Annotated in this window: 55 protein-coding genes and 7 pseudogenes (2 of these 62 running past the window's edge); 51 read left to right on the forward strand and 11 right to left on the reverse strand. The window is 43.4% G+C overall.

The window, feature by feature from the left end; all coding sequences use genetic code 11:
• The 9 genes from ONZ52_RS03180 to ONZ52_RS03215 all read left to right on the forward strand — a co-directional run.
• On the forward strand, window positions 1-785 hold the 3' portion of the coding sequence (locus ONZ52_RS03180) for a D-alanyl-D-alanine carboxypeptidase family protein (RefSeq protein WP_265217236.1). 364 nt of this gene lie to the left of the window's left edge; only the last 785 of its 1,149 coding nucleotides appear in the window; its start codon lies off the left edge, out of view; it ends in the stop codon at window positions 783-785.
• Between the two features lie 30 nt (window positions 786-815).
• Window positions 816-1,121, forward strand: a complete 306-nt coding sequence (locus ONZ52_RS03185) for a YbeD family protein (RefSeq protein ID WP_265217237.1) — start codon at window positions 816-818, stop codon at window positions 1,119-1,121.
• Complete coding sequence (gene lipB, locus ONZ52_RS03190; protein WP_265217238.1) at window positions 1,122-1,766, forward strand: lipoyl(octanoyl) transferase LipB; 645 nt, start codon at window positions 1,122-1,124, stop codon at window positions 1,764-1,766.
• Window position 1,767: 1 nt separating this feature from the next.
• Window positions 1,768-2,727 (forward strand): lipoyl synthase, encoded by a 960-nt coding sequence (gene lipA, locus ONZ52_RS03195; RefSeq protein ID WP_265217241.1) that lies wholly within the window; start codon window positions 1,768-1,770, stop codon window positions 2,725-2,727.
• Between the two features lie 150 nt (window positions 2,728-2,877).
• Complete coding sequence (gene speA, locus ONZ52_RS24550; RefSeq protein ID WP_321160243.1) at window positions 2,878-3,984, forward strand: biosynthetic arginine decarboxylase; 1,107 nt, start codon at window positions 2,878-2,880, stop codon at window positions 3,982-3,984.
• A complete protein-coding gene (locus tag ONZ52_RS24555) occupies window positions 3,959-4,783 on the forward strand; it encodes a hypothetical protein (protein ID WP_321160244.1) in 825 nt (274 codons plus the stop codon). Before speA ends, ONZ52_RS24555 begins: the two co-directional genes overlap by 26 nt.
• Before the next feature lie 48 nt (window positions 4,784-4,831).
• Window positions 4,832-5,056 (forward strand): nitrilase-related carbon-nitrogen hydrolase, encoded by a 225-nt coding sequence (locus tag ONZ52_RS25205; RefSeq protein WP_265217242.1) that lies wholly within the window; start codon window positions 4,832-4,834, stop codon window positions 5,054-5,056.
• Complete coding sequence (locus tag ONZ52_RS03210; protein ID WP_265217243.1) at window positions 5,053-5,712, forward strand: nitrilase-related carbon-nitrogen hydrolase; 660 nt, start codon at window positions 5,053-5,055, stop codon at window positions 5,710-5,712. The genes ONZ52_RS25205 and ONZ52_RS03210 overlap by 4 nt, the downstream gene beginning before the upstream one ends.
• A gap of 325 nt (window positions 5,713-6,037) precedes the next feature.
• Window positions 6,038-6,925, forward strand: a complete 888-nt coding sequence (locus tag ONZ52_RS03215; RefSeq protein ID WP_265217245.1) for a GNAT family N-acetyltransferase — start codon at window positions 6,038-6,040, stop codon at window positions 6,923-6,925.
• Window positions 6,926-6,938: 13 nt separating this feature from the next.
• Here ONZ52_RS03215 and ONZ52_RS03220 read toward each other — a convergent pair whose 3' ends face one another.
• On the reverse strand, window positions 6,939-7,664 hold the full coding sequence (locus ONZ52_RS03220) for a hypothetical protein (protein WP_265217246.1): 726 nt from the start codon (window positions 7,662-7,664) through the stop codon (window positions 6,939-6,941).
• 343 nt (window positions 7,665-8,007) lie between these two features.
• Here ONZ52_RS03220 and parC point away from each other — a divergent pair.
• The 3 genes and pseudogenes from parC (at window position 8,008) to bfr (ONZ52_RS03235) (ending at window position 11,178) form a co-directional block, all read left to right on the forward strand.
• Window positions 8,008-10,150, forward strand: a pseudogene (gene parC, locus ONZ52_RS03225) (DNA topoisomerase IV subunit A).
• 80 nt (window positions 10,151-10,230) lie between these two features.
• Window positions 10,231-10,704 (forward strand): bacterioferritin, encoded by a 474-nt coding sequence (gene bfr, locus ONZ52_RS03230; protein WP_111606633.1) that lies wholly within the window; start codon window positions 10,231-10,233, stop codon window positions 10,702-10,704.
• A gap of 9 nt (window positions 10,705-10,713) precedes the next feature.
• Window positions 10,714-11,178 carry a bacterioferritin gene (gene bfr, locus ONZ52_RS03235; protein WP_265217248.1) on the forward strand — a complete coding sequence of 155 codons (465 nt, stop codon included), beginning with the start codon at window positions 10,714-10,716 and terminating at the stop codon, window positions 11,176-11,178.
• 34 nt (window positions 11,179-11,212) lie between these two features.
• Here bfr (ONZ52_RS03235) and ONZ52_RS03240 read toward each other — a convergent pair whose 3' ends face one another.
• From ONZ52_RS03240 to ONZ52_RS03250, 3 genes are all read right to left on the reverse strand, one after another.
• On the reverse strand, window positions 11,213-11,407 hold the full coding sequence (locus ONZ52_RS03240; protein ID WP_111606635.1) for a (2Fe-2S)-binding protein: 195 nt from the start codon (window positions 11,405-11,407) through the stop codon (window positions 11,213-11,215).
• Between the two features lie 187 nt (window positions 11,408-11,594).
• Window positions 11,595-12,236 carry a DsbA family oxidoreductase gene (locus ONZ52_RS03245; RefSeq protein WP_265217250.1) on the reverse strand — a complete coding sequence of 214 codons (642 nt, stop codon included), beginning with the start codon at window positions 12,234-12,236 and terminating at the stop codon, window positions 11,595-11,597.
• A 40-nt stretch (window positions 12,237-12,276) separates the two neighbouring features.
• Window positions 12,277-12,951, reverse strand: a complete 675-nt coding sequence (locus ONZ52_RS03250; protein ID WP_265217251.1) for a DNA-3-methyladenine glycosylase I — start codon at window positions 12,949-12,951, stop codon at window positions 12,277-12,279.
• 426 nt (window positions 12,952-13,377) lie between these two features.
• Here ONZ52_RS03250 and ONZ52_RS03255 point away from each other — a divergent pair, with 426 nt between their 5' ends.
• The 5 genes and pseudogenes from ONZ52_RS03255 (at window position 13,378) to ONZ52_RS03275 (ending at window position 17,754) form a co-directional block, all read left to right on the forward strand.
• The gene (locus tag ONZ52_RS03255) at window positions 13,378-14,103 is read left to right on the forward strand and encodes a pyridoxine 5'-phosphate synthase (protein WP_265217253.1); all 726 of its coding nucleotides are present in this window, start codon (window positions 13,378-13,380) and stop codon (window positions 14,101-14,103) included.
• 30 nt (window positions 14,104-14,133) lie between these two features.
• Window positions 14,134-14,733 (forward strand): tRNA-uridine aminocarboxypropyltransferase, encoded by a 600-nt coding sequence (locus ONZ52_RS03260; protein ID WP_265217769.1) that lies wholly within the window; start codon window positions 14,134-14,136, stop codon window positions 14,731-14,733.
• A gap of 42 nt (window positions 14,734-14,775) precedes the next feature.
• A pseudogene (locus ONZ52_RS03265) lies at window positions 14,776-15,070 on the forward strand (DUF1244 domain-containing protein).
• A 7-nt stretch (window positions 15,071-15,077) separates the two neighbouring features.
• Window positions 15,078-15,767: a transglutaminase-like cysteine peptidase gene (locus ONZ52_RS03270; RefSeq protein WP_265217254.1), complete on the forward strand. Its 690-nt coding sequence runs from the start codon at window positions 15,078-15,080 to the stop codon at window positions 15,765-15,767.
• A gap of 10 nt (window positions 15,768-15,777) precedes the next feature.
• Window positions 15,778-17,754 carry an EAL domain-containing protein gene (locus ONZ52_RS03275; protein ID WP_265217256.1) on the forward strand — a complete coding sequence of 659 codons (1,977 nt, stop codon included), beginning with the start codon at window positions 15,778-15,780 and terminating at the stop codon, window positions 17,752-17,754.
• Window positions 17,755-17,845: 91 nt separating this feature from the next.
• Here ONZ52_RS03275 and ONZ52_RS03280 read toward each other — a convergent pair whose 3' ends face one another.
• Window positions 17,846-18,211, reverse strand: a complete 366-nt coding sequence (locus ONZ52_RS03280) for a hypothetical protein (RefSeq protein ID WP_265217257.1) — start codon at window positions 18,209-18,211, stop codon at window positions 17,846-17,848.
• A gap of 155 nt (window positions 18,212-18,366) precedes the next feature.
• On the opposite strand from ONZ52_RS03280, the pseudogene ONZ52_RS25210 reads away from it, so the two are divergent.
• From ONZ52_RS25210 to mobA, 19 genes and pseudogenes are all read left to right on the forward strand, one after another.
• Window positions 18,367-20,654: pseudogene (locus ONZ52_RS25210) on the forward strand (type I secretion system permease/ATPase).
• Window positions 20,654-20,824 carry a hypothetical protein gene (locus ONZ52_RS03290; protein WP_265217258.1) on the forward strand — a complete coding sequence of 57 codons (171 nt, stop codon included), beginning with the start codon at window positions 20,654-20,656 and terminating at the stop codon, window positions 20,822-20,824. Before ONZ52_RS25210 ends, ONZ52_RS03290 begins: the two are co-directional and overlap by 1 nt.
• Window positions 20,812-21,987, forward strand: coding sequence for an HlyD family type I secretion periplasmic adaptor subunit (locus ONZ52_RS03295; RefSeq protein ID WP_265217259.1), 1,176 nt, complete (start codon window positions 20,812-20,814; stop codon window positions 21,985-21,987). The genes ONZ52_RS03290 and ONZ52_RS03295 overlap by 13 nt, the downstream gene beginning before the upstream one ends.
• A gap of 106 nt (window positions 21,988-22,093) precedes the next feature.
• Complete coding sequence (locus ONZ52_RS03300; RefSeq protein WP_265217260.1) at window positions 22,094-22,456, forward strand: hypothetical protein; 363 nt, start codon at window positions 22,094-22,096, stop codon at window positions 22,454-22,456.
• Window positions 22,440-22,730 carry a helix-turn-helix domain-containing protein gene (locus tag ONZ52_RS03305; protein WP_265217261.1) on the forward strand — a complete coding sequence of 97 codons (291 nt, stop codon included), beginning with the start codon at window positions 22,440-22,442 and terminating at the stop codon, window positions 22,728-22,730. Before ONZ52_RS03300 ends, ONZ52_RS03305 begins: the two co-directional genes overlap by 17 nt.
• 239 nt (window positions 22,731-22,969) lie before the next feature.
• Complete coding sequence (locus tag ONZ52_RS03310; protein WP_265217262.1) at window positions 22,970-23,575, forward strand: ANTAR domain-containing response regulator; 606 nt, start codon at window positions 22,970-22,972, stop codon at window positions 23,573-23,575.
• Complete coding sequence (locus ONZ52_RS03315; protein WP_265217263.1) at window positions 23,572-23,805, forward strand: ABC transporter substrate-binding protein; 234 nt, start codon at window positions 23,572-23,574, stop codon at window positions 23,803-23,805. The genes ONZ52_RS03310 and ONZ52_RS03315 overlap by 4 nt, the downstream gene beginning before the upstream one ends.
• Complete coding sequence (locus tag ONZ52_RS03320) at window positions 23,777-24,763, forward strand: CmpA/NrtA family ABC transporter substrate-binding protein (RefSeq protein WP_265217264.1); 987 nt, start codon at window positions 23,777-23,779, stop codon at window positions 24,761-24,763. The genes ONZ52_RS03315 and ONZ52_RS03320 overlap by 29 nt, the downstream gene beginning before the upstream one ends.
• 474 nt (window positions 24,764-25,237) lie before the next feature.
• Window positions 25,238-26,527 (forward strand): annotated as a pseudogene (locus ONZ52_RS03325) (CmpA/NrtA family ABC transporter substrate-binding protein); the annotation flags it as partial.
• A 76-nt stretch (window positions 26,528-26,603) separates the two neighbouring features.
• Complete coding sequence (locus tag ONZ52_RS03330; protein WP_265217265.1) at window positions 26,604-27,575, forward strand: ABC transporter permease; 972 nt, start codon at window positions 26,604-26,606, stop codon at window positions 27,573-27,575.
• Window positions 27,576-27,609: 34 nt separating this feature from the next.
• Window positions 27,610-28,457, forward strand: a pseudogene (locus tag ONZ52_RS03335) (ABC transporter ATP-binding protein).
• Window positions 28,450-29,427, forward strand: coding sequence for an NAD(P)/FAD-dependent oxidoreductase (locus ONZ52_RS03340; protein WP_265217266.1), 978 nt, complete (start codon window positions 28,450-28,452; stop codon window positions 29,425-29,427). The pseudogene ONZ52_RS03335 and the gene ONZ52_RS03340 overlap by 8 nt, the downstream one beginning before the upstream one ends.
• 16 nt (window positions 29,428-29,443) lie before the next feature.
• Window positions 29,444-29,692 carry a hypothetical protein gene (locus ONZ52_RS03345; protein ID WP_265217267.1) on the forward strand — a complete coding sequence of 83 codons (249 nt, stop codon included), beginning with the start codon at window positions 29,444-29,446 and terminating at the stop codon, window positions 29,690-29,692.
• 59 nt (window positions 29,693-29,751) lie between these two features.
• Window positions 29,752-32,310, forward strand: coding sequence for a nitrite reductase large subunit NirB (nirB, locus tag ONZ52_RS03350; protein ID WP_265217268.1), 2,559 nt, complete (start codon window positions 29,752-29,754; stop codon window positions 32,308-32,310).
• Window positions 32,311-32,314: 4 nt separating this feature from the next.
• Window positions 32,315-32,647 (forward strand): nitrite reductase small subunit NirD, encoded by a 333-nt coding sequence (gene nirD, locus ONZ52_RS03355; RefSeq protein WP_265217269.1) that lies wholly within the window; start codon window positions 32,315-32,317, stop codon window positions 32,645-32,647.
• A gap of 300 nt (window positions 32,648-32,947) precedes the next feature.
• On the forward strand, window positions 32,948-34,102 hold the full coding sequence (locus ONZ52_RS24570; protein WP_321160247.1) for a molybdopterin-dependent oxidoreductase: 1,155 nt from the start codon (window positions 32,948-32,950) through the stop codon (window positions 34,100-34,102).
• Window positions 33,988-35,634, forward strand: coding sequence for a nitrate reductase (locus tag ONZ52_RS24575; protein WP_321160248.1), 1,647 nt, complete (start codon window positions 33,988-33,990; stop codon window positions 35,632-35,634). The genes ONZ52_RS24570 and ONZ52_RS24575 overlap by 115 nt, the downstream gene beginning before the upstream one ends.
• The gene (locus ONZ52_RS03365) at window positions 35,631-36,644 is read left to right on the forward strand and encodes a glycosyl transferase family protein (protein WP_265217270.1); all 1,014 of its coding nucleotides are present in this window, start codon (window positions 35,631-35,633) and stop codon (window positions 36,642-36,644) included. Before ONZ52_RS24575 ends, ONZ52_RS03365 begins: the two co-directional genes overlap by 4 nt.
• An 11-nt stretch (window positions 36,645-36,655) precedes the next feature.
• Complete coding sequence (mobA, locus tag ONZ52_RS03370; protein ID WP_265217271.1) at window positions 36,656-37,231, forward strand: molybdenum cofactor guanylyltransferase; 576 nt, start codon at window positions 36,656-36,658, stop codon at window positions 37,229-37,231.
• 2 nt (window positions 37,232-37,233) lie between these two features.
• On the opposite strand, the gene ONZ52_RS03375 is transcribed toward mobA, so the two are convergent.
• Genes ONZ52_RS03375 through purM form a run of 3 tightly spaced genes read right to left on the reverse strand, consistent with a single transcriptional unit; the run spans window position 37,234 to window position 39,691 of the window.
• Window positions 37,234-37,926 (reverse strand): DUF3108 domain-containing protein, encoded by a 693-nt coding sequence (locus ONZ52_RS03375; RefSeq protein WP_265217272.1) that lies wholly within the window; start codon window positions 37,924-37,926, stop codon window positions 37,234-37,236.
• Between the two features lie 56 nt (window positions 37,927-37,982).
• Complete coding sequence (purN, locus tag ONZ52_RS03380) at window positions 37,983-38,636, reverse strand: phosphoribosylglycinamide formyltransferase (protein ID WP_265217274.1); 654 nt, start codon at window positions 38,634-38,636, stop codon at window positions 37,983-37,985.
• Complete coding sequence (purM, locus tag ONZ52_RS03385) at window positions 38,633-39,691, reverse strand: phosphoribosylformylglycinamidine cyclo-ligase (RefSeq protein WP_265217275.1); 1,059 nt, start codon at window positions 39,689-39,691, stop codon at window positions 38,633-38,635. Before purM ends, purN begins: the two co-directional genes overlap by 4 nt.
• Before the next feature lie 115 nt (window positions 39,692-39,806).
• Between purM and ONZ52_RS03390 the strand changes: the two genes are divergently transcribed.
• Together ONZ52_RS03390 and ONZ52_RS03395 are read left to right on the forward strand one after the other, a co-directional pair.
• Window positions 39,807-40,892, forward strand: a complete 1,086-nt coding sequence (locus tag ONZ52_RS03390) for a DUF2066 domain-containing protein (protein ID WP_265217276.1) — start codon at window positions 39,807-39,809, stop codon at window positions 40,890-40,892.
• Window positions 40,893-41,123, forward strand: a complete 231-nt coding sequence (locus ONZ52_RS03395) for a hypothetical protein (RefSeq protein ID WP_265217277.1) — start codon at window positions 40,893-40,895, stop codon at window positions 41,121-41,123.
• A 93-nt stretch (window positions 41,124-41,216) separates the two neighbouring features.
• Here the strand turns inward: ONZ52_RS03395 and gltA are convergent.
• Window positions 41,217-42,501 (reverse strand): annotated as a pseudogene (gene gltA, locus ONZ52_RS03400) (citrate synthase).
• A 536-nt stretch (window positions 42,502-43,037) separates the two neighbouring features.
• Here gltA and sdhC point away from each other — a divergent pair.
• From sdhC to ONZ52_RS03465, 13 genes and pseudogenes are all read left to right on the forward strand, one after another.
• Complete coding sequence (gene sdhC, locus ONZ52_RS03410; protein WP_346433222.1) at window positions 43,038-43,451, forward strand: succinate dehydrogenase, cytochrome b556 subunit; 414 nt, start codon at window positions 43,038-43,040, stop codon at window positions 43,449-43,451.
• On the forward strand, window positions 43,445-43,792 hold the full coding sequence (gene sdhD / locus ONZ52_RS03415) for a succinate dehydrogenase, hydrophobic membrane anchor protein (RefSeq protein ID WP_110571770.1): 348 nt from the start codon (window positions 43,445-43,447) through the stop codon (window positions 43,790-43,792). Before sdhC ends, sdhD begins: the two co-directional genes overlap by 7 nt.
• Window positions 43,793-43,795: 3 nt before the next feature.
• The gene (gene sdhA / locus ONZ52_RS03420) at window positions 43,796-45,568 is read left to right on the forward strand and encodes a succinate dehydrogenase flavoprotein subunit (protein ID WP_265217278.1); all 1,773 of its coding nucleotides are present in this window, start codon (window positions 43,796-43,798) and stop codon (window positions 45,566-45,568) included.
• A 12-nt stretch (window positions 45,569-45,580) separates the two neighbouring features.
• Window positions 45,581-46,285 (forward strand): succinate dehydrogenase iron-sulfur subunit, encoded by a 705-nt coding sequence (locus ONZ52_RS03425; RefSeq protein WP_111638517.1) that lies wholly within the window; start codon window positions 45,581-45,583, stop codon window positions 46,283-46,285.
• A gap of 380 nt (window positions 46,286-46,665) precedes the next feature.
• Complete coding sequence (locus ONZ52_RS03430; RefSeq protein ID WP_265217281.1) at window positions 46,666-49,503, forward strand: 2-oxoglutarate dehydrogenase E1 component; 2,838 nt, start codon at window positions 46,666-46,668, stop codon at window positions 49,501-49,503.
• A 33-nt stretch (window positions 49,504-49,536) separates the two neighbouring features.
• Window positions 49,537-51,072: a 2-oxoglutarate dehydrogenase complex dihydrolipoyllysine-residue succinyltransferase gene (gene odhB, locus ONZ52_RS03435; RefSeq protein WP_265217282.1), complete on the forward strand. Its 1,536-nt coding sequence runs from the start codon at window positions 49,537-49,539 to the stop codon at window positions 51,070-51,072.
• Between the two features lie 84 nt (window positions 51,073-51,156).
• Window positions 51,157-52,597 (forward strand): annotated as a pseudogene (gene lpdA / locus ONZ52_RS03440) (dihydrolipoyl dehydrogenase).
• A gap of 89 nt (window positions 52,598-52,686) precedes the next feature.
• Entirely contained in the window at window positions 52,687-53,853 is a 1,167-nt protein-coding gene (sucC, locus tag ONZ52_RS03445; protein ID WP_265217284.1) for an ADP-forming succinate--CoA ligase subunit beta, read from the forward strand.
• Window positions 53,854-53,855: 2 nt separating this feature from the next.
• The gene (sucD, locus tag ONZ52_RS03450; protein WP_265217285.1) at window positions 53,856-54,728 is read left to right on the forward strand and encodes a succinate--CoA ligase subunit alpha; all 873 of its coding nucleotides are present in this window, start codon (window positions 53,856-53,858) and stop codon (window positions 54,726-54,728) included.
• 87 nt (window positions 54,729-54,815) lie between these two features.
• Window positions 54,816-55,028 (forward strand): cysteine-rich CWC family protein, encoded by a 213-nt coding sequence (locus ONZ52_RS25215; protein ID WP_409419341.1) that lies wholly within the window; start codon window positions 54,816-54,818, stop codon window positions 55,026-55,028.
• A gap of 91 nt (window positions 55,029-55,119) precedes the next feature.
• The gene (lhgO, locus tag ONZ52_RS03455; RefSeq protein ID WP_265217286.1) at window positions 55,120-56,334 is read left to right on the forward strand and encodes an L-2-hydroxyglutarate oxidase; all 1,215 of its coding nucleotides are present in this window, start codon (window positions 55,120-55,122) and stop codon (window positions 56,332-56,334) included.
• 94 nt (window positions 56,335-56,428) lie between these two features.
• Entirely contained in the window at window positions 56,429-56,698 is a 270-nt protein-coding gene (locus tag ONZ52_RS03460) for a hypothetical protein (RefSeq protein WP_265217287.1), read from the forward strand.
• A gap of 4 nt (window positions 56,699-56,702) precedes the next feature.
• A complete protein-coding gene (locus tag ONZ52_RS03465) occupies window positions 56,703-56,894 on the forward strand; it encodes a hypothetical protein (protein WP_265217288.1) in 192 nt (63 codons plus the stop codon).
• 64 nt (window positions 56,895-56,958) lie between these two features.
• Here ONZ52_RS03465 and ONZ52_RS03470 read toward each other — a convergent pair whose 3' ends face one another.
• On the reverse strand, window positions 56,959-57,291 hold the full coding sequence (locus tag ONZ52_RS03470; protein ID WP_265217289.1) for a nucleoside-diphosphate sugar epimerase/dehydratase: 333 nt from the start codon (window positions 57,289-57,291) through the stop codon (window positions 56,959-56,961).
• Window positions 57,292-57,358: 67 nt separating this feature from the next.
• Window positions 57,359-57,420 carry the final stretch of a response regulator gene (locus ONZ52_RS03475; protein WP_265217290.1) on the reverse strand. 622 nt of this gene lie beyond the right edge of the window, so the window shows 62 of its 684 coding nt (coding positions 623-684); its start codon lies beyond the right edge, outside the window — the gene reads right to left on this strand; it ends in the stop codon at window positions 57,359-57,361.

The raw sequence follows: 57,420 nt of genomic DNA on the forward strand, positions 1-57,420 counted from the left end.
GTAATGATGCAAGTGTCGCTGCTGCAGAATATATTGCCGGAAGTGAGTCGGCTTTTGCTGATTTGATGAATCAACACGCTAAGCTATTGGGCATGACAAATACAAACTTTGTCAATTCGACTGGTTTTCCAGCAGAAAATCATTACTCAAGTGCCCATGATATCGCCAAAATATCTCGTGCGACCATTGTGCAGTTTCCAGAAAACTACACCATGTATGCGGAAAAAGAGTTTACATACAATGATATTCGCCAACCTAATCGTAATCGTTTGTTGTGGCGTGATAAAACTGTTGATGGTTTGAAAACGGGACATACAGAAGCGGCAGGTTACTGTTTGGCTGCTTCTGCAGTGCGTAATGGGACACGATTGATTACAGTTGTAATGGGAACTAAATCCGATGAAGCACGAGCGGCTGAAGCGCAAAAGCTATTAGATTTTGGTTTTAGATACTATGAAACACGTAAGCTGTATAGCCGTGGTCAAGTGGTTAACAATGCCCGTGTTTGGGGAGGCAGCCAATCTAGTGTGAAAGTCGGTTTTGCAGAAGATGTGCTGGTTACTATGCCTCGTCAGCAAGGTGATGCTATGTCAGCAACGTTAGACATGCAGCCTGAAATCGTTGCACCTATCGCGATCGGTGATGTGCTTGGTAAGATTGTAGTAGGCTCCGAGGCTGGTGTACTACTAGAACGCCCAGTGGTTGCATTAGAAGCAGTAGAAGAAGGTGGTTTCTTTAAACGAATGTTTGATAAAATTAAACTATTCTTTATGAACTTGTTTTAAGCCCCAATAGGCTGATGGTAGATTAAATTAATGGCGTTAATTACAAAAAATGGTGATCAAGCTGAAAAAGCAGTTGATGCACCTAAAATTGAGTTTCCTTGCGAAAATTACGTTATCAAGGTGGTATCTCTTGATGTTGATGGTATTCATACCGAGATAACAGAACGTTTGCTTATACATGCACCCGAAATGGATACAAAAGCTGAAAACACTAATCGCTCTAGCAAAGGCCGGTTTGTCAGTTTTAGTTTTCGTATTGTGGCTCAAAGTGAGGATCAATTATCGGCATTGCATCATGACTTAATGTCAATTGAAGCCGTTAAGATGGTCATGTAAATGGAACGTGATTTAATTTGCCGTGATTTAGGGATTATTGACTATACGGAAACATGGGAGCGGATGAAACAGTTTACTCAGACTCGTACTAAAGACGATGCTGATGAAATTTGGCTGTTAGAACATCCCTCCTTGTTTACGCAAGGTCAAGCGGGAAAAGAAGAGCACCTTTTGGCTCCAGGTGATATTCCTGTCATTCAGGTTGATCGTGGTGGCCAAGTTACCTACCATGGGCCAGGGCAACTAGTGGCTTATGTTATGGTAGACTTAAAACGCTTGGGAATAGGGGTACGTGATCTAGTTAGCGTATTGGAAAATGCTGTGGTTGGTACTTTAGTACAGAACTCAATAAAAGCGTATCCAAAGCCTGATGCTCCAGGTGTGTATGTCGATGAACGGAAAATTGCGTCGTTGGGTTTACGTGTACGCAGAGGTTGCTCCTTTCATGGGCTAGCCTTAAATGTTGATATGGATCTCACCCCATTTAATCGTATCAACCCGTGTGGCTATCAAGGCTTGCAGATGGTGGATATGAAGCGACTTAACAAAGACGCTATTTTATCAAATGTAAAGGTTCAGTTGGCGAATCAGTTAGCTGAGCAACTCGGATACAGTTATCCGGCTATCCAACAAGGGTGGAAATAGAATGACAGCAGAACGCAAGCGCGTTGTCCAAGGGGAAAAATTACGCGGTGCCGATAAAATGGCGCGTATCCCTATTAAAATTGTTCCTACTGAAGAAATTCCACGCAAGCCAGATTGGCTTCGTGTTCGTATGCCAGCGTCGCCAGAAATTGCTCGTATTAAAGCGACTTTGCGTGAGCATAAACTTGCCTCTGTATGTGAAGAAGCTAACTGCCCAAACTTGGGAGAGTGCTTTAGTAACGGTACAGCGACGTTTATGATTATGGGTGAAATTTGTACTCGTCGTTGCCCTTTTTGTGATGTGGCGCATGGTCGCCCTAATCCGCTTAGTGCTGATGAACCAAAAGAATTGGCGGCAGCAATTCGTGATATGAAGCTGAAATATGTGGTTATTACCTCAGTAGATCGTGATGATCTTCGTGATGGTGGTGCCCAGCATTTTGTTGATTGCATTACTGAAACACGTGCTGCAAGTCCGCATATTGAAATCGAAACATTGGTTCCAGACTTCCGTGGTCGTATGGAGGTCGCAATTGATACACTGTCAATTGCACCGCCAGATGTGTTTAACCACAACTTGGAATCTATTCCACGCTTGTATCGTCAAGTGAGACCTGGATCTGATTATCAGTGGTCCTTAGATCTTTTGAAAAATTTTAAAGATCGTTGCCCAAATGTACCCACCAAGTCCGGTTTAATGGTTGGAATGGGAGAAACATTTGAAGAAATTGTTGAAGTGTTAAAAGATTTACGTGCTCATAATGTTGATATGCTAACCATTGGGCAGTACCTACAACCATCAAAGCATCATTTTCCTATGGCGCGCTTTGTACCGCCCGAAGAATTTGAGCGTTATGAGCAAGTCGCAAAAGAGTTAGGCTTTAAGCATGCAGCGTGTGGACCATTAGTTCGCTCTTCTTACCATGCAGATAAGCAAGCACATGGCGAACACGTTTCTTAATTTGTTCGTTCGTTATAATAAAGCGGAGTTAAGAGATTTCTTAGCACCGCTTTTTTTATTTGAACTAAACCTAAAAAATGTCTGTGTTTCATTATGTTGTGCCTTTTATAAACGGCGCTAATTGCAGCTATTTAGACTTTTGGAGATGATATGAAGCCTTGGTCAATCAAAGACTCAATGGAACTTTACAACGTAGGTCACTGGAGTAGTGGTTTTTTTTCAATTAACGATAAAGGGCGTGTTATTGCATTACCTGATAGGGAAAATAGCATTGATTTAACAGAGCTGTCTGTCGCGCTAAAACAGCAAGGTATCCCTTACCCTTGTTTGGTTAGATTCCCGAATATCCTTCACTCACGTATAGAAAAAATTACCAATTCATTTCAGCAGGCCATAGATCATTACGACTATCAGGCAAAATATGCCATTGTGTATCCAATAAAAGTAAATCAGCAGCGTCGTGTTGTGGAAGAAATTGCTGCATGCCAACCTGATAATGCGTCTACTGTTGGCTTGGAAGCAGGTAGTAAGCCAGAACTGATGGCTGTGTTGGCTATGCATAAAAATGCTGATGGCATTATTGTGTGTAACGGCTATAAAGATCGTGAATTTATTCATCTTGCCTTGATGGCCGAAAAAATGGGTCATCAAGTGTTTATTGTCGTTGAAAAAATGCATGAGCTTGATTGGATTTTAGAAGAGGCAGATAAAATTGGGGTTCAGCCTCGTATTGGTATCCGGATTCGCTTGGCGTCTACTTGCACGACTCACTGGGGTAACAGCGGTGGTGAAAAATCGAAATTTGGATTGACGACTTCACAATTGCTGCGTGCTATTGAGCGCCTGCGTGAGTTGAATTTACTACACTGCCTTGAGTTAATTCACTTCCATTTAGGATCACAAATCACTCGAATTCGAGATATCCAAAACAGCTTAAAAGAATGCGCTCGTTATTACGCTGAACTTCATCAAATGGATGTAAAAGTAAAATGGGTGGATGTAGGGGGCGGTCTAGGTGTCGACTATGAAGGAACGCGCTGTCAAAACGATTTTTCGGCAAACTACAGTATTGGTGAATATGCCAATAATGTGGTGTTCGCTTTCCATAATGTCTGCGAACAGTATGAACTTCCTCATCCCCATTTGATTTCTGAATCGGGTCGTGCCGTTACTGCCCATCATGCCATGATGATCGCGGATGTTTTCTCTCACGGCGCTGAGCTATTACCCATTGAAGAGCCCCGCAGAAGACAGTGAGCTTGAGTTGCAACGTCTTTGGGCGTGTTATCAAAGCTTGAAAGGGCAGAATGAAGAAGAAAGTCGTTCACTTGTAGAGATTTATCATGATTTGCTAGATGACTTTAATGATAGCCTAACACTCTACAATCATGGGCAGCTTAATCTGTCGCAAAGAGCGCAAGCGGAGAACCTATTTTTGTCCGCATGCCGTAATTTATTGCCGCGTTTAGACAATCGTAATCGAGGTCATCGTGCGGTGATTGATGAGTTGAATGAGCGATTGGCTGAGAAATTATTTGTCAATTTGTCGGTGTTTCAATCTATGCCAGATGCTTGGGGTATCGATCAATTGTTCCCTGTATTGCCACTGCAAGGATTAGATCAAGCGCCTTCCTTTAGAGGAAAGATACAAGACGTTACTTGTGACTCTGATGGTTGTTTGTACAGCTATGTGGATGGTCAAGGGATAGAATCGTCTCTGCCGTTACCTCCACCACCTCCTAAAGGGGAAGATTATTTGATGGGCTTCTTTTTAGTTGGAGCTTATCAGGAAACATTGGGGGATTTACATAACTTATTTGGTGATACTTGTTCGGTAGATGTTTACTTAACGGATGATGGTTTCAGAATCGACCATGTATTAAAAGGCGATAGTGTGCAGGATGTACTTAAATCCGTTAGCTATAATGAGCAAGAATTATTAAACAGCTATCAAGATAAGATCGCTGCAAGTCCGCTTAGCCAAGAAGAGCAAGCCACTTTGCTAGCAACCTATAAAAAAGTGCTAGCAGGTAGTACTTATTTGACTCAAGTATAAAGTTAGTATTTTGCTTTGTTTGGCGAGATTTTTTGGAGGTAGTAAAGTATGAGTAATGTAAAAGTGGCCTGCGTTCAAATGGCGGTTGGTACCGATTTTCAAGCAAATTTAGACAATGCGGTGGCACAAGTAAGAGAAGCGGCCGCTAATAATGCCAATATTATTTTGTTACAAGAATTGTTTATGGGGCCGTATTTTTGTATTGATCAAAAGCCTGCATATTTTGATTGGGACTTCAGCCGGTTAATGATTGCTTGGCAATTCAAACTATGAGCAAGCTTGCCGAAGAATTGGGTGTTGTGTTGCCAATCAGCTTTTTCGAGCGCGATGGTAATGTTTTTTATAATTCTTTAGTGATGATTGATGCCAATGGTGATGTCATGGATTTGTATCGTAAGACACACATTCCTGATGGCCCAGGTTATCAGGAAAAATATTATTTCACACCGGTAATACTTGCGGTGAAAGTGTGGGACACTCAGTTTGGTCGTATCGGCTGTGGTATTTGTTGGGATCAGTGGTTCCCTGAGCTGGCTCGAGAGTTAGCGTTAAAAGGCGCAGAGCTGATTTTTTATCCTACCGCAATTGGTTCTGAGCCACCTTATCCAGAGTGGGATTCTAAGGATCATTGGCAAAGAACCATGCAAGGTCACTCTGCTGCTAACATGGTGCCTGTTATTGCGGCAAATCGCGTAGGTAGAGAAGAAGGCGAGAATAGCTTTATTCAGTTCTATGGTTCTTCTTTTATGACCGATGAAATGGGAGCAATGAAATGTGTTGCAGGTCGTGATGAGAGTACAATCCTGTACTCAGAATACGATTTAGATGCGATTCGTAAAGCTCGCCGTTCCTTTGGTTTGTTCCGTGATCGTCGCCCAGATCAGTACCAAGCGATTACCGCAGGTGCAGGGAGTTCTTGGGAGAAATAGCGGTGATAGCATAAAAAAGTGCCCGCATAATGCGGGCACAAGCTATCCTTATCCTTATTGACTGAAGGGGAACATCAATAAGGAGATCTATTTGCACTTGGCTTTTAACAAGCCAAAAAAATAATAGGTAATATAGTGCAATCCTAAATGTCACTGATGACAAGTTATACGTCTTCTTGTACTGATACAGCATTACAATGAGACTCGAGCACTTGCCTGCCAGTGTAGATCTGTCCTAACTATAGTCCGATATTTCTAAAAATGCGGATATAATCTTAAAAATTGTATAATTATCAAACAATTTAGTATGTGTCTTAGAGAGTCGATGAAGGTATTTAGTTCCTCCAGTGCGCTGCCTTATTTTGCTGTTTTTTTATCCAGCAAACTGTTATCGAACGATGTGTCTTATCGCATTATGGTTGAAAAAGTGCTTGAGCTAGCGCAAGCTCAGCCAGGTTTTCTTGGCACTGAATACGGTGCAGGAGAAATGGATTTGCTGGTCACCTACTGGCAAACTAAAGAGGCAGCAGAGGCTTGGTTGAATCATGATATGCAGCGCAGAATTCTATCTATAGGTGAAAATATTTGGTATGAAGAATATTCGTTGAAATTGTCTGAAGTGATGAGCGATATGTCATTTAAGTACTCTAATTCCTCTTTGCGTGCGTCTCGTTTCCCTAAAATTATCACCAAAAGGGGGGTGTTGACGATATTAGACGAATCTCAAGCGTCGCTTTTGCACGATTATGTTAATCAAGAAAAGGCCTTTCTTTCCCCATGGGAGCCGCAACGTAGTGACGCTTATTATTCTCTTGAGACGTGTCAGTTACGAATTCGAGAAATGCGTCGAGACTTCTTGGAGGATAAAGGGGTCGTGTTTTGTTTTTTGTCGCCCAATGAAGACAGAATGCTAGCTTATAGCAATTACTCGAACATAATCCGTGGCGTTTTTCAGGCTTGTAATCTCGGTTACAGCCTTCGGGAAAGCGAACAAGGGAAGGGGATTATGCATGAGGTTCTTAGTGCGGGTTTGGAGTATATCCATAAAGAATTACACATTGATCGAATTCAGGCTAGCTATATGCCAAGAAATGCTAAGAGCGCGGCGGTGCTCAAAAAACTCGGTTTTGATAAAGAAGGGGTTGCGAGAGATTATCTTAAGATCAACGGTCGTTGGGAGGATCATATTTTAACCGCTTTGGTGTTGCGCTAACGAAATTTAGTATTCAATTCGGCTTTGTTAGCACCAATATTCGTCCTTTGCTTTGTTGCGCTGTCATGACGGACAATAGAGTGATGCTGTCTTTACTTGGGTTCAAAACGGCCCGACGCTCTTGTTTGGTAATGACTTTTCCAAGAGTAGGGCAGCTTTCCGGTGCTTTTTTACCGTTCGATATAAAGGCTACACCGTTTAACGGAAGAAGGTATTGAGTGGCATTTTTTTGGTAGTAGAGTGTTTCTTTAAAGTGCGCAGGGTACAGCTCAAGAGTAATGCTTCCTGAAGCACCTTGCCATAGCGGCCAAGTTTTTATGTGATTCCTGCCGGGGATGAGCCTCAACTGTGCCAGAAGATATTTTTGAAATACGTCATTTTCCTCGACATGTCTGGTTGAACTCAGGCGTATCAAACAAAGTTCAACGGCTGGAGTTAGTAAGGTAATGTTATTGATCGTGTGTGCGGCTAGCCAAATTCCTTGGTGTGTTTTTAGTACGGTTTCTTTTTCTGTAAGATGAGCGTTCTGTTGTGTTGATTGTTGCAGGTAGATGTCACCTTTAATAATAAAAACAAATGTGTCGGCTTGGTGGTGATAGAAGCGTGTGGGAGTGGTATTTTGAAAAAGGGATTCTTGGGCAATAAACAGATCATTCTGTTGGCAAATGATGACGCGCTTACTCGTCTCTCCGAGACTGTAGGAAATTAAGCCGAGGGTATTTTGATCTGATACATTCATCAACAGATGCCTTATTAATTGTCACGTGTATTGAAACACGAGAATAGTGAGCTTTCCATGATAATCTTAACGGTAATGTTGCAGTGAGTTAGGGTGTTTCTTTATAGTTGAATCCCATATTTATTTATGAAAACCGCATGGCTGATAATATGTCCATGCAAACGATAGTAGAAGGAAAGTTTCCTTGAGTGAGTTGTCAAATTTCGAGTCGAATGAAACCCTTTCATTAAAAGACTACACAGAAAAAGCGTACTTGAATTATTCCATGTACGTTATTTTAGATCGAGCTTTGCCGCATATTGGTGATGGGTTAAAGCCAGTTCAGCGACGTATTATCTATGCGATGAGTGAATTGGGGCTGAAATCCAGCGCGAAATACAAAAAATCCGCTCGTACCGTGGGTGACGTACTCGGTAAATTTCACCCTCATGGTGATAGTGCTTGTTACGAAGCTATGGTGTTAATGGCTCAGCCTTTTTCATACCGTTATCCTTTGGTTGATGGTCAGGGTAACTGGGGTGCACCAGATGATCCAAAATCATTCGCCGCTATGCGTTACACAGAATCTCGGTTATCAAAGTACGCAGACTTATTATTGAGGGAAGTTAGTCAAGGTACGGTTGATTGGACACTCAACTTCGACGGAACGTTGCAAGAGCCTTCTGTTTTGCCGTCACGCCTGCCTAACTTATTACTTAATGGTACAACAGGCATTGCAGTAGGGATGGCGACGGATATTCCGCCGCATAACTTACGCGAAATCGGCGGTGCCTGTATTCATCTGCTGAATAATCCCAACGCAGAATTAGAGGATTTGCTTAACTTTGTACAAGGTCCTGACTTTCCGACAGGCGGCGAAATCATCACGCCAAGAAGCGATATTGTTAAGTTATACGAAACGGGTAAAGGGCAGATTAAAGCAAGAGCTCCGCTTTACTCTTGAAGAAGGCGAAGTTGTTGTCAATGAGCTGCCTCATCAAGTGTCAGGTAGTAAAATATTAGAGCAAATTGCCGCGCAGATGCAGGCCAAGAAGCTGCCTATGGTTGTTGATTTACGTGATGAGTCTGATCATGAAAATTCGACTCGCTTAGTGATTGTGCCTAAATCAAATCGCGTTGATATTGATGCGTTGATGACGCATCTTTTTGCCACAACGGATTTGGAGAAGTCCTATCGCGTCAATATGAACGTGATTGGCTTGGATGGCTTACCGCAAGTGAAGCCATTGAAAAACTTTTTATCGGAGTGGTTGCGTTTCCGTATAGATGTTGTACGCCGTCGTTTGCAATTCCGCCTTGATAAAGTCATGAACCGTCTACACATTCTAGAAGGTTTGCTGATTGCTTATTTAAACATTGATGAAGTCATTGACATCATTCGTACTGAAGAAAAGCCTAAAGTGGAGTTGATGGCGCGTTTTGGTTTGAGTGATATGCAAGCGGAATCGATTTTAGAGCTGAAGTTGCGTCATCTTGCGAAGCTTGAAGAGATGCGCATCAAAGGTGAACAGGACGAGTTGGAAAAAGAGCGTAAGCAGCTAGAAGGGTTGTTGTCTTCTGATCGTAAATTAAAAAAATTGATTACTGATGAGATCCAAGAAGCCATTGATGATTTCGGCGATGATCGTCGTACCCCCATTGTTGCTCGTAAAGAAGCTCAGGCGTTCAGTGAGGAGGATTTATTGTCTAATGATCCGATCACTGTCGTCTTATCCAAGCAGGGCTGGATTCGTGCCGCGAAAGGTCATGATATTGATGTCCATGGTTTGAGTTATAAATCGGGTGATGAATTTCTTGTTAGTACAAAGGGGCGCTCGAACCAAACCTTGGTTTTACTGGCCTCTAATGGTCGAACGTACTCGATTAAAGCACATACATTGCCATCGGCTCGTGGTCAGGGTGAGCCTATTACAGGGCGTATCACACTAGAAAAAGACGCCACAATTGTCTCTGCTGTATTGGATAATGAAGAGGCTTATTACTTAGTGGCCAGTGACGCAGGTTATGGTTTTGTTGCTCAGCTTAAAGAGCTATATGCGAAAAATAAAGCGGGGAAAGCCACCTTATCGTTACCAAGAGGTGCCCAAGTGATGGCGCCTGTGTTTGTCCAAAATCCGGAGCAAGGTCGTGTGGTAGCGATTTCCAATGAGGGGCGCATGCTGGCCTTTGATGTGGCTTCTTTACCCCAAATGGCAAAAGGCAAAGGGAATAAGATGATCAGTATTCCAAGTGCGCGCGCTGCGGACAGAGAGGAATTGGTCGTTGCGTTGGCTTGTGTACAGCCTGATGATTTGTTACTGGCTCATGCTGGTAAGCGCTTTATTTCTTTTGCAGCCAAAGAGCTTGAAGAATATGTGGGTGAACGTGGACGTAGGGGATTAAAGCTGCCACGAGGGTTGCAGCGAATTGACAGCCTTGAAGTTAAGATTGGCGAAGGCAAGTTGGTGAAGGCAGAAGAGCCGACGACTCCGAGTTTGCTTGAGTGATGGATAAATGGGCGTCGAGGTCATAAAATTATAACCTTGTGATGCAAAGATGAATTGACTCTCAATAAGAGGAAATGAATATGAAAGGCAGCAAAAAAGTAATAGACAGCTTAAACTCGTTGTTGGCGAATGAGTTAGCGGCAATTGATCAGTATTTTATTCATTCTCGTATGTATGAAGATTGGGGGCTTAATAAGCTTTATGAGCGCCTCAATCATGAAATGGAAGAAGAAACTCAGCATTCGGACTGGCTTATCAAGCGTATCTTGTTTTTGGAAGGTGTGCCTTGTATGACGAAACGCCGTGACTTGCTAATAGGATCAGATGTTCGCTCCATGATGAGTAACGATTTAACTCTTGAGCTAGAAGTGGTTAGCAGCGTGAGAGACGCCATTGCGGTGTGTGAGTCAGAAGGGGATTACCAAACGCGTGAGACGCTTGAGCGTTTGTTATTTGATACGGAAGAAGACCATGTTTATTGGTTAGAAAAACAGCTTGGCCTGATGGAAAAAATTGGCATGCAAAATTATTATCAATCTCAAATGGCAAATTAAGGGGGCGTTATGAAAGGAGATCGTGAAGTCATTTTGAGTTTAAATAAAGTATTGGCCAATGAATTGGTGGGTATTAACCAATATTTTCTTCATGCTCGAATGTTTAAGGACTTTGGTTTTAGCGCACTGGACAAAGCTGACTATAAAACGTCTATTCAGAAAATGAAAAACGCGGACCGTTTGATCGAGCGCGTGCTTTTTTTGGAAGGCTTGCCGAACCTGCAAGATCTTGGTCGTTTGCGTATTGGTGAAAACAGTGAAGAGATGATCTCTGCAAACCTAGAGTTTGAACTGGATACCTTGCCAACTCTAAAATCAGCCATTGATTTGTGCGAGCAAAAGAAAGATTTTATTAGTCGTGACGCTCTGGAGAAAATCCTAGAAGAGCAAGAGGAACAGATTGATTGGCTTGAAACTCAGCAACATTTAATTGCTAGTTCTGGAATTGAAAATTACCTTCAATCACAAATGTAATCACTCCGTTATTGCTAGCGTGCAATGACGGATTTTAAGCAACCTGAACTTGAGTTTCTGCTATTTTAAGAAGCTCATTGTTCAGTAGCTTTTTAGCACACTGACAGCATTTTCCACATTGGCTACCAATGCTATGTTCTTGATAAAGTTCACGCATGGTGGTCGCCCCCTCTTGGATGGACGCTTTGATAGCTTTGTCTGATACCTGATTGCAAATACAAACGTACATAAATGAAAATCACTCTCACCAATATTCTAGTCATGCGATTCTATTTTTAATGCTAATGATTATCAATAGGTAATAATTTATCTGTTTGCTTGGTTTGATAGTTTTTTTGTTGCTTTCTGTAGGGGATAACCAATCAGATCAGATAATAGGTTGGATCTGATTGGTTATAAGTGAAGAGTTGGATGGATCAGTGTTGCTTTTCGGCGATATCAGTCAGCACCTTCAGGAAGGACTCTGGATCATGCGCGCCTTGAACCATGTATTTATCATTAATGACATAAGTAGGCACCGAGTTAATCTCTAGGCTACGTAAATGCTGTAGTTTTTTCTGTGTGAGTGCCTTGGCTTCGTCACTAAGGGCGTATTCGAAGTCAGAGGTTTTCATGCCGATGCTTAAGGCAACGTCCTCAAGAATACTTTGATTCCCTATGTCTTTTCCATCGGTAAAATAGGCGTGAAACAAGGCTAATACAAAGGGCGTGGCTAGGTTTGATTTTGTCGCTGCTAGTACAAATTGATGAGCAAGCTTGGTGTTTGGGATGCGGTCTTTTTCTGAAAAATTGAACTGTATACCTGCTTCAATACCTACCTGTTGAATGGCATGCGTGGCTTCATTGAGCTTTTCTGGGCTGCCAAACCGCTTGCTTAAATAGCTTTCTCGGTCAGCGCCTTTTAGTGGCATATCTGGATGCAGTTCAAAAGGTTGCCAACGAATGTCGATGCGATAATCATCCCCCAACTGTTCAATGGCTTGTTTAAGGCGAGAGTAGCCTAAATAGCACCAAGGGCAAACAACATCTGAAATAATGTCGATACGCAGATCGGCCATGTGTTCTCCTAAAGAATAAAGTACTGAGTTTATAAAGTATTTAATTGACGCTTAATGCAATGCACTGGCTGATTTCGGTATAAGAGCGCCCGCTTTCTTGATGCCAATGATTAAACGCAGCCTGTGCTGCTTTCCACGCGGACTGAGTGTCCCTTCCCGTGCTAATGATCTCATGCTGACGCAAATAGCCTTCTACGTCTCTGGTGAGCATGAAGGTGTCTTTGCCCATGGTTCTTAATGTGTAGGGGCCAGTGTTGCCACCAAGACGAGCACCATGCTTCTTTAAGTAGGCCCAGAGACCAATAATGTCGTCATTCGGCCAGTTAGCAACAAAGTTAGAGAATGTTCCATGGCTGGCTTGGCATTCACTAATCATCAAGGCGTTTTCTCTAATCGTCATCACCTTGCCAAAATTACGAATGATGCGTATGTCTTTGGCTTTTTCTTCCCACATTTCATCGTGAATGAGTAACATTTTTTCAATGTCAAAACCGAAAAATACCGTTTCAAAACCAGGCCATTTGTTGCGCACTACTTGCCAATTAATGCCAGATTGAAAGACTTTTTGAGAAAAAGCCGCCAGCCATCTATCATCCGTGTGTTGATTAAGCTGTGCTGCGCTTAGCGGAGTCGAAAGCATGGTTTCTAGGTGTTTTGTTCCACCATGTCGAAGGGCGGCTCTGTCATAAATAGATTGAAAGAGTTCGTATTTCATCTTGGACTCCTATTTTGTGGCGGCCAGTTTACCATAAGCTTTGCTCTAGGGAAGGTGCGAATAAGTCTACTAAGCCTCAGTCTTTCAGAGAAATCGTCAAATAAGGCGCGACTCTGAAGGAATGTAGTTACCTTTCAAAGAGTCGCAACGACATGTGGCCTGTTATTTTTAATAGTAAGCTCTGAAAGACCCGCAGGGCATGACCTAAAAGCCTGTATTCTTTGTTGAGCACCTCGAAAATAGAACCACTATTCACATTCGCTACTCGCCTCGAATAACAGGCTTTTATCCACATGCTGAGACAAGAGGACTTGTTCGCACCTTCCCTAGATAATGACTGAGCGAATAACTTGTTTGGTATTTTAGTGATGGACGCTATGTGTTTGTCCTATAATGCCAATAAATGCCCCTGTCGAGAGAAGTTGAATGACACACTTAAGCGTTAACCTGAATAAAATTGGCTTACTTCGAAATTCTCGTGGAAGAGATTATCCAAATTTAATTGCTATGGCGGAGCGTACGTTACAGCTTGGTGTGTTTGGTATTACCATCCACCCTAGACCTGATCAGCGTCATGCGACTTATCAAGATGCTTATGATTTGAAAGAATTATTGAAGCGTTTTCCTAAGGCTGAATTGAATATTGAAGGTTTTCCTGATGCGCAATTTTTAGATGTTGTATTAGAAGTGGAACCAGATCAATGTACTTTAGTGCCTGATGATCCAAATCAGCTAACATCGGATCATGGTTGGAATATTGCTCGTGATCAAGATGCACTACGTCCCGTTATTGCTAAACTGAAAGCAAAGGGTATCCGTGTGGTTTTATTCATGGATCCAGTACCAGAAAACATGGTGTTAGCGAAAGAGGTTGGTGCTGATCGAGTAGAGCTTTATACAGAAGCGTACGCCAATGCGTTTGGCAAAGACGGTTTTGATGAAGTACTTGAAACGTATCAGCAAGCTGCTCAAGCCGCTTTAGATGCCGGTTTAGAAGTGAATGCGGGACATGACTTAGATTTGCAAAACGTTCAGGCTTTGTGTGAGCCTGGGAGAATCATGGAAGTCTCCATTGGCCATGCATTGACCGTTGAGGCGTTGGATCTGGGGTGGAATAATGTGGTAAAAGCGTATTTAGAAAAACTGGCTTGAGAAAGCAATGGCGGGACCTGAAACTTGAGTATGCAAAATGCAAAAAGAGTACATTGTAAGCGGTGTGATTTTTTAGTGAGTCAGTGTATTTGCCAGTGGATCCCAGAGCTTACTACACGACTACAAATATTGATTTTGCAAGACCCTAAAGAAGCACAACACGCTAAAAACACCGTGTCATTACTGTCTTTGGGATTGCCGTCAGTGGAATGTATTTCGACAGCAAACCAAGATAGGTTAAAAAGTGTTTTGGCGCACAAAGATCCAGCTAAATGGCGTTTAGTGTTTCCGGTAGAAGGCGCTGTTTTTATCGAATCGTTAGGAACAGACTCAGTGGCTGAGATTGATGGACTCATTTTGCTTGATGCAACATGGCGAAAGGCGAAGAAGTTGTATTTCACCGGTTCCTTATTGCATGCCTTTGGTGCCGTATGTTTTTTACAACCGCCTATAGGGCAATACACTATTCGCAAGTCACCTAATATTCAGTCGTTGTCGACCCTAGAAGCATGCGCTTATGCCATAGAGCAAATAGCAGGTGAAAATATGCAGCCGCTAAGGGCGTTTATGGTTGCCGCGCAAGAATGGCAGTGGCGTCAGCAACCGTTGACGCATCGACACCTTGATTAATCGTGAATGTCTTATAAAGCAGTAGAGAAATTTGAAATTATGATGAGCAAACAAACTGAAATTGAAGCCGCTGTATTGCGTCGCCTTTTGAAACACCTTGACGATAATAAGTCCGTGCAAAATATTGATCTGATGAACTTAGCGGGATTCTGTCGTAATTGTTTGAGTAAATGGTATATGGCTGAGGCAGAACAGCAAGGCGTTAAAGTAAATTACGATGAGGCGCGCGAATTTGTTTATGGCGAGTTCCTACGACACTTGGAAAGCCAAGTATCAGCCTGAAGCTACGGCAGAGCAGTTGGCTACTTTTAATGCAAAGTCTAAGACTGGCCAGTAGGATTATAGTGAAAAAACGGATTACTTCGTTTTTTTCTATTCTTGAAACACACAAACGTATGGCTTGTGTGTTTCTTGTTGTTTTGTGTATTCCACATTGGTGGCTTTATGCAGAGGTGTCAGATAAATATCAAAAATTGGCAAAACAGGCTGGAAGTGTTTACGGGAGTGATGCCGAAAAGCGTATTCTTGCTTGGCGAAGACTGATTAATGACGCTAAGTCCTTATCTATCACCGATCAGCTTGCTCAAGTTAATGATTTTTTTAATCAAATGGACTTTGTGGACGATATTACCTTGTGGGGTAAAGAAGATTATTGGGCGACTCCTATTGAATTTTTAGGGATGCGTGCCGGCGATTGTGAGGACTTCACAATTGCTAAATATTTTACTCTCAGAGAGCTTGGGGTGCCAGACGAAAAGCTTCGTTTAGTTTATGTCAAGGCGCTTACTTTGAACCAGCACCATATGGTGTTGGCGTATTATCATAAACCGACTTCTGTTCCTGTGTTGCTGGATAACCTTGATAAAGAATTAAAGCCTGCGTCAAAACGTAATGATCTTCTTCCTATATATTCATTTAATGCTGAGAATTTATGGTTGTCGAAAGAGAAAGGGCGTGGTGTGCTAGTAGGAGGCTCATCACGATTGAGCTTGTGGACAGATTTAAATAATCGTTTTAATACGATGACAAATTAGGAGAACGTGGATGACGCTGTTCCGCCAATTAATAATGACGATCGTTGCCATATTCTCATTGATGCTGGCTGTTGTCATGGGCATCAACTTTAATACGACTAAAGGCTATCTAATCAGTCAGTTGCAATCGACAACACAAGATTCTGCTACGTCTTTAAGCATGTCCGTGTCTGATTTTATGGCTCTGGAAGATTACGCGTCCGTGCAAAGCAGCGTGAATGCGGTGTTTGATAGTGGCTATTTTTCGGAGGTGCGAATTCATGTTTACGATACTGATGAAAACATAGTGCGATCTAATGAAACCAAAATTGATGGTGTCCCTGCTTGGTTTATTCAGCTCATTGATTTTAAAGTGCCAGTTGCTCGTGCGGTTATTTCGAATGGGTGGAGTGAGCTAGGGCAAGTCTATGTTACCGGTAGTGCTGGTTATGGTTATTATCAATTGTGGCTTGCGTCCCGTGATTTACTGCTTTCTTTTTTGGTGATTGGCACCATAACGCTGATATTAGGCGGGATCGCATTGCGTTATTTATTTCAGCCGTTAGTCGAGCTTGAAAAACAAGCGGAAGCTATACAGCAGCGTCGCTTTATAAAAATGATTAAAGTGCCTAAGACGCGGGAATTAAGATCCGTTGTTTTATCGATGAACCGCATGGCTGAGAAGCTAGAAAAAGAGTTTGCCTCAGAAGTTGAAACAGCACAGTGGCTTCAGGCGAAAGCGTTTAAAGATCCGGTAAGTGGATTAGGAAATCGTCATTTTTTTGAGAGTCAGATCAAATCTCATTTTACCGAAGTGGAGCGTGGTGTTGATGGCTTAGTGCTGATTAGTTTGGCGGATTTGGCGAAACTTAATAATGAGCGTGGTTATGAATCCGCGGATATGTTTATTCAGTCAGCGGCGGATATTTTGTCCAAAAAGGTAGCGACGCTTTCTTCTTTTGCCACGTTAGCGCGTTTGTCCGGTGCCGACTTTGTTATATTGATTCCGAATATAGATCACAGTCAATTACGACAAGTGGTCGATGGCATTATGCTAGAGCTGATGGAGTTGAATACCGCGAGTATCAGTTATTCTGTTGCGGTGGCAAATATTGGTGCTGTGACGATTGATGGGTCTGTTGAACGTTCAAGTGCCATGTCTCAGGCGGATGCAGCATTGCGAGAAGCCAAGCGGGAAGGGATAAATACCAGTAAAGTGTTTGATCTTAATATGGGTCAAAGTATGGCGATAAACAGAAGCTCTTGGAAAGGAATACTGGAAATTGCTATTCAAAATCGTTCTTTTAAGCTGAAAAAACAGAAAATAACCACATTAGATGAATCATCAATCACGCTTCATGAAGAAGTTTTTATGGGACTCGAGCATGGCGGTAAAGAGTATCATGCTGGTTATTTTATTGGTTTAGCTGAGCAGTTTGATTTGGCCAGTCAGATTGACCAAGTCATTATTGAGCGGGTGATTGAGTTTATTAAAACAAGGAGTGTAACTACGCCCTTGACCGTGAATTTGTCCGCGTCTTCTTACGCTAAGCCTGACTTTATTGAGTGGCTTGATAAAACACTAAGCCAACTTCCTGTTGATGTGAAAAGAAAGCTTATGTTTGAAATCTCAGAGCAAAGCGTTTTGGTTGAAGAAGAGCAAGCCAGCGCCTTAATTCGAATGTTGAAAAAACAAGGTGTGAAATTTGGTATTGATAATGTGGGTAAGCAATTTTCTGCATTCCAATATCTACAAACACTTATGCCGGATTATGTCAAAGTGGATTCATCCTATACCCGTATGGCGGCAGGAAAAGAGTCTGAATCCTTTTTCATGCACACCCTTTGTAAGATGTTTAACAGTTTAAATATTGAAGTGATTGCGACTGGTGTGGAAAGCGAGAAACAACTGACGGCATTGAAGCGTTTTGATGTCACGGGTGGACAAGGCTTTTTAATCGGGCGAGTTCTCAAGAAATGTAAAGCGGAGTTATTGGGCTTTGATTGACGTGTTGAGAGGTTAATAATGAAAGTAAGACAAGCGGAGCTGTTGAATGATTCGTCAATCCCTCAACATTGTGGCCTGTCTTATTTGTGTATTAAATTAATATGTCATCGCCGCCTTCGTTGATGTTGTCTACCATTAAGCTATCGTCATGGTGGTTGTGTACGCCACGCACCCACTTTCTGCTTAATAGCTTTTTCTGAGCGGCGATAGGGAGTTCGGTAAATTGTATTAATCGTTTCTCTGTCAAAAGATCGATTAAATCTTCTAAAATACGCATCATGTCGCTGTCTGAACTGGCTAATATTTCTTGAGTGCTGGTATCAGATGTGGCGAATTTTTTTTCCAATATGCTAGCGACGGTCGGCTCATTCGGTGCAACTAACAGTTTATACTCCTCTGATTGGGAGGTAGCCACATCGATGATTTCGCCATTAGCGTTGACTTTTGCGTATAGCATATTGATTTCCTTGTATGTTTCAATTTGTAGCTAGGTGATTTGTTCACTTCCCATATTACTGAATAAACACTATTCTAGGCCAGAGCAAATGTGCTTCGGTTTGTAAACTAGGTTTTCGCACTTTTTACATGAATACCCGTAGGAGAATATAGAGTATGTCTGACTCTGGTCGTTCAGAACAGAACTCTTCGTCACCTTTAGAAAATGATTCTTATGAAGAAAATGACGTCATAAACGAGTCCGGCGAGGGAAGAGCAGAAACATTAAGTGGCGAGGATGCCAAATCAAGTGAGCGTATATGGAATACCCACGATGCCACTCTGGAGTACCCTAATCCGCTTTTAGACTGCTTAGTGTTATTAAGTAAATACTTTCATAATCCGTACACTGCTGATGGTATTGCTGCGGGCTTACCCCTGACTGACAATGACATGACACCGGCACTGTTTCAGCGTGCGGCTCAGCGTATTGGTATCAGCTCACGCTTTGTTAAACGGCCTTTAAAGAAAATTCCGGATATGGTGTTACCTGCTGTGCTTTTGTTGAAAGATAAGCAGGCCTGCATATTACTTGAGGTCGATAAGACACAAGGGATGGCGAAAGTATTGCGACCAGAATCAGGTGAAGGAGAAATTACTTTGCCTTTTCAGACGCTTGAGGAATCGTCTACTGGGTACTGCTTTTTTGTTCGTCCTCTTTATCAGTTTGATAAACGTTCCGAAAAAAGTGATGAAGCCGAACATAAAAAAGGGCATTGGTTTTGGGGTACAATTGCAGGGTCTTGGCGAATATACCGAGATGTATTCATTGCGTCATTACTGATTAATATTTTTGCGGTTGCGAGTCCGTTGTTTGTTATGAACGTGTATGACCGAGTGGTGCCAAATAATGCGTTTGACACACTTTGGGTCCTAGCAATCGGTGCCGCTGTCGTCTATTTATTCGACTTTCTATTGCGTACATTGCGAGCTTATTTTATTGATATAGCAGGAAAAAAATCCGATATCTTGATTTCTGCGGCCATTTTTTCAAAGGTCAATAATATTACCATGGCGTCTAGACCAAAGTCTGTCGGGGCGTTCGCGAAAAATCTGCAGGAATTTGAGAGCATTCGAGATTTTATTACTTCGGCTTCCATTACCACACTCGTTGACATCCCTTTTATGTTTTTGATCATCGGGGTGATTTGGTTGATTGGTGGCCCTGTAGGCTACATTCCTATCATCACCATTTTTTTGATACTGCTTTATAGCGTGATTATTCAGATACCATTACGTCGTTCTATTGAAGAAAGTCAAAAAACCGCCTCGCAAAAAAACGCGGTGTTGATTGAAAGTCTCTATAACGCAGAAAGTGTGAAACTGAATAACGCAGAAGGCGTATTGCAGAAACAGTGGGAAAATGCCGTAGGTAATATCGCGGATTGGGGGTGAAAACACGACAGTTATCACAATCCTCTTCTTCTTTTGCGATGGTGGCTCAGCAATTAACGACGGTGATTATTGTTATCGTCGGCGTTTACCAAATATCGGAAGGCCTAATGAGTATGGGGGCTTTGGTGGCCGCCGTGATGCTAACGGGTCGAGCACTTGGTCCTATGGGGCAAGTGGCGACTCTAGCGACTCGTTACAACCAAGCCAAGTCGGCTTTTACGTCTTTGAATGAAATCATGTCTTCTCCGGTAGAAAAACCAGACAATGTGAAGTTTGTTCATCGTCCAGTATTTAAGGGCGAGTTCCAGTTTGAAGCGGTGAGTTTTGCGTATCCAGAGCAAGAGCAAGCCGCAGTAAGCGCTATTAATATTAATATTAAGCAAGGTGAAAAAGTCGCGATTATCGGTCGTATTGGTTCGGGTAAATCGACGCTTGGTAAGTTAATGACAGGGCTTTACACCCCAGATAGTGGTGCAATAAGAATCGATGGTGTGGATTTACGACAGGTGAATCCCACTGATTTACGTCGCAACATTGGTGCCGTTTCTCAAGATGTCAATTTGTTCTATGGATCCATTAAAGACAATATTGTGATGGGTGTTCCCTATATGGATGACAGTGCCATTATCCGTGCTGCAGATTTATCTGGTGTGTCAGAGTTTGCCAATCGTAAACCAAGTGGCTTAGACAGTATCGTTGGCGAACGGGGCATGTCCTTGTCCGGTGGTCAACGTCAAAGTATTGCGATTGCAAGAGCTTTATTATTTGATCCGCCGATCCTTATCTTAGATGAGCCAACCGCTTCCATGGACAATACGACGGAGTCTAGGATGAAGCGACGTTTAATGGAGGGAGTAAAAGATAAGACACTTATCTTAATCACACACAAGGCCTCTATGCTAGACATGGTTGATCGTATTATCGTAATGGATAATGGTCGCTTAATTGCTGATGGTCCAAAAGCACAAGTGCATGAAGCGCTTCGTCAAGGCAAGTTGAAGGTCAGTTAATGATGAGTAGTAAAAAGTCGATATCCCAACAGGACTTAGAGTATTTGACGGATCGTAATGCCGCCCTGATGTTGAAAGCCCCAAGGGGGGAGAATCATTCTTTGGGTAATCTTTATTTTCGTCACAGTGGCGTTAATTTGGGACTCACTATACTTCGTTGGATGAAGTAACCGTCGGAGAGGGTAAGGTGATTCCGTCTAGCCAAGTCCAGCAGATTCAAAACCTTGAAGGGGGCATTTTAAAAGAAATAAACGCACAGGTTGGTCAAGTCGTCGATAGTGGTCAAATTTTAATGACGATTGAAAACACCGAAGCCTTATCTTCTTTACGAGAGCAACAGGCAGAGTTTGTTAATTTACAAGCTCGTGCGATCCGTCTGCAAGCCGAATCCTATGGTCTCGAACCTGTGTTTGATGCCAATTTTCGCCAAGATTCGCCTTCAGTTGTGCAACGAGAATTGGATTTATATCGTAACCGCTTGGACTCGTTGCGTACTAACCAAGTGAGCTTTCAGCAACAAATAGAGCAAAAGAAACAAGAAATTGTTGAGCTTCAGGCAAAGCTGGAGAATTTGAAGCAGAGTTATGCCTTTTCAAAAGAAGAATTGACCTTGACGCGCCCCGCGTTTGAGCAGGGCGCTGTGTCTCGGGTAGAGCTATTGCAACTTGAGCGACAAGTGAATCAGCTTAAAGGTGACTTAGATGCTACCCAGTTAGCTATTCCACGGGCCAATTCAGCGTTAAAAGAAGCACAAAGTAAGCTACAAGAAAGTGAGGCAACATTTCGTGCTGATGCCCAAGAAGAGCTGACTAGTGTACGTAGTAAGTTAGATCAGTTAAGAGAAGCCAGTGTGTCACTCGAAGATAAAGTCTCAAGAACACAGGTGCGTTCGCCCGTAAAAGGTATCGTGAAGCAGCTGCAGATTAATACGGTCGGTGGTGTCATTAAGCCAGGTATGAATTTAATGGAAATCGTACCAATAGAGGATTCTCTATTAATTGAAGCGAAAGTACGTCCAGAAAACATTGGTTTTATACAGCCAGGCTTTAATGCGATAGTGAAGCTGTCTGCTTACGATTTTGCTATTTTTGGTGGTTTGCCAGGTGTAGTGGAAAATATCAGTGCAGATACCATTTTGGATGAAGAAGGCAACAGCTTTTATTTGGTGCGAGTAAAAACAGATAAAAATCATTTAGGCACAGAGGTATCACCATTACCTATTATTCCGGGTATGCAGGCAACAGTTGACATTATCACTGGGAAGAAAACCTTATTGGATTATTTGCTGAAACCTATCTTGAAAGCAAAGCAAAATGCACTTCGTGAGCGCTAATTACAAAAATTTCTTTAGGCAAGGCAACTGGTTAACAAATGTTAACAATCCATTCTTATTTGCTGGTTAGAATAATAAAATTGCACTTGATGGGACGAGGCTTATTTTGAAAATTTTGTGTTGGAATACAGACGAAGCCGTATGGAAACATTGGTGTCAGGTTGTAACTGCTGATACACAATTAGTTCGAGTTGAAAACCGAACTGAAGTATATGATTTGCTAACACAAGCATCCTCGGATTTTCGTTATTGTTTTGTTTACTTGGAAGATCAAACATTTTCGCAGCAGGTCGAAGATGTCGTTGCGTTACGATCAGCTTTTCCCAAACAAAAAGTCATAGTGTTTCCTAATCAAGCAAGTCAATCTGCGGCTTTGAGATTGTTCTCAGTCGGTGTGAGCGGTCAGTGCGCTCCTTACATAGGGAAAGAACAATTGTCTTTGGTGTTGTCAGTTGTGGGACTCCGGTGAAATTTGGGGGGGCAAAGCGTTCATTCAGCAACTTATTATGCAATCAGCCGCAACAGCCACCTCTTATGACCGTGAATTAGAAGACTTGTCTGAACGCGAATTGGATGTTGCTCAGTTTATTGCAAAGGGCTTATCGAATAAACAAATTGCCCTTGAAATGAACATAACAGAGCGAACGGTAAAAGCGCACTTGACGTCTATTTTCAAAAAAACCAACACCAAAGATAGATTGGCATTAGCGTTATTAGCACAGGCTCGTCATTCCGTGCTGTAATTTAGATCTGGTTTAATCTTTTTGCCCATTTTTGGGTCGCTGTTAATCTTTGAGTGCTTCGCATACCCCGCATAAGGCCCTGATATAGGGTCTTTTTTGTTTTATTGGGTGAGTGAAGCGTGTTTCTAAATGGCGCATATCTTGCATCCTATTTGGGCATAACTTTTCGAGACCATTGTGTAACGACAAGACCTATGATGTCGTGAAAAGGTTTCTTTACGCTTTGAAGAGAATGCCTCATGCCTTCACCCCCAAAAAAAGAGCTTACCGTGATGCTGGTTGACAATGAGCCAGCGCGTGCTGCTATTGTAGAGCAAGCCATGATTGATAGTGGTTATCGTGTTATCAGGCGATTGGAAAATGCGAAGCATTTAACCGAGGCCGTAACGGAATTCCAACCTGATATGGTCATTATTGATATTGAATCTCCAGACCGCGATATGTTGGAAAATATGTCTCGGCTTACCAAAGATAACCCTCGTCCCATTGTGATGTTTGCTGAAGAAGACGACTCAAGGCATGTGGAAGCCGCGATTCGTGCGGGAGTCAGTGCTTATGTAGTAGATGGTGTGAACAGTGGTAGCGTAAAAGCTTTATTGCAAGTTGCCATTGCGCGATTCCGCGAATTTCAGGCGTTAAGGTCTGAATTGGAATCGGTCAAAAGCCAGCTCGAAGATCGTAAGTTGATTGAGAAAGCAAAAGGATTAATCATGAAACATCAGCAATGTGATGAGCCTGCCGCCTATAAGGCACTCCGAAAACTTGCGATGGATCGTAGCCAGCGAATGACCGATGTCGCACGCAATATCATATCGGTAATGGAATTGATGGGAGGTTCAAAATGAGTCACGTGGAGACTAATATCATTCAAAACGCAGCGCCTGTGCGCATTGGTTTTATTCCATTAATTGATTGTGCGCCTTTTGTTATCGCCCATGAAAAAGGTTTCTTTCTGGATGAAGGTGTGAACGTTGAGTTATCGAAAGAAGCATCTTGGGCCAGTATTCGTGACAAGGTCGCTTTTAATTTATTAGATGGGGACTCATATGTTGGCGTCCATGCCGATTGCGGCTAGTTTGGGTGTTGGCAGTATAAAAGCAGCCATGCAGACAAGTTTTACAGTCAGTCATAATGGTAATGGCATCACCATTGGCAATGCTTTATATGAACAATTACAGAGTGTTGCAAACTCGTCTATAGACATCCGTACAGGCGTGGCTTTAAAAAGGTTGATCGACAGTCGTTCTCCTGAACTGGCGCCACTGCGTTTTGCTATTGTGTATCCTTATTCGTCTCACAATTATCAATTACGGGATTGGTTGAGTCGGGCCGGCATCGACTCTGATAAAGACGTTCAAATTATTGTGGTTCCTCCTGTAAAAATGCTCGACAGTTTAAAACTAGGGGGAATTGATGGGTATTGTGTTGGAGAGCCATGGAACAGTTTGGCGGTTGAACAGGGCGTAGGCCATATGCTGGTGACAGGTTATGAAATATGGGGTAGTACACCTGAAAAAGTATTTGGCGTGAACTCGTCTTGGGCGGAGCAAAATCAAGCAACCTACCTTGCTATCATTCGTGCATTAGAAAAAGCCTGCTTGTGGGTGGATGAAGCGAACAACCAGTCTGAACTGTTAAACATATTAAGTCATCCGGATTACCTTAATTGTACGGTTGAGCAATTAGTCTATGGCTTTAGTGCCATTAAGCCCAAAGGCCAGTTTGATTGGCCGATGAAAGCCTATCAGCGTTTTTCTGGCCCTAATATTAACAAGCCCTTACCAAGTTACGCCCTGTGGATTATGGGGCAAATGCATCGCTGGCAGCAATTAGGTGATATTAAGTCACTGAATGATGTGGCGGAGCAAGTATATCGTCAGGACCTTTATTACCAAGCTTTGGGGCTGCCTCAAGAAAAAGGCAATACAGATTGGCATCTGTCTATTGAAGATGAGTCTACTTGGCTGGATTCTGTCGCGTCGGGAAAGATTCGTTTGCATCCAGATGGGATTTTAAGTGGATTTGACAAGTAGTTTGAGTAAAGTGTTACGTGTCTTCTTTTAGTGCACTCTGCATGATGATTGGGCGAGTAGATGCGTTTTATATACAGAGTTATTTCATTTAGAGGCTAGGAATTAAGTTAAAAAACTTGTAAATCATAAGGTTAGTTTTATTGGCACAGTGTGTGCTGTATAAAATACATGGAAACATAGAGTTTTTAAAAAACTGGTGAAATTGGCAACGTTGGTTAATTGTCACCCACATTATTGATTATCCAATGTTGGATTTTCTTTGAATGGCAAAGGCGCCTGTGAACACACTTTTTGTGATTCGCATGCGCCTTTTTTGTTTTTGTACTTTTTAATCCCTTAAGCGGAGCGCGTTTATGAACCTAAGATTTTTGAAAACGGTAATTCCTTTGCCAACATTCGTCAATGTCACTCAAAAAGTCAGTCTTTCTATGTTGGTGGGTCTCTGCACTGTTGTCAGGAGTGGCTCATGCTGAACTAGGTTACGCAGAAAAAGAAGAGGCTCAAATTTGGTTTTATTAAATTGACGGACATGGCGCCATTGGCCATTGCCTATGAGAAAGGCTATTTCGAAGACGAAGGCTTGTACGTCACCTTAGAAGCACAAGCAAACTGGAAAGTTTTACTGGATCGAGTGATTGACGGTCAGCTAGACGGCGCACATATGTTAGCGGGTCAGCCACTTGGTGCGACCATCGGATACGGCACGAAAGCTCACATTGTGACGGCTTTCAGTATGGATTTGAATGGTAACGGTATTACGGTATCAAATGAGGTATGGGATGAGATGAAAAAAACATCCCTAACGGCCCCGATGGCAAGCCTGTTCATCCAATCAGCGCGAGTGCCTTGAAACCTGTGATTGATGGTTATAAAGCTCAAGGCAAGCCATTCAAAATGGGCATGGTATTCCCTGTGTCTACTCATAATTACGAATTGCGTTATTGGCTTGCTGCTGGTGGCATTCATCCTGGCTATTACGCACCAGCGCGAGGGGATACCAGTGGTCAAATTAATGCTGATGCTTTGTTGTCGGTGACACCGCCACCACAGATGCCTGCCACCATGGAAGCGGGAACCATTTCGGGGTACTGCGTTGGCGAACCTTGGAACCAACAAGCTGTGTTTAAAGGGATTGGTGTGCCTGTCATTACGGATTATGAAATCTGGAAAAATAACCCTGAGAAAGTATTTGGCGTGAGTAGTGATTGGGCTGAAAAATACCCTAATACTCATATCCGTGTCGTAAAAGCCATGATTCGTGCCGCGAAATGGTTAGATGAAAACAACAACGCCAATCGTCCTGAAGCGGTAAAAATACTCTCACGCAGTCAGTATGTTGGCGCGGATTATGATGTCATTGCCAACAGTATGACGGGAACATTTGAGTACGAGAAAGGCGACAAACGCGAGATACCTGATTTCAACGTTTTCTTCCGACATCACGCAACGTACCCCTATTACAGCGATGCGATTTGGTATCTCACGCAAATGCGTCGTTGGGGGCAAATTGCCGAACCAAAATCTGATGAGTGGTTTATGAAAACGGCGAAAGAGGTTTATCGCCCAGACATTTATGCACAAGCCGCCAAAGCTTTGATTGAGGATGGAGTGATGATGGCCTCTGAATTTCCTGATTTTGATAAAGAAGATGGATTCAAGCCACCACAAAGTGACTTTATTGATGGCGTGACGTATGACGGCAAACACCCTAATGATTATTTGAAAAGCTTCAAAATCGGCTTAAAAGGCGACGACCAAATCTAAACCCAATAGGGTAAAGCGGCCGCAGATGTGGTCGCTTTATTCGTATGGGTCTTGAGTTAAATGGAGTGAGAAACAGATGATGATATCCAGCGTAACTATGGCTTCTTTAAAGGACAAAATCAGCGCCTTTTCCTTGAAAGGAATCTTGCTGCCGGTCTTTGGCATTCTAGTGTTCATCTTATTGTGGCAGGTGGGAGCGAGTCGTGTTCATACTTCTTTAGGGGAATTTCCTGGCCCTGTCGTGGTATATGAACAATGGAATAGTCTCGTCGCTGAGCATCAGAGAGAGCGTGTAAAAGAAGAAAAATTTTATGAGCGCCAAGAAGAGCGTATCGCCGAGCGCCAAGCCAAAGACCCAAGCTACGTGGGTACTTTGAGAGATTATACCGGCAAGCCTACTTTTTTCGATCAGATATTTACTAGTCTATATACCGTATTAGCAGGTTTTGGTTTAGCGAGTCTGATTGCGATTCCGTTAGGCATTTTAATCGGCCTTAATCGCGCCGTTTATAGTGCATTAAATCCAGTGATTCAAGTATTTAAGCCGGTTTCTCCATTGGCTTGGTTGCCCTTAGTTACCATGGTGGTGAGTGCCAGTTATGTGTCTGATGATCCCATGTTTTCTAAGTCGTTTTTAACTTCTATGTTTACTGTCACCTTGTGTTGTATGTGGCCGACCTTGATTAACACGGCAGTGGGTGTGGCAGCTGTGGAAAAAGATCTGCTGAATGTGTCAAAAGTATTGCGTTTGGGCTGGATGACACATGTGATGAAAATCGTCATTCCGTCGGCTATTCCTCTGATGTTTACCGGTCTGCGCTTGTCGCTTGGCATTGCTTGGATGGTGTTGATCGCAGCGGAAATGTTGGCGCAAAACCCGAGTACCGGGAAGTTTGTCTGGGATGAATTTCAAAACGGTAGTTCGAACTCATTGGGTCGAATCATGGTGGCAGTATTGATGATTGGCTTCATCGGCTATTTGCTAGACAGAGTCATGTTGACGATTCAGCGTTTTGTTTCTTGGGATAAAACTCAGATATTGCGTTAAGTAGATTTTTATTAGAAACAGATTGGAGAGAAACATGGCAACACATTTAGATATTAGTCACATTTCGATTGAGTTCCCTACGCCAAAAGGGCCGTTTAAAGCGCTGGATAATGTCAGTTTAAAAATCGAGAAAGGCGAGTTTGTCTCTCTGATCGGGCATTCAGGTTGTGGTAAATCGACGGTTCTTAATATAGTCGCTGGATTATACGATGTGACGGAAGGTGGAATTTTACTGGATGGCCGAGAGGTAAAAGGACCGGGCCTGAGCGCGCGGTGGTATTTCAAAATCATTCATTGTTGCCCTGGTTAACCTCTTACCAAAATGTGGAATTAGCGGTAAAGCAAGTATTTCGTAAAACAAAATCAAAGAAAGAAATGCATGACTGGATTATGCATAACCTCGAATTGGTGCATATGACTCACGCAGCGGACAAACGACCAGATGAAATTTCAGGTGGTATGAAGCAGCGGGTGGGGATTGCCCGAGCCTTGGCGATGGAGCCTAGTGTTTTACTGATGGATGAACCTTTCGGCGCATTGGATGCTTTGACTCGGGCACACCTCCAAGATTCGTTGATGGAGATTCAAAAAGACTTAAATAATACCGTGATTATGATTACTCACGATGTAGACGAAGCTGTGCTGCTATCGGATCGTATTGTGATGATGACCAATGGCCCAGCGGCAACTGTAGGTGAAATTCTTCATGTTGACCTTGAACGTCCCCGTGATCGATTGGCCTTGGCGAATGACCCAAGATACGTAGATTATCGAACTCAAGTGTTGACCTTTTTGTATGAGAAACAACGCAAAGTAGAGCCGATTCAAGCAGCCGCTAAGAGCAAAAAAATGACCGCTAATGCCAAGGTTGCCAATGCGTAATCTTATAAGCCAGAAAGATAAGTGCCGCCTCGTTATCGTCGGTGCTGGCATGGCGGGCAGTAAATTGGCGCAGGATTTATGCCATGCGTATGGGAACATTTATCAGATTATTTTGATCGGAGAAGAGTCTAACGTTGGCTATAACCGAATCATGTTGTCTTCGTTATTGGCGAACGATATTTCTCATGCTGATATGCCATTAGTTGATACGCAGAAAATGCAAAAAGATGGTGTTGAGATTATCTCAAATGATCCTGTGGCAAGTCTAAATTTAGAAGCGAAAAGCCTGAATTTATCCAGCGGGGAAAGAATAGCGTATGACCAATTAGTTTTGGCAACAGGGTCTAGAGCCAGTGTATTGCCTATTAAAGGAATGTCTGCCTCAAATGTGATGGGGTTTCGTACGCTTGATGATGTGGAAGTTATGACTCAGCTAGAAGGTAGTCACTCCATTTGTGTTATTGGCGGTGGCTTACTTGGGTTAGAGGCGGCAGTGGGGTTGGTGAAGCGTGGGCACAAGGTTGTGGTCTTTCATCGCTCAAATTGGTTGTTAAATCGACAGTTGGACGAGGAATCAGCCGGGCTTTTGCTAAATAGGCTTGAACAAATGGGGGTTGAGTTTCGTCTGGAGGAATCTCCCAGAGAATGTCTACAAGCAGCCGATGGTCGTGTTTCTCATATTGTCTGTGAAAATGGCGAGTTGTTAGCGGTGAGTTTAGTTGTTATGGCGGCTGGTATTACGCCGGAAATCACGCTGGCAAAGCAGGCGGGATTAGACATTAACCGAGCGATTGTGGTCGATCAACACATGCAAACCTCTCATCCTGATGTCTATGCGCTAGGGGAGTGCTGCGAATTTGACCAGCAGACCTTTGGCTTAGTTGCGCCAATCTGGACACAAATTAACGTTTTGATGAAGGTGTTAGTTGGGGAGGAGTCTGCGTTTGCGATAGAAGCCCACCCCGACTAAGTTGAAAGTATCAGGCGTGAATCTTTTTTCCGTAGGCAGGATTCAGCCTTCAAAAGAAGACAGCTGCATCTTTTTTAAAGATGTTAGCGCAAATCATTATCGCAAGCTGGTGGTCAACGACGGCTTACTGGTTGGTGTAATTCTTTATGGCAACGTCGCCGATGGCAGCTGGTATTTCCAGCTAATTCAAAATAAGACCAATGTCTCTGACATGCTGGATTTACTGGTATTTGGTGAAGCGTACTGCTGTTCACAAGTGGCCTAAATCAAGGTGTTTTAGACGTTGCTAGCCGTTAGGCAAACTAATATTGCAAGGGGAACACAATGACTTCTACAGTGTCTTTTCTGACCACAAAACCTCATCTCGTTGTTATTGGCAATGGCATGGTCGGTCACCATTTTGTGGAACAAATGATCGAGCAAGGTGGGCATGACGTTTTTCAAATAACCGTGTTTGGTGAAGAGCCATATTTAGCCTACGACCGTGTGCATCTCAGTGAATATTTCACTGGTAAGGGCGCGGCTGATTTAGCCATGACAGATGGCACTTTATACTACGAACACGGTGTGCGTTATTTTACCAATAGCTTGGTGATCGCTATTGACCGCGATGCTCGTCAATTAACATTGCAAGATGGTGAATCTTTGTCTTATGACAAACTGGTTCTGGCGACCGGATCTTATCCTTTTGTTCCACCTATTCCAGGTCATAAACGTGATAACACCTTTGTTTATCGTACTCTTGATGATCTTGACGCGATTAGAGCTTGTGCGAAACAAGTAACAAGAGGCACGGTTGTCGGTGGTGGTTTACTTGGGTTGGAGGCAGCTAATGCGCTGAAAAATCTTGGTTTGGAAACCAGTGTTGTGGAATTTGCACCACGGTTAATGCCGGTCCAGCTTGATGAAAAGGGCGGTGCAGTTCTAAAAGAAATGATAGAAGGCTTAGATGTGAAGGTTTACACTGACACGGCGACCAAAGAAATAATTGATGGTGAGAATGCTTTCCATCGCATGAACTTTGCTGATGGCTCTCATCTAGAAACCGACCTGATTTTATTCTCTGCGGGGATTCGACCACAAGATGCTTTGGCGCATCAATCTGGTTTGGCGGTGGGTGAGCGTGGCGGTATCTGTGTGAACAATCATTGCCAAACCAGTGATGAAGACATTTATGCTATTGGTGAATGTGCGCTTTGGAATAATCGTATCTTTGGCTTGGTGGCACCGGGTTACGCCATGGCGAAATCCGCAGCGGGCCATTTATTGGGGAATGCTGCGGTTACCTTCACGGGTGCGGACATGAGTACCAAATTGAAGCTGTTAGGCTGTGATGTAGGTTCGATTGGTGATGCCCACGCTCAATCTCAAGGCTGTAAAGTCTTTGTTTATCAAGATGAAATTGGCCAAATGTATCGGAAAATGGTGGTCTCTGAAGACGGCAAGAAGCTATTGGGCGCGGTTTTGGTGGGAGATAATCATTATTACGATACCTTGCTGCAATACTATCTCAATGCCATTGATTTACCTGAACAAGCTCAAGCGCTTATTTTACCTGCGATGGATGGTGTATCCGTTGGTTTAGGTGTATATGCCTTACCTGCGACGGCATCGATTTGTAGTTGTCATAATGTCTCTAAGCAAGATATTAGCGACGCGGTGTGTAATGGAGCCTTATCCGTTGGTGATGTGAAAGGCGTCACCAAAGCCGCGACAGGGTGCGGCGGTTGTGCGGCGTTATTGAAAAAAGTCGTTGATAATGAGTTGCTGGCCTTAGGGGTGGAAGTCAGTACAGACATTTGTGAGCATTTTGCTTATACCCGCCAAGATTTATACAACCTTATTAAAGTGGGTGAGATCAGAACCTTTAGCGAGCTTATTAAGAAGCATGGTAAAGGTCATGGTTGTGAGATTTGCAAACCCGCGGTTGGGTCAATTTTAGCCAGTGTCTGGAATGACTATGTGTTGAAAAAAGAACACATTAGCCTCCAAGATACTAACGACCGTTTCCTTGCCAACATGCAAAAAGACGGAACTTATTCCATCGTGCCGCGAATTCCTGGTGGGGAAATAACGCCTGATAGATTGATTGTTTTGGGGCAAGTGGCAAAAGAATACGGTTTATATACCAAAGTAACAGGTGGTCAGCGGATTGATCTATTTGGTGCGACCTTGTCGCAATTGCCCGAAATTTGGGAAAAGTTAATCGCTGCTGGATTTGAAACAGGCCAAGCCTATGGGAAATCTTTGCGTACCGTGAAATCCTGTGTCGGGAGTACTTGGTGTCGCTATGGTGTAAATGACAGCATGAAAATGGCGATTGATTTAGAGAATCGTTACAAGGGATTGCGCTCGCCTCATAAGATTAAGTTTGCGGTATCTGGCTGTACGCGAGAGTGTGCTGAGGCGCAGAGCAAAGACATCGGCGTGATCGCAACGGAAGGGGGTTGGAACTTATATGTGTGCGGCAATGGAGGGATGAAACCACGCCACGGTGATTTGTTTGCCAAAGACCTAGACGATGAAACCTTAGTTAAATATATCGATCGCGTGCTCATGTTTTACACGAAAACCGCTGATCGTTTACAGCGAACTTCTGTGTGGATGGAAAGTTTAGATGGAGGATTGGAATATCTAAAAGATGTCGTGATACACGATAAGCTGGGACTGTGTGCCGAGCTGGAGGCGCGGATGCAACATGTCGTAGATACTTTCCAATGCGAATGGAAAACAACGTTGCAAGATCCAGAGGCCCTAAAAACATTTCGCCAGTTTGTGAATTATGAGGGAAGTGATAGCAATGTGGTATTTGTTGAAGAGCGTAACCAGATGCGCCCAGCAACGGAATCAGAAAAACAGCAATTAATTGCTAAGGTGGGCTAATACAATGACGACCCCATGGAAATTGATTTGTAAGCAAGAAGATTTGGTGGAAGGTGCTGGAGTAGCGGCTATGGTCAGTGGTGAACAAGTGGCCCTCTTTTACGTTCCAGAATCAGAGCAAAAAGTATTTGCTATTAGTAATTGGGATCCGATAGGCAAGGCGAATGTGTTGTCGCGTGGTTTGATCGCTCATCTACAGGAGCAATGGGTGGTGGCAAGTCCTTTGTACAAACAACATTTTGTACTGTCATCAGGCCAATGTCTTGAAGAGGATATCAAGATCCCTCATTGGGATGCAAAGTTAGAAGGTGGGGAAGTGTTCGTCGCGAGTTATTGATAACAGTACCAAAAGAGTGCTTGTGCACTATTTAGGAGCCTTATTGACGCTGTAGCGACTGCATACTGTTCGGAAAATTAACCACTCATCCATAATGTGTAAGGAGTAGTGTGATTTTTTGATGCTTTTAAAACTTGGCTTATTTATTGCTTTATTAATATTACTGATGCACCGTAAACCGACGATGGCTTACTCATAAAGCATTCAGATATTACAAAAGGCAACGAGGCCCAATCACTTTTTTAAAAAGTGATTGGGCTTTTTTTGCTCAAAAAGCGTGACAAAGAGTGAAGAGGGTCTATGCCAGTAGCAAATAGAACAGCAACGAGTGTGAAAACGACCTGTCCATATTGTGGTGTTGGCTGTGGTGTCAATTTAATCGACGCGCAATCAGAAAATGTAAGAATGCCATCAGTTTCCGGTGATATGGATCATCCTGCTAATTTTGGTCGTTTGTGTGTGAAGGGCAGCAGTCTTGCGCAAACTATTCGATCAGACGACCGTTTATTAACGCCTGTGGTGGATGGTCAGCCAGTCACTTGGCAATCAGCCATTGATACTGTGAGCGCAAAAATTGCTCAAGTTGTCAAAGACCATGGACCTGATGCCTTTGCGTTTTATCTTTCAGGTCAAATTCTCACGGAAGATTATTATGTAGCCAATAAGCTTGCCAAAGGCTTTATCGGGACGGCAAATGTCGATACCAATTCTCGTTTATGTATGGCGTCTGCCGTCGTTGGCTATAAACGTGCTTTTGGTTCAGACACTGTGCCTTGTAACTACGAGGATTTAGAGCGGTGCGACCTATTGATCATGGTGGGGTCAAACGCTGCGTGGACACATCCTATTTTGTATCAGCGAATCGTGGCGGCAAAACAGCAGCGACCACACATGAAAGTTGTGGTGATTGATCCGCGTGAAACCGCTACTTGCGATATTGCGGATTTACATTTGGCCATTAAGCCCGGTAGTGATGCGGCGATATTTTCTTTTTTACTACACGACTCCGTATTAGCAAAAAGCCTTGATAGTAATTTTATCGCTAATCATACCAATGGGTTTGAGGTTGCTTTAGCGCAAGCAACGGCATCGACTCCAAGCTTGTCTTTCACGGCAGGTTTTTGTGGGGTTGATGAGCAAGCGTTAGCGTGTTTCGTCCGTTGGTGGCATGACACCCCGAGGACCATCACCTTTTACTCTCAAGGCGTGAATCAGTCATCGTCGGGCGTGGACAAATGCAACGCGATTATCAATTGTCATTTAGCCACTGGTCGTATTGGCAAAGAAGGTGCTGGGCCTTTTTCTATTACCGGACAGCCTAATGCTATGGGGGGCGAGAAGTGGGTGGTTTGGCGAATCAGTTGGCAGCTCATATGGATTTTGCCACACCGAGCGCCCAAGATTTGGTACAGCGCTTCTGGCAAGCGCCCAATATGGCGACAGAGAATGGTTTAAAAGCCGTCGACTTATTTCAGGCCATGGAAGAAGGTAAGGTGAAAGTGGTGTGGATTATGTCGACCAATCCCATGGTAAGTTTGCCTGACACGGCTCAAGTTCGACGTGCATTGGAAAAATGTGAGTTGGTGATTGTCAGTGACTGTAAAGCCCATACCGACACAACCGCCATGGCTGATGTTCTATTGCCTGCGACGGGTTGGAGTGAAAAAGACGGTACAGTGACCAATTCGGAGAGACGTATATCGCGTCAGCGTGGTTTGTTGCCTGCTCCAGGTGACGCTAGGCATGATTGGTGGGCAATCTGTGAAGTGGCAAAAAGTTTGGGCTTTGCTGCAGCCTTTTCTTATCAACATGCTCATGAGATCTTTGCTGAGCATGCCGCGTTATCGGCATTTGAAAATAATGGCAAACGGGATTTCGATATTGGGCATTTTAGCCAGATGACCAAGATGGAATACGATGCGCTGACTCCGGTGCAATGGCCGGTTCCAAAAGGTCGCCCTGAAGGCACCAAGCGAATGTTTGAAGATAGACGGTTTTTTACCCCCGACGGCCGAGCAAGGTTTATTGCAATTACACCAAGCTTGCCAAAGGCCCAAGCTTCACAAGAATGGCCGTTTACCTTGAATACCGGGCGTGTGCGCGATCAGTGGCATACCATGACGAGAACGGGGGATGCCGCGTCACTGGCTAAACATACCGCGCAACCTTATGTAGAGATTCATCCCAAAGATGCGCAACACCTTGGTATCAAAGATAAAACTTTGGTGCGTATAACCTCTGCCAATGGTGAGGTGTTATTAAAAGCCAAATGGAGCCGAGCTGTTGCGCCTGGAAATGTGTTTGTTCCCATTCACTGGACGCAACAATTTGCCAACGTCTCTGTGGTATCTAATCTGATACCACAAATTGTTGATCCGTTATCTGGTCAGCCTGAATCGAAACATGCTCAAGTAAGGCTCGAAGCGGTTACGAACGTGTGTTACGGCATGGTGGTTTCTGTAGAGTCTTTGATCTTATCGGATTGCCTATATTGGTGCCATGTCCCCTCGGAGCAAGGCTTTCATTATGAAGTCGTATGGCCTGCCGGACAAACCCATGAGACGCTGAAACAAGGTTATCAAGATGACGCTGAGTCAGTGGAGTGGTTGGAATATTTAAACCCTGTCACTCAGCAGATTCGACTGGCGAAGCTGGTGGATCAAAAATTGAATTTACTGATGTACCTGCATTCACAACCTGAGTCCATTGTTGCAGATTGGTTGATTTCGACATTGACTATTGATACTGCGCTGTCAGCACAAGAGCGTTTGGCTATGTTGGTGGGTATGCCTGCCAATATCGAAGAAAAAGGAGAAATCGTTTGCTCCTGTTATCAGGTGGGCACTAAGCAGATTGAGAAGGCGGTTTCTAACGGCGTTGATTCGGTTGAAGGATTGGGTTCCACATTAAGATGTGGCACGAATTGCGGTTCTTGTTTGCCGGAGTTAAAACGCTTTTTCTCTGTTAGGCTGGAGGTGTCTGTATGAGTAGTACGATCCGAAGTAATGATTTTACGCAATACGTTAAAATATTGGGTCGTGGCAAGAAAGGCGCGCGCAGTTTAACGGTTGATGAAGCTGAGCATGCTATGGGCTTGATGTTGTCTGGTCAGGTCGCACCAGAGCAATCAGGGGCTTTTTGGATGTTGATTCGAATCAGAGAGGAGACAGTAGACGAAACGGTTGGTTTTACCAAAGCCACTAGGCGGTATTTATCTCAAAAAAAGCCATTATCTATTAAGGTTGACCTAGACTGGCCTGCCTACGCTGGTAAACGAAATGAATTACCTTGGTTTTTGCTCGCTGCTGTGGCTTTAGCGAATATCGGAACGAAAATTGTCATGCATGGACATACCTTTGAAGGGGAAAATCGTCTGTACGTGGAGGAGGTGATTGAGCAATTGGGGTTGCAGGTCTGTCAGTCAAGAGAGCAGTTAAGCCAAATGCTTGAGACACGGTGTTTTGCTTATATGCCATTGGGTAAAGTGGATGAAACGTTGGCTAGTATGATGGATCTCAAATACGTATTGGGATTGCGTTCGCCCGTTAATACTGTAGTCCGTATGATGAATCCATTTTTTGCCGCTCATAGTGTGCATGGTGTTTTTCATCGCGGTTATGATGAGCTGCATCTTTCTGCCTGCGAACAGTTAGGAGATGCATCCGTCTTGGTTTTTAGAGGAGGGAATGGGGAAGCAGAGGTCAATCCTGAGCGAGATGTGACGCTAGGCAAATGGCAGCAAGGGATGGCGAGTTGGTCGAATTGGCCCAAAGCAGAACAAGAGCATAAACGCCTAAAAGACAATGTAGATTTGTCTCGATTAACCGATCATTGGCGTGGTGATCAGTTGGACCCATTCGGACAACAAGCGGTAAGGCAAACCATTGCGTCGGTGGCTGGACTTCTTTATGGTGTGACTTCTCATGAAGAGTGTCTCGTTTTAGCAGACAGTATTTGGTTAAAACGTGACAAAGCGTACTTTGATTCTCAGATATAAAAGAAGGTTGTATGGCGTTTATCTCATTATCAGCAGCGGTATTAGCGGGGGGCAACGCTGAGCGGATGTCACGTCAAGACAAAGGTTTGCTGTTGTTTCGGAATACCCCTATGGCCCTGTTGGTCGGGCAAGCTTTGCAGCAAGTGGCTGATAGCGTGTTTATTAATGCGAACCGGAATTTTGACGCTTATGCCGCGCTTGGTTATGAGGTGATTGCCGATGATCTGGCTTATCAAGGAAAAGGGCCATTGTCAGGTTTGTTAGCTTGTTTGGCCTTTGCGAAAACGTCACATTTATTGATATCGCCTTGTGATACTCCGTGTATCAATAGTGATGCCTTTGCCAAACTGAAACAAGCCAGTCTGTTGGCTCCAGAAAAAATCCATTTTTTAGAAAGTGGCTCTGGTACTCATCCACTGCATGCTATTTTACCTGTAGAAAGGACTCACAACGCGCTTAGCCAATTTCTAGAGGAAACTCTGATATATAATGTTTCAGCTTTTTATGAGAAATTTGGTTGTCAGTCTGTTATTTGGGCTAACGACGCTGACTTGTTAAACGTTAATACACCTAGAGACTTAGTCTAAGTTTATTTAACGGATTCAATATCAAGTTGATAAGATTCGCCATCTTCTTGGTGTTCTAGTTTAACCAACAAGTAGTCAAGTGTTGGGACAAACCAAAAAGATGTCTTTTTGCCTTTTTCGAGATTATCAGTACGAATGATTTTAATGGCAGAGAATCGACCCAATTTGGTGTTAATATCTTCTGTCTTGTCACGTTTGAATCGCCAATTTTTAATATATCCACCGTCGGCAATTTGGTAATCAAATTCGTTTTTCCCCAGCTTTAAGTCTTGTCTAACTTGAAGTTGCACAGATAATTTATCAAGTGTTTTTAAAGGGATGGTGAGGTTCCAAGGTTTGTCTTTTATATCGTTACGAACGAGGTTGTTGTCCCAATCAAAGGTCAAGGTGGCGCTGCGTTTTTTTCCTAGCGCTGAACTTTTGTAATGATAGCTGGTTGGAATTATTTGGTGATTTCTGACATGAAAAGTAGAGGACTCGTTGAGTGAGGCAATCATGCTGTCAGCCGTAAAAACAAACTGCCACAGGTCGCCAGATTTTTTTGACAAGGTTTGCTTGCCTTCTACTTTTAAGCTAATGCCTTTTTTCCAGATGGTGCTATATACGGCGGAGTAGGGTTTTAGAAACGTGTTTTGCGTTTGCGTTTGCGTGGCATTTGCTTTTGCTGAGAGAAGAGAAAGCATGGGAATACTCATAAAAATAACCATTAATAATATTGGAATTTTACGAGCCTCTCATACTTTCTCCTACATCATGTTAACGCTTCATTATATAGAATGCCGCTTTGTGGTAGTGCATTCGTATCCAAAAAAGCTTTTCCGTTCTCAAATGTTAATCTTTTCTCGCTGAACCATTTTACGGCCAGAGGATAGATAATATGTTCTAGGGCATGGACCTTTGCAGCCAAAGATTCTGCCGTATCGTCAGTGGCTATACTTGTACTTGCTTGAAGTATAACGGCACCAGCATCCAATTCTGGACTCACGAAATGTACTGACACACCATGCTCTTTCTCATTTGCATCAATTGCCCGTTGATGCGTATTCAAACCCTTGTATTTAGGAAGCAGCGATGGGTGAATGTTGAGCATTCTACCTTCGTAATGTTTCGCAAACGTTTCAGTCAAAATACGCATAAAGCCAGCAAGAACAACCAACTTTGGTTGGTACTGATCAATAATCGCTTGCAGCTCGGCATCAAACTCTTCTCGACTCGCAAATAACTTATGGTCGAGTGTATGAGTGGGAATACCCGCCATCTTGGCTCTTTCAAGTCCGTAGGCTTGTGCTTTATTACTGATCACCGCACAAATATTGATGTCGAGTTTTCCTTGCAAGCTTTGATCAATCAAAGCTTGCAAGTTGCTGCCGCTGCCAGAAATTAAGACAACGATCGGAAAACTCATGCCTGCGCCTCAAGGTCTGAGATTAATACTTCCTTTCCACCATTACGAGGACAAACATCACCAATGATCCAAGCATTTTCACCTTCTGCTTTTAGAATAGCGAGTGCTTCATTTGCTTTTTCTGCATCAATAGAAAGTACCATGCCGACGCCGCAGTTTAGAACACGATACATCTCTTCTTGCTTAACATTTCCTTGTTCTTGTAGCCAATCAAACACAGCAGGACGTTTCCAACTAGTGGCATCAATACGAGCAGCGGTATCTTCAGGTAATACACGAGGAATGTTTTCTAGCAGCCCGCCACCGGTGATGTGAGCCAAAGCATTAACTGAAACGGATTCCATCAACTTAAGAATGGATTTGACGTAAATACGAGTTGGCTCCATTAGAGCGTCTTTTAGGGCGACACCGTCGATTTCTTGGTTAAGGTCGGCTTTGCTGACTTCAAGGATTTTACGAATTAGGGAGTAGCCATTGGAGTGAGGGCCAGATGAACCTAATGCGATCAATGTGTCGCCTGCTTTTACTTTACTGCCATCGATGATGTTTTCTTCTTCAACGACACCAACACAAAAGCCAGCGAGATCATAATCACCATCATGATACATGCCTGGCATTTCTGCCGTTTCGCCACCAACGAGTGCGCAACCAGCTTGTATACAGCCTTCGCCAATACCTGTGACAACATTGGCGGCGACATCAACATCTAGCTTGCCAGTGGCGTAGTAATCTAGGAATAATAGAGGCTCAGCGCCGGCAACAACGAGATCGTTCACGCACATTGCGACAAGATCGATACCAATGGTGTCGTGTTGATTAAGATCCATAGCTAAGCGCAACTTGGTACCGACACCGTCTGTGCCAGAAACAAGTATGGGGTTTTTATATTTTGTGGGAAGGCGTGTCAAAGCACCAAAGCCTCCCAGACCACCCATTACTTCAGGGCGACGAGTTTTTTTGCTTACGCCTTTAATACGTTCAACAAGTTGATTGCCAGCGTTGATATCTACGCCTGCGTCTTTATAACTAATCGATGGTTTATCTGACTTGGTCATTGCCTATGCCTTATCATGGTACGAGGAAAAAAGGCATTTTAGCATAGTGGCGCATTAGGGCTATGGTTCTTTGCAATTAAGACAGTAGAATAGGCAAATAAACGAAGGAAAGGCTATGAATTCTCGTATATTTTTATTACTCATTAGTGTTTTGTTGATTCCGACAGCCAATGCGGTCCCTGTTCAGGGGCTTTATAGTGCTGAAATTAATTTGCCTGTGACTCAATCAGAAGATCAGATGTTAAGCCAAGCGTTTGGTTTGGCGGCAGAAGAAGTACTGATAAAAGTATCAGGTGATAAAGAAGCCATCACCAATAGTGTGATGGCTCAAGCTAAGCGTCAAGCGTCAGCGTGGGTTGCACAACACTCAGTTGCTTCGCTCAGTGAGCTTATATCCTCTGATGGGGGATTAGTGCCTGGTAAACAAGTTCGGGTCACGTTCTACCAAGAGTCTATTGATCGCTTTTTATCACAAAATAATTTACCGGTATGGGGGGAAAACAGACCTTCTGTCTTAGTGTGGTTAGTAAGTGAAACCAATGGCGTAAGAAGTTTGTCTGGCTCAAGAGAGCCGTCGGTTGTATTGAATGAATTTGCACAATCGGCCAATTTGGCAGGTTTGCCTATCTACGCACCTTTGCAGGACGAGGTTGACAAAAGAACCATTTCTACAGCAGACGTATGGGGCTTTTTTGAGGATAGTATTGCCCGAGCGAGTACGCGTTATCAAACAGATTCTGTTGCCGCCATAAGGATTAGTAATTATGCCGGGCAAATGAGCGGGAATTTGTTGGTGTTACTGAAGGGAGGGGAGTCAGAGCGATTTGTATTGTCGGGAAATACTCTAAAAGCGGTGGTTGATCAAGCAACGACTAAATTGGCGAAAGTGTTTTCTTCTCGCTACGCTTCCGTGCGCAATAGTGGTTCTGTTAGTCAGTTAACAGTTCGAGTGGCAGGTGTAGAAAGCTACAATGTTATGAGTAAGGTTCAGTCATATTTAGAAAGTATTGGCGTTGTGCGTAATGTGACTTTGCTTCAAGTGGATGGTGATACCATTGAGTTTGCACTAGAAATTGATGGGGACAAGCAGAAGCTATTTAACAGCATATCCTTGAGTCGTTTGCTAATCAGTGCTCCATTAAATGCGTTAGATCCTGATGCAAATCGAGTCGCATCCTATCAATACAGTGGAGTAAATTGAATGACAGATGAACTAGAAGAAAACATAGTAGAAAGAGATTTCTTCGCTCGTCCTGAAGAAGAGCAAAGAGATTTTTTGGCGCAAACTTGGTGCAACCATTGTATGGAAGTGGATTTAGGGATGGTCAACCCAAAGGAATTTGAAAGTAAAGATCGAGTTTGGATTGAAGGTGACTGCATTAAGTGCGGTCATTCTACGGTTACAGAGATTGTAGAAGAGGATGAGGAGTGATTCTTAGTATCCTATACTGAATGCTATTTAAAAAAGAGTGATAAAAAAACGCGCCGAAAGGCGCGTTTTTTGTAATACCACGATATTGGTGTATTACTTTTTAGTCGGATAATCGCGCTGTGGTTTACCGACATAAAGTTGGCGCGGACGGCCAATTTTATAAGGTCCACTGATCATTTCATTCCAGTGAGAGATCCAGCCAATAGTACGAGACATGGCGAAGATAACAGTAAACATACTGGTTGGAATGCCAATTGCTTTCATGATGATGCCTGAGTAGAAATCAACGTTTGGATAAAGCTTACGTTCTACGAAATAAGGATCTTCTAGAGCAATCTGTTCAAGGCGTTTAGCGATTTTTAGTAAAGGATCGTCTGATTGACCAAGTTCTGCCAATACCTGATCACAGGTTTCGCGCATCACTTTGGCACGAGGGTCAAAGTTTTTGTATACACGATGACCAAAGCCCATCAATCTGAAAGGATCATTTTTATCTTTTGCTTTGGCGATAAATTTGTCGATGTGCTCAACGTCGCCAATCTCTTCCAGCATAGTTAGTACCGCTTCGTTGGCACCACCATGAGCTGGACCTCAAAGTGTCGCGATGCCTGCTGCAATACACGCAAACGGGTTGGCGCCTGAGGAGCCTGCGAGACGAACTGTGGAGGTTGAGGCATTTTGTTCATGATCTGCGTGCAGGATGAATATTCTATCCATAGCCTTGGCGAAAACGGGGTTTACTTTGTAATCCTCGCAAGGTGTTGCAAACATCATGTACAAAAAGTTTTCAGCATAAGACAAGTCGTTACGTGGGTACATAACTGGTTGGTCTTTAGAATACTTATAGCATATTGAAGCGAGCGTTGGCATTTTAGAAATCAGGCGGAACGCAGCAATTTCACGATGCTTAGGGTTGCTGATGTCCATGTGATCTTGGTAAAAAGCCGATAGAGCCTCCAACAAGACCGCACATGATGGCCATAGGGTGGGCATCATTTCGGAAACCTTCAATGAATTTGTGCATTGATTGGTTGACCATGGTGTGTTTGCCAACCGTTCTTTCAAATTCTGCTTTTTGTTTTTTGTCGGGTAATTCCCCGTAAAGTAATAAATAGCAGGTTTCTAGATAGTCTGAGTGTTCTGCAAGTTGGGCAATAGGATAGCCGCGATGCAAAAGAATGCCAGCATCTCCATCTATGTAAGTAATAGAGGATTCACAAGAGCCGGTAGACATAAATCCTGGATCGTAGGTGAATACACCGTTCGCACCTAAGCCTCGAACGTCGATAACGTCTGTACCTAGGGTGCCTGAAAGAACAGGAAGTTCGATAGCTTTATCGATCCCATCCACTTTGAGTAGCGCTTTTTTATCAGCCATTTATGGTCTCCTTCGTATTCTGGTTCGGGGCTAAGACGTCGTAGGTTGACTCCACCTGGCCCAGAAGGTGCGGAAAAAATACTGTCTCTAGACTATAAAAGTCAATCTTGTTCATTTGCACTCTATTTACATTAGGTTGTGTTATTTTGTAATTATCTGACAAAACAAGGGGTTGATGTAAAGTCAAGAAAATGCTCAAAAACAATTAACTTGTTGATTATATGGGTTTTTTGTCGTTTTTTTAGTGTGGTTTTTTATGTAATTTTATACCATTATTGTTTCGGCTTATGGTTACATTCATTTGATGAATGGTGACCATTGAAAACCTCTCGTTCAGTCTATTTGTCTTAGTATTTTTGGCTGGTCTATAATTGCGCCTCAGACGATTTCATTGATTTGTTGATGCTAATGGATAAAAGAGAGTCGCTTTTAAACATTTGTTTGCAAATCGATGGGATTTTCAAAGTAGGCCTATGACGTCATTATTTTACTCTGATCCAGAGCTGAATATAGCACGTATAGACATTGGGTCGTGATTGACCATTCAATCAACACAAAATGGTGTAAAAGTCGTGAATAAAAAAAGACCAGTCAACCTTGATATTTTAACCATATCTCAGCCAGTCACAGCAATCGTGTCTATTCTTCACCGTGTAACAGGAATCATCCTTTTTGTAGGGTTGGCTTTCTTGTTTTATGCATTCGATCTTTCTTTAGAGTCGCAAGAAGGTTTTGATCAGGTGGTTAATGCACTACAAACTAGTTTTCTAGTAAAGTTTGTTATTTGGGGTGTTGTTTCTGCGCTGATGTACCACTTTGTAGCAGGTGTGAAACACTTGTTCATGGATATGGGTTATTTTGAAGAGTTAGAGAGTGGGCGTAATGCTGCTATTGCAAATATTGCGATTGCTGCCGTTCTAATCGTGTTAGCAGGAGTGTGGATATGGTAACTCAAATCACAAGTTTTGGTCGCTCTGGTCTTTACGACTGGATGATGCAGCGAGTGTCTGCTGTTGTATTGTCTTTGTACACGGTTTTTATCATTGGTTATTTGTTGCTGAATCCTGATCTTACATACGATCAGTGGAGTGCTTTATTTGAAGCGACATGGATGCGAATATTCAGTCTAATGGTGCTTTTGTCGATTGGTATGCATTCTTGGATTGGATTATGGTCTGTTTCAACTGACTATATTAAAGCAACGGGTGCACGTTTCTTCTTTCAATCTCTATGCGGTTTTGTAATGTTTGTTTACATCGTATGGGGTGTTCAAGTTCTTTGGGGGCTATAAGTAATGGCAAATATTCGTACTATTTCTTTTGATGCCATTGTTATTGGTGGGGGCGGCGCAGGTATGCGTGCTGCGCTCCAGTTGACCGAATCTGGTTTGAATACGGCATGCGTTACTAAAGTATTTCCAACTCGTTCACACACGGTTTCTGCGCAGGGTGGTATTACTTGTGCCATTGCAAGTGATGATCCAAACGATGATTGGCGCTGGCACATGTATGACACTGTAAAAGGGTCGGATTATATTGGCGACCAAGATGCAATCGAATACATGTGTTCTGTCGGTCCTCAAGCCGTTTTTGAATTAGAGCACATGGGATTGCCATTCTCTCGTACTGAGCAGGGTCGTATTTATCAGCGTCCGTTTGGTGGTCAGTCTAAAGACTTTGGTAAAGGTGGTCAGGCTGCCCGTACTTGTGCTGCTGCAGACCGTACTGGTCATGCACTGCTACATACACTGTATCAAGGCAACCTTAAAGGTGGTACTACATTCTTCAACGAATGGTACGCCACTGATCTTGTAAAAAACAGAGAAGACGCTGTTGTTGGTGTTATCGCGATTTGTATCGAGAGCGGTGAGACCGTTTATCTGAAAGCGAAAGCAACGGTTATTGCTACAGGTGGCGCAGGTCGTATTTATCAATCTACGACGAATGCTCACATCAATACGGGTGATGGCGTTGGTATGGCTTTGCGTGCTGGCTTCCCAATGCAAGATATGGAAATGTGGCAATTCCACCCAACCGGTATTTACGGTGCTGGTACACTAGTGACGGAAGGTTGTCGTGGTGAAGGTGGTTACCTGATCAATAAAGATGGTGAACGTTTCATGGAGCGTTATGCTCCAAACGCAAAAGACCTTGCCGGTCGAGATGTGGTTGCTCGTTCAATGATTCTTGAGATTTTGGAAGGGCGTGGTTGTGGTCCTGATGGTGATCACGTATTGCTTAAGTTGGATCACTTGGGTGAAGAAACGTTGAATAAGCGTCTTCCTGGTATTCTTGAGTTATCTCGTACTTTTGCTCACGTTGATCCAGTAAAAGAGCCGATTCCTGTTATTCCAACTTGTCATTACATGATGGGTGGCATTCCAACTAATATTGGCGGTCAAGCAATTAAAGTTAACGAAGCTGGTGAAGACGTTATTATTGATGGTCTTTATGCTTGTGGTGAAGCGGCTTGTGTATCGGTGCATGGCGCTAACCGTTTGGGTGGTAACTCGCTGCTAGATTTAGTTGTGTTTGGGCGTGCGGTTGGTATTCAGGTTAAGAAGTCATTGGATGAAGGTTTTGATTCATTGGATGCTGATGACACCAATATTGAAAAAGCATTGGTTCGCCTGAATCGTTTGAATAGTTCCACAGGCGGCGAAAGTGTTGCAGCGGTGCGTGCTGATCTGCAGCGTGTAATGCAGCTTTATTTTGGTGTGTTTCGTGATGGCGAAGCAATGCAAAAAGGTCTTGCGCAGTTAAAAGAAATTCGTACTCGTGTTGAAAATTTGTATCTTGAAGATAAGAGTCAAGCATTCAATACAGCGCGTATTGAAGCTTTAGAGCTTGAAAATTTACTTGAAGTTGCTGAAGCGACAGCTATTCCGGCTGAATTCCGTAAGGAAAGTCGTGGTGCTCATGCTCGCAATGACTTTACTGAACGTGACGATGAAAACTGGTTGAAACATTCTTTATTCCATCCAGTAGGTAAGACTGTAACCAAGCGTGATGTAAACTTTGCGCCAAAGACCATGGAAGCTTTCCCACCTAAGGCTCGTTCATACTAAGGAGTTATGTCAATGTTAGTTAGTATCTATCGCTACAATCCTGAGAAGGACGACGCTCCTTACATGCAGGATTATGAGATTGAGTTGCCAGCAGGTAAAGACTTGATGGTGCTTGATGTTTTGAATTTGCTTAAAGCGCAAGATCCAAGTATTTCATACCGTCGTTCATGTCGTGAGGGTGTATGTGGCTCTGATGGCATGAATATGTCAGGAAAGAATGGCTTGGCTTGTATTACGCCGGTTTCTGAGGCTGTAAAAAAAGGTAAATTGGTATTGCGTCCTCTTCCTGGCTTGCCAGTGGTTCGTGATCTTGTGGTTGATATGGGTCAGTTCTACAAGCAATATGAGAAGATTCGTCCTTATTTGCTAAATGATACACCAGCGCCAGCAATTGAACGTTTGCAAAGCCCAGAAGAACGTGAAAAGCTTGATGGTCTTTATGAATGTATCTTGTGTGCTTGCTGCTCAACTGCATGTCCATCTTTCTGGTGGAATCCAGATAAGTTTGTAGGGCCTTCAGGATTGTTGCAAGCTTACCGTTTCTTGGCGGACAGTCGTGATACGGCCACGCAAGAGCGTCTTAGTGATCTAGATGATCCATTTAGTGTCTTCCGTTGCCATGGTATTATGAACTGTGTAAATGTATGTCCTAAAGGATTAAATCCGACTAAGGCCATTGGTAATATTCGTTCTATGCTTTTGCAGAGAGCGACCTGATGATGTGTTGTGTGATCCATCGTGTTGTTTTAATGTGATCGCATAAACTCGGCGGCTTGAATAATGGTTCAATGCCGCCATTTTTTCATATTCTGATGTAGAGAATATGGAAAAAACGATTTAAAATTCGATCTTTACGGGCAAGGAAGCGCCTAAGAAAGACCACTGCCTTAGTGATTACGGATTCAAAGTGCTTTGTTTGTTTGTATGAATGAAGTGTTTGTAGTGGTTGAGTATTAAACGTAGAAGGGCGGAAGTGGCTGGAAATAAACAAAAAATCGAGGCTTTAATAGCCTTACGGGCCTGATAAAATGATCGACCTTAATCAATAGGTTGATACCGGACCCTGGTAGCTGGCTCGAACATAAGGGTGATCGAGAATGCACGAAAGTTTAATGGAGTTGCTGTGGAGCACCTCTCACTTTTCAGGTGGAAACTTGGAATATGTTGAAGGGTTGTTTGAAAGCTACCTCGTCGATCCGAACTCAGTGTCGGAAGAATGGCGTAAATGTTTTGATCAATTGCCTCGTGTAAGCGAAGCGCAATCAACTGATCTACCTCATTCAGTGATTCAAGAGCAGTTTCTACAGATTGGTAAGAATAAATTTCGCTCAATGCCTGTTTCTACAGGTAATGTTGCAAGTTCTGATCATGAACAGAAGCAAATTAGTGTTTTGCAGTTGATTAATGCTTACCGCGTTCGTGGGCATCAACATGCAACACTTGATCCGCTTGGATTACAAAAACGTGAGAAAGTAGCTGATTTAGATATTGGCTATCACCAATTAACGGGCGCTGATTTAGATACAGTATTCAATGTTGGCTCTTTATTCTTTAATAAAGATTCGCTTAAATTAAGTGAAATTGTATCGGAACTTGAAAAAACCTATTGCGGTAGCATTGGTTATGAGTTTATGCACATTGTTGATACTCAAGAAAAAGCTTGGCTTCAACAGCGTGTCGAATCCGTTCGTTCTCGTCCAGAATATTCCCAAGAAACTCGCGAAAGCCTATTGGAACGTTTAACAGCAGCGGAAGGCTTAGAGAAATACCTTGCTAGTCGTTATCCTGGTGCAAAACGCTTTGGTCTTGAGGGTGGCGAAAGCTTAATCCCCATGGTAAACGAGTTGATTCAGCGCTCCGGTGCACTTGGTGCCAAAGAAGTTGTTATCGGCATGGCTCACCGTGGGCGTCTTAACGTATTAGTTAATACGCTTGGTAAAAATCCCAAAGATTTATTTGACGAGTTTGAAGGTAAGAAGCTTGTTAACACATCTGGCGACGTTAAATATCACCAAGGTTTCTCTTCTAACGTGATGACGGCTGGCGGAGAAGTACACATTGCTCTGTCATTTAACCCATCGCATTTGGAGATCGTTTCTCCTGTAGTAGAAGGTTCTGTTCGTGCTCGCCAAGATCGTCGTAAAGATACAACGGGTAAAAGTGTTGTGCCTATTTCGATTCACGGTGATGCAGCTTTTGCAGGCCAAGGTGTGGTTATGGAGACGTTTCAGATGTCTCAAACTCGCGCTTATCGTACAGGCGGTACGGTTCATATTGTTATTAACAACCAAGTGGGCTTTACCACGAACCGTCAAGAAGATTCGCGTTCTACGGAATATGCCACAGATGTTGCTAAAATCATTCAAGCGCCTATTTTCCACGTCAATGGTGATGATCCAGAAGCCGTGTTGTTTGTCACTCAGCTTGCGCTAGATTACCGCTATGAGTTTGGTCGTGATGTTGTGATTGACATGGTGTGTTACCGTCGCCGTGGTCACAATGAAACGGATGAGCCATCAGGTACTCAGCCATTAATGTACAATGTGATCAACAATCTAAAAACGACACGTACTCTTTATTCTGAGCGTCTCGTTGCAGAATCTGTGGTTACACAAGAAAAGTCTGACCAAATGGTCGCTGAGAACAGAGAAGACCTTGATAACGCTCGTCATGTAGCGAAAAGCTTGGTTCTTGAATCTCAAACAGGTTCATTTGTCGATTGGAAACCATACCTTGGTGTTGAATGGACAGATGCTGGCGATACAACTTACCCGCTTTCCAAATTACAGGAAGTTGCTAGGAAGTTAACTAATATACCTGATGGTATTGTTGTTCAGCGTCAAGTGCAGAAAATTTACCAAGACCGCGACAAGATGACGGCGGGTGCCTTACCTCTTAACTGGGGTTATGCAGAAACGCTTGCCTTTGCGACCTTGCTTGAACAGGGTTATCCGATTCGTATTACGGGTCAAGACTCTGGTCGTGGTACATTCTCGCACCGTCATGCGGTTATTCACAGTCAGAAAGACGGTAGTACCTATATTCCTCTTAAGCATTTGTCAGAAGATCAGCCTACAATGGATCTTTACGACTCTTACCTTTCAGAAGAGGCGGTATTGGCTTTTGAGTACGGTTATGCCAGCACTTCTCCAAAAGGTTTGGTCATATGGGAAGCGCAGTTTGGTGACTTTGCTAACGGTGCACAGGTTGTTATTGACCAGTTTATTACCAGTGGTGAGCATAAATGGGGTCGCCTATGCGGTCTGACTATGTTGTTGCCACATGGTTATGAAGGTCAAGGACCAGAGCATTCGTCTGCACGTTTAGAACGCTTCTTGCAGTTGTGTGCCGAATACAATATTCAAGTTTGTGTTCCGACTACGCCGTCACAAATTTTCCATATCCTTCGTCGTCAAGCGATTCGTCCTATGCGTCGTCCGCTGATCATAATGTCACCGAAGAGTTTGTTGCGTCATAAGCAAGCGATTTCGACATTAGAAGACTTGGCAGAAGGCAGTTTCAAAACGGTTCTTCCCGAGTCGGATGAAAACATTGCTGCGGATAAAGTGAAACGCATTATCCTATGTAGCGGTAAAGTGTATTTCGACTTGATTAACCGTCGTGAAGAGTTGCAAAAAGATGATGTTGCTGTGATTCGTTTGGAGCAGTTGTATCCGTTCCCATACGCTGACCTAGAGTCTGTGTTAGAGCAGTACAACAATGTTGAGAGTTTGGTATGGTGTCAAGAAGAGCCGAAAAACCAAGGTGCTTGGCATGCCAATCGTCACCGTATGAATCGAGTATTGGAAAAACTGTACCCAGAGCTAAAAATCCGTTTTGCAGGACGTATTTCGTCTGCTGCCCCAGCGGCTGGTTACATGTCTATCCATGTTGAAGAACAAGAAGCGCTGGTCAACGACGCATTAGTTGGTTAGTACCATAGCCTGTCAGAGAGATAAGGGTATAAAATGAGCATTGAAATTAAAGCACCTACTTTTCCAGAATCGGTAGCAGACGGTACCGTTGCCACTTGGTACAAACAGCCAGGTGAATCCTGTGCACGTGATGAGCACATTGTTGACATCGAGACAGACAAAGTTGTTTTAGAAGTTGTTGCACCTGCTGATGGCGTTTTGAAAGAAATTTTAAAAGCAGAAGGCGACATCGTACTAAGTGACGAAGTGTTGGCTATTTTTGAATCAGGTGCGGCTTCTGCAGCACCAGCGCAAGCGGAGAAAGCAGCGCCAGCTGCAGCGGCGTCTTCTTCAAAAGAAACGGTTCAAATTAAAGCGCCTACTTTCCCTGAGTCTGTTGCCGATGGCACCGTGGCAACTTGGTACAAGAAAGCAGGTGAAGCGTGTTCACGTGATGAGCACATTGTTGACATTGAAACGGATAAAGTTGTTTTAGAAGTCGTAGCGCCTGCTGATGGTGTAATTGGCGACATCTTGAAAAACGAAGGTGATACTGTCCTTAGTGATGAGGTTCTTGCTAACTTCTTGGTTGGAGCGTCTGCTACTGAAGCAGCGCCTGCTAATACAGCGTCTTCCACTTCATCTGCTTCTGCTGCAGATGGTGATGAAGATGGTGTGGCTGGTCCTGCTGCTCGTAAAGCACTTTCTGAAGCGGGTTTAACGGCTTCTCAAGTGAAAGGAACTGGCAAAGGTGGTCGTATCACAAAAGAAGACGTAGACGCGGCTGTGAAGGCAAAAGCCTCTGCTCCTGCTGCGCCAGCTAAAGCTGCACCTGCTCCAGCATCTAAACCAGCTGCTGCGCCAGTAGCCGCTCTAGGTGCGGACGGCCGTATTGAAAAACGTGTTCCAATGACACGTCTTCGTGCCACGATTGCGAAGCGTTTGGTCGAAGCTCAGCAAACCGCTGCTATGTTGACGACTTACAACGAAGTCAATATGGCACCTGTCATGGAATTGCGTGCTAAGTACAAAGACTTGTTTGCTAAAACACACAACGGCACTAAACTTGGTTTCATGTCATTCTTCGTGAAAGCGGCGACTGAAGCGCTTAAACGCTTCCCAGCAGTGAACGCATCGATTGATGGCAATGACATGGTTTACCATGGCTACCAAGACATTGGTGTAGCCGTGTCCACTGATCGTGGTTTAATGGTGCCTGTACTTCGCAATACAGAAGCAATGGGGCTTGCTGACATCGAGTCGACTATTATGGACTTCGCTCTTCGTGGTCGTGATGGCAAACTGGGAATGAATGACATGCAAGGTGGTACTTTCACTATCACTAACGGCGGTACTTTCGGTTCTTTGATGTCTACGCCTATCATTAACCCACCACAAACGGCTATTTTGGGTATGCATAAAATCCAAGATCGTCCAATGGCGGTTAATGGTCAAGTCGTAATCCAGCCGATGATGTATTTGGCCTTGTCTTACGATCACCGTATGATTGACGGCAAAGAAGCCGTACAATTCTTAGTAACGATCAAAGAATTGCTTGAAGACCCTGCACGTCTTTTGCTTGAAATCTAACTATTCGTACCCTCTGAATTGTATGAATTGAATACTGAACGGCCCGATTAGGTCGTTCAGTTTTACTGAAAAATGGGATCTCTTATGTCTGATAAATTTGATGTTGTTGTAATTGGTGGCGGCCCTGGTGGTTATGTAGCCGCTATTCGCGCTGCTCAGCTAGGTTTGAAAACAGCCTGTATCGAAAAATGGTTAGACAAAGACAATAAGCCTCGCCTTGGCGGTACTTGTTTAAACGTTGGCTGCATTCCTTCTAAAGCACTGTTAGACTCTTCACAAAAATACCATGATGCGAAAGAAACTTTTGGCGTACATGGTATCAGTATGAGTGACGTTGCTATGAACGTTGATGCTATGGTTGATCGTAAAGATAAAATCGTAGATCAGTTGACCGGTGGTATCACTGGCCTTTTCAAAGCTAACGGTGTAACAAGTTTCGAAGGTTTTGGTAAAGTATTAGCGAACAAAAAAGTCGAATTCACAGCGCATGACGGTACGGTAACCGTTATTGAAACTGAGAACGTTATTTTAGCGACAGGCTCAGTGCCAGTGAATATTCCACCTGCGCCACGTACGGGTGATATTATCGTTGATAACCAAGGTGCGCTTGATTTCCGTGCTGTGCCAAAACGTCTAGGCGTTATCGGTGCTGGTGTTATCGGTCTAGAACTTGGCTCTGTATGGGACTCGTTTAGGTTCTGAGGTTGTGGTTCTTGAAGCGCAAGACGCTTTCCTAAGCCTTTGTGACCAGGATGTAGCGAAAGAAGCGGCTAAAATCTTCAAGAAACAGCATTTAGACATTCGTCTTGGTGCGCGTGTTACTGGCAGCCAAATCAACGGTGAAGAAGTGGAAGTGACTTACCTAGATAAAGAAGGTAACGAGCAGAAGCAAACCTTTGATAAGCTGATTGTTGCCGTTGGTCGTAAGCCATTTACTCAAGGTTGTTTCTCTGAAGATTCTGGCGTGAAGCTAGATGAACGTGGCTTTGTCTTCGTTGATGAGCAGTGCCGTACATCTGTTCCAGGCGTATACGCGATTGGTGACATTGTACGTGGTCCTATGTTGGCACACAAAGCATCTGAAGAAGGTGTTATGGTTGCAGACATCATCGCTGGCCATAAAGCACAAATGAATTATGACTGCATCCCATCTGTTATTTATACTCACCCAGAACTTGCTTGGGTTGGTAAAAATGAGCAAGAGCTAAAAGCAGAAGGTGTTAAGTTTAAAGTGGGTAAATTCCCATTTGCAGCGTCTGGTCGTGCTATGGCGGCAAATGACACTGATGGTTTCGTTAAGATAATTGCTTGTGAAGAAACAGACCGTATTTTAGGCTGCCACATTATTGGTGGTCACGCGGCTGACTTGATCGCGCAAGCGGTTATTGCAATGGAATTCGGTTCTACTGCAGAAGATATCGCTTTGACTGTTTTTGCTCACCCAACAGTGAGTGAAGCGGTTCACGAAGCAGCATTAGCGGTAGACAACCATGCGATCCATATCGCAAACCGTAAAAAGCGTTAATAAAAATTAGATTTGCCGGCCTAGAGCCGGCAATTTCTGTCTTAGCAGGCAGAGCTTATGTCAATCATTCAGATGAGCGGAAGAATCAAATGAACTTACATGAATATCAGGCTAAACAGCTTTTTGCTGAATACGGCCTGCCAGTATCTAAAGGATACGCAGTAGACACGCCAGAAGCGGCAGTTGAAGCAGCGAAAAAAATTGGTGGTGACAAGTGGGTTGTTAAGGCTCAAGTTCACGCTGGTGGTCGCGGTAAAGCGGGCGGTGTAAAGCTTGTTGATTCTTATGAAGAAGTTGCTGCGTTTACACAAAACTGGATTGGTAAAAATCTTGTTACTTACCAAACTGATGCAAAAGGTCAGCCTGTTGCGAAGATTCTTGTAGAATCTTGCACTGACATTGCTAACGAATTGTACCTAGGTGCAGTAGTTGACCGTTCTACTCGTCGCGTTGTTTTCATGGCGTCTACAGAAGGCGGTGTTGAGATCGAGAAAGTAGCAGAAGAAACCCCAGAGCTTATCCATAAAGCGATCATTGATCCGCTTGTGGGCGCTCAGCCATACCAAGCTCGTGAGTTGGCATTTAAATTGGGTCTTAACCCTACACAAATCAAGCAGTTCACTAACGTGTTCCTTGGTTTGTCACAAATGTTCCATGATTACGATTTCGCGCTTCTTGAAATCAACCCACTTGTTATTACAGAAGAAGGCAACCTTCACTGTCTAGATGGCAAAATCGGTATCGACAGTAACGCTGTTTACCGTCAGAAGAAGATGCAAGAGTTCCACGATCCTTCTCAAGAAGATGAGCGTGAAGCACATGCAGCTAAATGGGAACTTAACTATGTAGCGCTAGACGGTAACGTTGGCTGCATGGTAAACGGTGCCGGCCTAGCAATGGGTACTATGGATATCGTTAACCTACACGGCGGTAAACCTGCTAACTTCCTAGACGTAGGCGGCGGTGCAACAAAAGAACGCGTTGCTGAAGCATTTAAAATCATCCTTTCTGACAGCAATGTTAAAGCGGTATTGGTTAACATTTTCGGTGGTATCGTTCGTTGCGATATGATCGCTGAAGGTATTATCGGTGCGGTTGAGCAAGTCGGTGTTAACGTGCCTGTTGTTGTTCGTCTTGAAGGTACTAACGCAGAGAAAGGCCGTGAAGTTCTAGCAAACTCAGGTCTAGACATCATCGCTGCAACAAGTCTAAAAGACGCAGCTGAACAAGTTGTTAAAGCTGCGGAGGGCAAATAATAATGTCTGTTTTAATCAATAAAGATACTAAAGTAATCTGTCAAGGTTTCACTGGCGGACAAGGTACGTTCCACTCTGAGCAAGCGATTGCTTACGGAACGAAGATGGTTGGTGGTGTGACGCCAGGTAAAGGTGGTCAAACTCATCTAGGTCTACCTGTTTTCAACACAGTGAAAGAAGCGGTTGAACAAACAGGTGCGGAAGCGTCTGTTATTTACGTTCCAGCACCTTTTGTTAAAGATTCTATCTTAGAAGCGGCGAACGCTGGTATCAAACTAATCGTTTGTATCACTGAAGGTGTTCCGACTCTTGACATGCTTGACTGTAAAGTTAAATGTGACGAGCTAGGCGTACGTCTAATCGGCCCTAACTGTCCAGGTGTTATCACACCAGGTGAGTGTAAGATCGGTATCATGCCTGGTCACATTCATTTGCCAGGTAAAGTAGGTATCGTATCTCGTTCTGGTACATTGACTTATGAAGCGGTTAAACAAACGACTGATGCAGGCTTCGGTCAATCTACTTGCGTAGGTATCGGTGGTGACCCAATCCCAGGTACTAACTTCATCGACGTATTGGAAATGTTCCAAAACGATCCACAAACTGAAGCGATCGTTATGATCGGTGAAATTGGTGGTACAGCGGAAGAAGAAGCGGCTGCTTACATCAAAGCAAACGTAACTAAGCCTGTTGTTTCTTACATTGCTGGTGTGACTGCACCTGCTGGTAAGCGTATGGGTCACGCTGGCGCGATCATTTCTGGCGGTAAAGGCACAGCTGACGAAAAATTCGCAGCGCTACAAGACGCTGGTGTTAAAACTGTTCGCTCTCTAGCGGACATCGGTGCTGCACTTAAAGAAATCACTGGCTGGTAAGCGAGTACTTTACAGTGTGACTGATTATAAAATCCCTGCTTCGGCGGGGATTTTTTTGCTTTATAGGCACGAAAATAGGTGTTAAAAATGAAGTGTCCTTTTTGTTTGGGTGATAATGCTTGTACCGTAGACAGTCATGATGGATGCTGGTGTTTTACTCTTCATATTCCTAGTGACATGTTGGAATGGATTTCTACGTCAACAAGGTTAGCAGGAAAAGAAAGGGTTTGTATTTGTTCGGCCTGTATTCACTTTTATAAAACAGACCGGCGGGGCTTTCTTTTGAAGTACGCAAACTAAGTATGCTGGTATGGATGTGCTTCTAAGGTGTTTATTTGCACAATCTTATAAATCAGCGAAAAAATAAAACAAGATGGGAGTACTGGCAAACATGTCTCAACATTCAGTTTACGATATAGCGGTTATCGGGGCCGGTATAGTAGGGCTGTCAACAGCCTGGCAGTTACTTAAGCGTTATCCAAAATATCGTATATTGCTGGTTGAAAAGGAAGCTGAGGTTGGATTGCATCAAACAGGGCATAATTCTGGTGTGATCCATGCGGGTGTTTATTATGCGCCAGGCAGTCTTAAAGCAGATTTTTGTCAAAGAGGCGCAAAAGCAACGAAAGAATTTTGTCTCCAGCATCATATTGATTTTGAGGAGTGTGGTAAGTTACTGGTGGCCACCAATGCACTGGAATATGAGCGCATGGAAGCTCTGTTTCTTCGTTGTCAAAATAATGGCTTGGAAGTTCATAAGCTGGATCAGGCGCAACTAAATGAACGTGAACCTAACATAAAAGGGATTGGCGCGTTATTTGTTCCGTCGACTGGCATTGTGAATTATCGAAATATTTGCCGAAAATTAGCAGAATTGTTTGTTCAAAAAGGTGGCGAGTTACGTTTAAATTCTGAGGTGCAGAACCTTGATGAAAGTCATGAGCGTGTGGCTATTACCTTAAATAATGATGTTGTGAGTACGTCTTATCTGGTCAGTTGTAGCGGTCTGATGGCGGATAGATTAACTAAGATGTTGAATATCCCGACTGATTTCCAGATCATTCCATTCCGTGGTGAATACTATCAGTTGCCAGCAAAACATAATCGTATTGTTAACCACCTTATTTATCCCATCCCAGATCCAGATCTGCCGTTTTTAGGCGTGCATTTGACCCGCATGATAGATGGCTCTGTGACGGTTGGTCCTAATGCGGTACAAGGATGGAAGCGAGAAGGCTATGGCCGTATCAATATCAATATGCGAGATATCGTTGACATGATACGTTTTCCTGGTTTCTGGCGGTTGCTGATGTCGCATTGGCGGACGGGTTTAACGGAAACAAAAAATTCTTGGTATAAACCGGGTTATTTGGCGCAAGTAAGAAAGTATTGTGACCTTGTGTCTTTAGATGATTTGCAGGCATATCCTGCTGGAATTCGAGCTCAAGCGGTGATGAAAGATGGTAGTTTAGTGCATGACTTTTTGTTTGCTCAGAGCACGAGAACGCTGCATGTTTGTAATGCGCCTTCGCCAGCAGCGACAAGTGCTTTTCCAATTGGTGAATACATCGTTGATAAGCTAGATGAGAAAATGACATCTGTGTAGTGCGAAAGCATTGTGAAATAAAGGTGGCTAAGTTTGTGTTGTGATTAACAGCACTGTAGAGTGTCATGTTGGTAATCATTTATAAGGAATAAGTATGATAGGTTTAAAGAACAATCTAGGTTTTACTCATCTGGCACGTGGTATTGCAGCCGCCTTATTTATTACTCAAGTTACGGCATGTGGTACGTTACTTTACCCTGAACGTCGTGGTCAAACAAATGGTCAAATCGATGTGGGTGTGGCAGCATTAGACGCAATTGGTTTATTGTTCTTCTTTGTTCCTGGTGTGGTCGCTTTTGGTGTCGATTTCATCACAGGAGCTATTTATTTGCTCGGGCGGTGGTGTAGCAAGCTTAACCAATGATGAATTGAATTCGATTAAAAATGGATCTGATTCGATAGATGTTGAGAAGTTTAAAACAGTGATGGCGCAGCGTAGCGATATTGCATTGCCAAAAGACGTCTACACAGATCAATTAAATGTGTTAACCATGTCATCGACTCAGTCTCTTAAGGCTGCTATGAATTTGTCGAACCAACAAGTTGCCTTGGTTCAATAATCTTTATGATATTAATACCAAATCTTTAAACTAAAATGAAAACATTTAATTTAAAGATTTGGTGTTATAGTGCCTGATATACTATTGTCTGCATGGTCTTTATATCTTGTCCTGTTTCCAGTGTTATCAACTTGGCTTTCGTCTTAAAAATACCTTCCCAAATATTGTCGGCAATACTGATCGATTCTCCCTGAATTTGTATGATCAATTTCACGTCATGTTTACGCACTAGGGCGGAAATTTCGCTAGGTGAATAGACCGTTGAGCCATGCACTTGTGTTCTGTTATTCCATGGCTCGTCATCAATAAATGCGGTGATTTCGATGGTGTGTTCGCTATGCCTATTATCATCTAATAGGGAACCGAGCCAATGAAAAACATAGGTAATCGATACCAATAAAAATGACTTTTGTCGGCTTGGGTTTGCTGAAAAATAAGCGTTTTAACTGATTCAGCATGCGTTGCTACACCGTTTTACTATAACGTTGTTTGGGTCTGCCACCTGTTTTGTAATCAAGTGTCATAC

The sequence above is a fragment of the Marinomonas rhodophyticola genome, from assembly GCF_026113935.1.
Classification (GTDB): Bacteria; Pseudomonadota; Gammaproteobacteria; order Pseudomonadales; family Marinomonadaceae; genus Marinomonas; species Marinomonas rhodophyticola.

What these genes read in the sequence shown, in the direction of transcription:
- ONZ52_RS03185 (WP_265217237.1), top strand. Translation starts at nt 816, where the DNA reads ATGGCGTTAATTACAAAAAATGGTGATCAAGCTGAAAAAGCAGTTGAT.
- lipB (WP_265217238.1), top strand. Translation starts at nt 1,122, where the DNA reads ATGGAACGTGATTTAATTTGCCGTGATTTAGGGATTATTGACTATACG.
- lipA (WP_265217241.1), top strand. Translation starts at nt 1,768, where the DNA reads ATGACAGCAGAACGCAAGCGCGTTGTCCAAGGGGAAAAATTACGCGGT.
- speA (WP_321160243.1), top strand. Translation starts at nt 2,878, where the DNA reads ATGAAGCCTTGGTCAATCAAAGACTCAATGGAACTTTACAACGTAGGT.
- ONZ52_RS25205 (WP_265217242.1), top strand. Translation starts at nt 4,832, where the DNA reads ATGAGTAATGTAAAAGTGGCCTGCGTTCAAATGGCGGTTGGTACCGAT.
- ONZ52_RS03210 (WP_265217243.1), top strand. Translation starts at nt 5,053, where the DNA reads ATGAGCAAGCTTGCCGAAGAATTGGGTGTTGTGTTGCCAATCAGCTTT.
- ONZ52_RS03215 (WP_265217245.1), top strand. Translation starts at nt 6,038, where the DNA reads ATGAAGGTATTTAGTTCCTCCAGTGCGCTGCCTTATTTTGCTGTTTTT.
- ONZ52_RS03220 (WP_265217246.1), bottom strand. Translation starts at nt 7,664, where the DNA reads ATGAATGTATCAGATCAAAATACCCTCGGCTTAATTTCCTACAGTCTC.
- bfr (WP_111606633.1), top strand. Translation starts at nt 10,231, where the DNA reads ATGAAAGGCAGCAAAAAAGTAATAGACAGCTTAAACTCGTTGTTGGCG.
- bfr (WP_265217248.1), top strand. Translation starts at nt 10,714, where the DNA reads ATGAAAGGAGATCGTGAAGTCATTTTGAGTTTAAATAAAGTATTGGCC.
- ONZ52_RS03240 (WP_111606635.1), bottom strand. Translation starts at nt 11,407, where the DNA reads ATGTACGTTTGTATTTGCAATCAGGTATCAGACAAAGCTATCAAAGCG.
- ONZ52_RS03245 (WP_265217250.1), bottom strand. Translation starts at nt 12,236, where the DNA reads ATGGCCGATCTGCGTATCGACATTATTTCAGATGTTGTTTGCCCTTGG.
- ONZ52_RS03250 (WP_265217251.1), bottom strand. Translation starts at nt 12,951, where the DNA reads ATGAAATACGAACTCTTTCAATCTATTTATGACAGAGCCGCCCTTCGA.
- ONZ52_RS03255 (WP_265217253.1), top strand. Translation starts at nt 13,378, where the DNA reads ATGACACACTTAAGCGTTAACCTGAATAAAATTGGCTTACTTCGAAAT.
- ONZ52_RS03260 (WP_265217769.1), top strand. Translation starts at nt 14,134, where the DNA reads ATGCAAAATGCAAAAAGAGTACATTGTAAGCGGTGTGATTTTTTAGTG.
- ONZ52_RS03275 (WP_265217256.1), top strand. Translation starts at nt 15,778, where the DNA reads ATGACGCTGTTCCGCCAATTAATAATGACGATCGTTGCCATATTCTCA.
- ONZ52_RS03280 (WP_265217257.1), bottom strand. Translation starts at nt 18,211, where the DNA reads ATGCTATACGCAAAAGTCAACGCTAATGGCGAAATCATCGATGTGGCT.
- ONZ52_RS03290 (WP_265217258.1), top strand. Translation starts at nt 20,654, where the DNA reads ATGATGAGTAGTAAAAAGTCGATATCCCAACAGGACTTAGAGTATTTG.
- ONZ52_RS03310 (WP_265217262.1), top strand. Translation starts at nt 22,970, where the DNA reads ATGCCTTCACCCCCAAAAAAAGAGCTTACCGTGATGCTGGTTGACAAT.
- ONZ52_RS03315 (WP_265217263.1), top strand. Translation starts at nt 23,572, where the DNA reads ATGAGTCACGTGGAGACTAATATCATTCAAAACGCAGCGCCTGTGCGC.
- ONZ52_RS03320 (WP_265217264.1), top strand. Translation starts at nt 23,777, where the DNA reads ATGTTGGCGTCCATGCCGATTGCGGCTAGTTTGGGTGTTGGCAGTATA.
- ONZ52_RS03330 (WP_265217265.1), top strand. Translation starts at nt 26,604, where the DNA reads ATGATGATATCCAGCGTAACTATGGCTTCTTTAAAGGACAAAATCAGC.
- ONZ52_RS03340 (WP_265217266.1), top strand. Translation starts at nt 28,450, where the DNA reads ATGCGTAATCTTATAAGCCAGAAAGATAAGTGCCGCCTCGTTATCGTC.
- nirB (WP_265217268.1), top strand. Translation starts at nt 29,752, where the DNA reads ATGACTTCTACAGTGTCTTTTCTGACCACAAAACCTCATCTCGTTGTT.
- nirD (WP_265217269.1), top strand. Translation starts at nt 32,315, where the DNA reads ATGACGACCCCATGGAAATTGATTTGTAAGCAAGAAGATTTGGTGGAA.
- ONZ52_RS24570 (WP_321160247.1), top strand. Translation starts at nt 32,948, where the DNA reads ATGCCAGTAGCAAATAGAACAGCAACGAGTGTGAAAACGACCTGTCCA.
- ONZ52_RS03365 (WP_265217270.1), top strand. Translation starts at nt 35,631, where the DNA reads ATGAGTAGTACGATCCGAAGTAATGATTTTACGCAATACGTTAAAATA.
- mobA (WP_265217271.1), top strand. Translation starts at nt 36,656, where the DNA reads ATGGCGTTTATCTCATTATCAGCAGCGGTATTAGCGGGGGGCAACGCT.
- ONZ52_RS03375 (WP_265217272.1), bottom strand. Translation starts at nt 37,926, where the DNA reads ATGAGTATTCCCATGCTTTCTCTTCTCTCAGCAAAAGCAAATGCCACG.
- purN (WP_265217274.1), bottom strand. Translation starts at nt 38,636, where the DNA reads ATGAGTTTTCCGATCGTTGTCTTAATTTCTGGCAGCGGCAGCAACTTG.
- purM (WP_265217275.1), bottom strand. Translation starts at nt 39,691, where the DNA reads ATGACCAAGTCAGATAAACCATCGATTAGTTATAAAGACGCAGGCGTA.
- ONZ52_RS03390 (WP_265217276.1), top strand. Translation starts at nt 39,807, where the DNA reads ATGAATTCTCGTATATTTTTATTACTCATTAGTGTTTTGTTGATTCCG.
- ONZ52_RS03395 (WP_265217277.1), top strand. Translation starts at nt 40,893, where the DNA reads ATGACAGATGAACTAGAAGAAAACATAGTAGAAAGAGATTTCTTCGCT.
- sdhD (WP_110571770.1), top strand. Translation starts at nt 43,445, where the DNA reads ATGGTAACTCAAATCACAAGTTTTGGTCGCTCTGGTCTTTACGACTGG.
- sdhA (WP_265217278.1), top strand. Translation starts at nt 43,796, where the DNA reads ATGGCAAATATTCGTACTATTTCTTTTGATGCCATTGTTATTGGTGGG.
- ONZ52_RS03425 (WP_111638517.1), top strand. Translation starts at nt 45,581, where the DNA reads ATGTTAGTTAGTATCTATCGCTACAATCCTGAGAAGGACGACGCTCCT.
- ONZ52_RS03430 (WP_265217281.1), top strand. Translation starts at nt 46,666, where the DNA reads ATGCACGAAAGTTTAATGGAGTTGCTGTGGAGCACCTCTCACTTTTCA.
- odhB (WP_265217282.1), top strand. Translation starts at nt 49,537, where the DNA reads ATGAGCATTGAAATTAAAGCACCTACTTTTCCAGAATCGGTAGCAGAC.
- sucC (WP_265217284.1), top strand. Translation starts at nt 52,687, where the DNA reads ATGAACTTACATGAATATCAGGCTAAACAGCTTTTTGCTGAATACGGC.
- sucD (WP_265217285.1), top strand. Translation starts at nt 53,856, where the DNA reads ATGTCTGTTTTAATCAATAAAGATACTAAAGTAATCTGTCAAGGTTTC.
- ONZ52_RS25215 (WP_409419341.1), top strand. Translation starts at nt 54,816, where the DNA reads ATGAAGTGTCCTTTTTGTTTGGGTGATAATGCTTGTACCGTAGACAGT.
- lhgO (WP_265217286.1), top strand. Translation starts at nt 55,120, where the DNA reads ATGTCTCAACATTCAGTTTACGATATAGCGGTTATCGGGGCCGGTATA.
- ONZ52_RS03460 (WP_265217287.1), top strand. Translation starts at nt 56,429, where the DNA reads ATGATAGGTTTAAAGAACAATCTAGGTTTTACTCATCTGGCACGTGGT.